The 56665-nt window shown below is 29.2% G+C and carries 65 protein-coding genes and 1 tRNA gene (1 of these 66 cut by a window edge); 37 read left to right on the top strand and 29 right to left on the bottom strand.

Features of this window, described 5'->3' with window-relative positions:
- The 4 genes from AMN81_RS00790 to AMN81_RS00775 form a co-directional block, all read left to right on the top strand.
- Positions 1-367: part of a GcvT family protein coding region (locus AMN81_RS00790; protein ID WP_072090250.1), annotated on the top strand (this coding region is incomplete at its 5' end). 1953 nt of the annotated region lie to the left of the window's left edge; the window shows 367 of its 2320 annotated nt.
- A gap of 45 nt (positions 368-412) precedes the next feature.
- Positions 413-625 carry a hypothetical protein gene (locus AMN81_RS00785; protein WP_023855061.1) on the top strand — a complete coding sequence of 71 codons (213 nt, stop codon included), beginning with the start codon at positions 413-415 and terminating at the stop codon, positions 623-625.
- A 34-nt stretch (positions 626-659) separates the two neighbouring features.
- Positions 660-1718 (top strand): glycosyltransferase family protein, encoded by a 1059-nt coding sequence (locus tag AMN81_RS00780; protein ID WP_072090249.1) that lies wholly within the window; start codon positions 660-662, stop codon positions 1716-1718.
- Between the two features lie 59 nt (positions 1719-1777).
- Positions 1778-1854, top strand: a tRNA-Met gene (locus AMN81_RS00775).
- A gap of 39 nt (positions 1855-1893) precedes the next feature.
- On the opposite strand, the gene AMN81_RS00770 is transcribed toward AMN81_RS00775, so the two are convergent.
- From AMN81_RS00770 to rfbB, 4 genes are read right to left on the bottom strand one after another with little or no spacing between them, the layout of a single operon-like run.
- A complete protein-coding gene (locus AMN81_RS00770; RefSeq protein WP_072090248.1) occupies positions 1894-2598 on the bottom strand; it encodes a sugar nucleotide-binding protein in 705 nt (234 codons plus the stop codon).
- Positions 2599-2602: 4 nt separating this feature from the next.
- Positions 2603-3118, bottom strand: coding sequence for a dTDP-4-dehydrorhamnose 3,5-epimerase (gene rfbC / locus AMN81_RS00765; RefSeq protein ID WP_072090247.1), 516 nt, complete (start codon positions 3116-3118; stop codon positions 2603-2605).
- Positions 3119-3121: 3 nt separating this feature from the next.
- Positions 3122-3988, bottom strand: coding sequence for a sugar nucleotidyltransferase (locus AMN81_RS00760; protein WP_072090246.1), 867 nt, complete (start codon positions 3986-3988; stop codon positions 3122-3124).
- Entirely contained in the window at positions 3981-5003 is a 1023-nt protein-coding gene (rfbB, locus tag AMN81_RS00755; protein WP_072090245.1) for a dTDP-glucose 4,6-dehydratase, read from the bottom strand. Before rfbB ends, AMN81_RS00760 begins: the two co-directional genes overlap by 8 nt.
- A gap of 52 nt (positions 5004-5055) precedes the next feature.
- Here rfbB and AMN81_RS00750 point away from each other — a divergent pair, with 52 nt between their 5' ends.
- Positions 5056-5919 carry a glycosyltransferase gene (locus AMN81_RS00750; RefSeq protein ID WP_072090244.1) on the top strand — a complete coding sequence of 288 codons (864 nt, stop codon included), beginning with the start codon at positions 5056-5058 and terminating at the stop codon, positions 5917-5919.
- Positions 5920-5922: 3 nt separating this feature from the next.
- Here the strand turns inward: AMN81_RS00750 and AMN81_RS00745 are convergent, their stop codons facing one another.
- Positions 5923-6450, bottom strand: coding sequence for an adenine phosphoribosyltransferase (locus tag AMN81_RS00745; protein WP_023855070.1), 528 nt, complete (start codon positions 6448-6450; stop codon positions 5923-5925).
- A gap of 41 nt (positions 6451-6491) precedes the next feature.
- Between AMN81_RS00745 and AMN81_RS00740 the strand changes: the two genes are divergently transcribed.
- The 8 genes from AMN81_RS00740 to AMN81_RS00705 are packed head-to-tail and all read left to right on the top strand — an operon-like array spanning position 6492 to position 13254.
- The gene (locus AMN81_RS00740) at positions 6492-7364 is read left to right on the top strand and encodes an S-methyl-5'-thioadenosine phosphorylase (RefSeq protein ID WP_072090243.1); all 873 of its coding nucleotides are present in this window, start codon (positions 6492-6494) and stop codon (positions 7362-7364) included.
- A complete protein-coding gene (mtnA, locus tag AMN81_RS00735; protein WP_072090242.1) occupies positions 7361-8431 on the top strand; it encodes an S-methyl-5-thioribose-1-phosphate isomerase in 1071 nt (356 codons plus the stop codon). The genes AMN81_RS00740 and mtnA overlap by 4 nt, the downstream gene beginning before the upstream one ends.
- A complete protein-coding gene (locus tag AMN81_RS00730; protein WP_072090241.1) occupies positions 8428-9093 on the top strand; it encodes a class II aldolase/adducin family protein in 666 nt (221 codons plus the stop codon). The genes mtnA and AMN81_RS00730 overlap by 4 nt, the downstream gene beginning before the upstream one ends.
- A gap of 4 nt (positions 9094-9097) precedes the next feature.
- Positions 9098-10138, top strand: a complete 1041-nt coding sequence (speD, locus tag AMN81_RS00725) for an adenosylmethionine decarboxylase (protein ID WP_072090240.1) — start codon at positions 9098-9100, stop codon at positions 10136-10138.
- A 59-nt stretch (positions 10139-10197) separates the two neighbouring features.
- Entirely contained in the window at positions 10198-11049 is an 852-nt protein-coding gene (locus tag AMN81_RS00720) for a transporter substrate-binding domain-containing protein (RefSeq protein WP_023855075.1), read from the top strand.
- Between the two features lie 44 nt (positions 11050-11093).
- Entirely contained in the window at positions 11094-11786 is a 693-nt protein-coding gene (locus AMN81_RS00715; RefSeq protein ID WP_023855076.1) for an ABC transporter permease, read from the top strand.
- Positions 11786-12463, top strand: coding sequence for an ABC transporter permease (locus AMN81_RS00710; protein WP_072090239.1), 678 nt, complete (start codon positions 11786-11788; stop codon positions 12461-12463). Before AMN81_RS00715 ends, AMN81_RS00710 begins: the two co-directional genes overlap by 1 nt.
- Before the next feature lie 2 nt (positions 12464-12465).
- Positions 12466-13254: a phytanoyl-CoA dioxygenase family protein gene (locus tag AMN81_RS00705; protein ID WP_072090238.1), complete on the top strand. Its 789-nt coding sequence runs from the start codon at positions 12466-12468 to the stop codon at positions 13252-13254.
- Here the strand turns inward: AMN81_RS00705 and AMN81_RS00700 are convergent.
- Entirely contained in the window at positions 13244-13633 is a 390-nt protein-coding gene (locus AMN81_RS00700; RefSeq protein ID WP_072090237.1) for a DUF6165 family protein, read from the bottom strand. The two genes, AMN81_RS00705 and AMN81_RS00700, sit on opposite strands and share 11 nt — an antisense overlap.
- A 32-nt stretch (positions 13634-13665) precedes the next feature.
- On the opposite strand from AMN81_RS00700, the gene AMN81_RS00695 reads away from it, so the two are divergent.
- A complete protein-coding gene (locus AMN81_RS00695; RefSeq protein WP_072090236.1) occupies positions 13666-14607 on the top strand; it encodes a glycosyltransferase family 9 protein in 942 nt (313 codons plus the stop codon).
- Here the strand turns inward: AMN81_RS00695 and AMN81_RS00690 are convergent.
- Positions 14597-15673: an AbrB family transcriptional regulator gene (locus AMN81_RS00690; RefSeq protein ID WP_072090235.1), complete on the bottom strand. Its 1077-nt coding sequence runs from the start codon at positions 15671-15673 to the stop codon at positions 14597-14599. The genes AMN81_RS00695 and AMN81_RS00690 overlap by 11 nt on opposite strands.
- A 222-nt stretch (positions 15674-15895) precedes the next feature.
- Here AMN81_RS00690 and AMN81_RS00685 point away from each other — a divergent pair, with 222 nt between their 5' ends.
- The 3 genes from AMN81_RS00685 to AMN81_RS00675 are packed head-to-tail and all read left to right on the top strand — an operon-like array spanning position 15896 to position 18871.
- On the top strand, positions 15896-16876 hold the full coding sequence (locus AMN81_RS00685; RefSeq protein WP_072090234.1) for a tripartite tricarboxylate transporter substrate binding protein: 981 nt from the start codon (positions 15896-15898) through the stop codon (positions 16874-16876).
- A 28-nt stretch (positions 16877-16904) separates the two neighbouring features.
- Positions 16905-17375 carry a tripartite tricarboxylate transporter TctB family protein gene (locus tag AMN81_RS00680; RefSeq protein WP_072090233.1) on the top strand — a complete coding sequence of 157 codons (471 nt, stop codon included), beginning with the start codon at positions 16905-16907 and terminating at the stop codon, positions 17373-17375.
- A complete protein-coding gene (locus tag AMN81_RS00675; protein WP_072090232.1) occupies positions 17372-18871 on the top strand; it encodes a tripartite tricarboxylate transporter permease in 1500 nt (499 codons plus the stop codon). The genes AMN81_RS00680 and AMN81_RS00675 overlap by 4 nt, the downstream gene beginning before the upstream one ends.
- Here the strand turns inward: AMN81_RS00675 and AMN81_RS00670 are convergent.
- Genes AMN81_RS00670 through AMN81_RS00660 form a run of 3 tightly spaced genes read right to left on the bottom strand, consistent with a single transcriptional unit; the run spans position 18868 to position 21391 of the window.
- A complete protein-coding gene (locus AMN81_RS00670) occupies positions 18868-19758 on the bottom strand; it encodes a DMT family transporter (RefSeq protein WP_072090231.1) in 891 nt (296 codons plus the stop codon). The genes AMN81_RS00675 and AMN81_RS00670 overlap by 4 nt on opposite strands.
- Positions 19755-20837 (bottom strand): glycosyltransferase family 4 protein, encoded by a 1083-nt coding sequence (locus AMN81_RS00665; RefSeq protein WP_072090230.1) that lies wholly within the window; start codon positions 20835-20837, stop codon positions 19755-19757. Before AMN81_RS00665 ends, AMN81_RS00670 begins: the two co-directional genes overlap by 4 nt.
- Positions 20837-21391, bottom strand: a complete 555-nt coding sequence (locus AMN81_RS00660) for a thioredoxin family protein (RefSeq protein ID WP_072090229.1) — start codon at positions 21389-21391, stop codon at positions 20837-20839. Before AMN81_RS00660 ends, AMN81_RS00665 begins: the two co-directional genes overlap by 1 nt.
- Positions 21392-21410: 19 nt before the next feature.
- Between AMN81_RS00660 and AMN81_RS00655 the strand changes: the two genes are divergently transcribed.
- Positions 21411-21923, top strand: a complete 513-nt coding sequence (locus tag AMN81_RS00655; RefSeq protein WP_072090228.1) for a gamma carbonic anhydrase family protein — start codon at positions 21411-21413, stop codon at positions 21921-21923.
- A gap of 9 nt (positions 21924-21932) precedes the next feature.
- Complete coding sequence (locus AMN81_RS00650) at positions 21933-22223, top strand: DUF1330 domain-containing protein (RefSeq protein WP_023855089.1); 291 nt, start codon at positions 21933-21935, stop codon at positions 22221-22223.
- Between the two features lie 13 nt (positions 22224-22236).
- Here the strand turns inward: AMN81_RS00650 and AMN81_RS00645 are convergent, their stop codons facing one another.
- Genes AMN81_RS00645 through AMN81_RS00635 form a run of 3 tightly spaced genes read right to left on the bottom strand, consistent with a single transcriptional unit; the run spans position 22237 to position 23925 of the window.
- The gene (locus tag AMN81_RS00645; RefSeq protein WP_072090227.1) at positions 22237-22440 is read right to left on the bottom strand and encodes a hypothetical protein; all 204 of its coding nucleotides are present in this window, start codon (positions 22438-22440) and stop codon (positions 22237-22239) included.
- Positions 22441-23046 (bottom strand): PNPOx family protein, encoded by a 606-nt coding sequence (locus AMN81_RS00640; RefSeq protein WP_072090226.1) that lies wholly within the window; start codon positions 23044-23046, stop codon positions 22441-22443.
- Between the two features lie 3 nt (positions 23047-23049).
- Complete coding sequence (locus AMN81_RS00635; RefSeq protein ID WP_072090225.1) at positions 23050-23925, bottom strand: NAD(P)-dependent oxidoreductase; 876 nt, start codon at positions 23923-23925, stop codon at positions 23050-23052.
- 12 nt (positions 23926-23937) lie between these two features.
- On the opposite strand from AMN81_RS00635, the gene AMN81_RS00630 reads away from it, so the two are divergent.
- The 5 genes from AMN81_RS00630 to AMN81_RS06340 all read left to right on the top strand — a co-directional run bounded on the left by AMN81_RS00630 (position 23938) and on the right by AMN81_RS06340 (position 28856).
- A complete protein-coding gene (locus tag AMN81_RS00630; protein ID WP_072090224.1) occupies positions 23938-25143 on the top strand; it encodes an MFS transporter in 1206 nt (401 codons plus the stop codon).
- Between the two features lie 43 nt (positions 25144-25186).
- Positions 25187-25723 carry a DNA-directed RNA polymerase subunit omega gene (gene rpoZ, locus AMN81_RS06450; protein WP_072090223.1) on the top strand — a complete coding sequence of 179 codons (537 nt, stop codon included), beginning with the start codon at positions 25187-25189 and terminating at the stop codon, positions 25721-25723.
- A 22-nt stretch (positions 25724-25745) separates the two neighbouring features.
- The gene (gene dusA / locus AMN81_RS00620) at positions 25746-26738 is read left to right on the top strand and encodes a tRNA dihydrouridine(20/20a) synthase DusA (protein ID WP_072090222.1); all 993 of its coding nucleotides are present in this window, start codon (positions 25746-25748) and stop codon (positions 26736-26738) included.
- A gap of 40 nt (positions 26739-26778) precedes the next feature.
- Positions 26779-27564 (top strand): sulfite exporter TauE/SafE family protein, encoded by a 786-nt coding sequence (locus AMN81_RS00615; RefSeq protein WP_072090221.1) that lies wholly within the window; start codon positions 26779-26781, stop codon positions 27562-27564.
- Between the two features lie 215 nt (positions 27565-27779).
- Complete coding sequence (locus AMN81_RS06340) at positions 27780-28856, top strand: coiled-coil domain-containing protein (RefSeq protein WP_143312046.1); 1077 nt, start codon at positions 27780-27782, stop codon at positions 28854-28856.
- A gap of 18 nt (positions 28857-28874) precedes the next feature.
- Here AMN81_RS06340 and AMN81_RS00600 read toward each other — a convergent pair whose 3' ends face one another.
- Together AMN81_RS00600 and AMN81_RS00595 are read right to left on the bottom strand one after the other, a co-directional pair.
- Entirely contained in the window at positions 28875-29156 is a 282-nt protein-coding gene (locus AMN81_RS00600) for a hypothetical protein (RefSeq protein WP_072090219.1), read from the bottom strand.
- Positions 29140-30594 (bottom strand): phosphomannomutase/phosphoglucomutase, encoded by a 1455-nt coding sequence (locus AMN81_RS00595; protein ID WP_072090218.1) that lies wholly within the window; start codon positions 30592-30594, stop codon positions 29140-29142. The genes AMN81_RS00600 and AMN81_RS00595 overlap by 17 nt, the downstream gene beginning before the upstream one ends.
- 181 nt (positions 30595-30775) lie before the next feature.
- Here AMN81_RS00595 and AMN81_RS00590 point away from each other — a divergent pair, with 181 nt between their 5' ends.
- The 3 genes from AMN81_RS00590 (at position 30776) to AMN81_RS00580 (ending at position 34396) form a co-directional block, all read left to right on the top strand.
- Positions 30776-32713: a ribonucleoside-diphosphate reductase subunit alpha gene (locus AMN81_RS00590; RefSeq protein WP_023855100.1), complete on the top strand. Its 1938-nt coding sequence runs from the start codon at positions 30776-30778 to the stop codon at positions 32711-32713.
- On the top strand, positions 32704-33717 hold the full coding sequence (locus AMN81_RS00585) for a ribonucleotide-diphosphate reductase subunit beta (protein WP_072090217.1): 1014 nt from the start codon (positions 32704-32706) through the stop codon (positions 33715-33717). The genes AMN81_RS00590 and AMN81_RS00585 overlap by 10 nt, the downstream gene beginning before the upstream one ends.
- A 64-nt stretch (positions 33718-33781) precedes the next feature.
- Complete coding sequence (locus tag AMN81_RS00580; RefSeq protein ID WP_072090216.1) at positions 33782-34396, top strand: FkbM family methyltransferase; 615 nt, start codon at positions 33782-33784, stop codon at positions 34394-34396.
- Here the strand turns inward: AMN81_RS00580 and AMN81_RS00575 are convergent, their stop codons facing one another.
- From AMN81_RS00575 to AMN81_RS00560, 4 genes are read right to left on the bottom strand one after another with little or no spacing between them, the layout of a single operon-like run.
- On the bottom strand, positions 34397-35521 hold the full coding sequence (locus tag AMN81_RS00575) for a bifunctional 2-methylcitrate synthase/citrate synthase (protein ID WP_072090215.1): 1125 nt from the start codon (positions 35519-35521) through the stop codon (positions 34397-34399).
- Complete coding sequence (gene prpB, locus AMN81_RS00570; RefSeq protein ID WP_072090214.1) at positions 35521-36417, bottom strand: methylisocitrate lyase; 897 nt, start codon at positions 36415-36417, stop codon at positions 35521-35523. Before prpB ends, AMN81_RS00575 begins: the two co-directional genes overlap by 1 nt.
- Complete coding sequence (locus AMN81_RS00565; RefSeq protein WP_072090213.1) at positions 36417-37919, bottom strand: MmgE/PrpD family protein; 1503 nt, start codon at positions 37917-37919, stop codon at positions 36417-36419. Before AMN81_RS00565 ends, prpB begins: the two co-directional genes overlap by 1 nt.
- Positions 37920-37972: 53 nt before the next feature.
- Entirely contained in the window at positions 37973-38638 is a 666-nt protein-coding gene (locus tag AMN81_RS00560; RefSeq protein ID WP_072090212.1) for an HAD family hydrolase, read from the bottom strand.
- 69 nt (positions 38639-38707) lie between these two features.
- Here AMN81_RS00560 and AMN81_RS00555 point away from each other — a divergent pair, with 69 nt between their 5' ends.
- Genes AMN81_RS00555 through rpsD form a run of 8 tightly spaced genes read left to right on the top strand, consistent with a single transcriptional unit; the run spans position 38708 to position 47714 of the window.
- Positions 38708-39319 (top strand): DapH/DapD/GlmU-related protein, encoded by a 612-nt coding sequence (locus AMN81_RS00555; RefSeq protein ID WP_072090211.1) that lies wholly within the window; start codon positions 38708-38710, stop codon positions 39317-39319.
- Between the two features lie 3 nt (positions 39320-39322).
- Positions 39323-41143, top strand: a complete 1821-nt coding sequence (gene glmS, locus AMN81_RS00550) for a glutamine--fructose-6-phosphate transaminase (isomerizing) (protein WP_072090210.1) — start codon at positions 39323-39325, stop codon at positions 41141-41143.
- A gap of 35 nt (positions 41144-41178) precedes the next feature.
- Positions 41179-42558: a class II 3-deoxy-7-phosphoheptulonate synthase gene (locus tag AMN81_RS00545; protein ID WP_072090209.1), complete on the top strand. Its 1380-nt coding sequence runs from the start codon at positions 41179-41181 to the stop codon at positions 42556-42558.
- Between the two features lie 38 nt (positions 42559-42596).
- Positions 42597-43334 (top strand): NAD(+) synthase, encoded by a 738-nt coding sequence (gene nadE / locus AMN81_RS00540; protein WP_072090208.1) that lies wholly within the window; start codon positions 42597-42599, stop codon positions 43332-43334.
- A gap of 45 nt (positions 43335-43379) precedes the next feature.
- Positions 43380-44735 (top strand): cysteine--tRNA ligase, encoded by a 1356-nt coding sequence (gene cysS / locus AMN81_RS00535; RefSeq protein WP_072090207.1) that lies wholly within the window; start codon positions 43380-43382, stop codon positions 44733-44735.
- Entirely contained in the window at positions 44732-46333 is a 1602-nt protein-coding gene (cimA, locus tag AMN81_RS00530; protein WP_072090206.1) for a citramalate synthase, read from the top strand. The genes cysS and cimA overlap by 4 nt, the downstream gene beginning before the upstream one ends.
- A 9-nt stretch (positions 46334-46342) precedes the next feature.
- Entirely contained in the window at positions 46343-47056 is a 714-nt protein-coding gene (locus AMN81_RS00525; protein ID WP_023855114.1) for an RNA methyltransferase, read from the top strand.
- 40 nt (positions 47057-47096) lie between these two features.
- Positions 47097-47714, top strand: coding sequence for a 30S ribosomal protein S4 (gene rpsD, locus AMN81_RS00520; protein WP_023855115.1), 618 nt, complete (start codon positions 47097-47099; stop codon positions 47712-47714).
- Here the strand turns inward: rpsD and grxD are convergent, their stop codons facing one another.
- The 9 genes from grxD to sfsA are packed head-to-tail and all read right to left on the bottom strand — an operon-like array spanning position 47715 to position 54941.
- A complete protein-coding gene (gene grxD, locus AMN81_RS00515; RefSeq protein WP_072090205.1) occupies positions 47715-48053 on the bottom strand; it encodes a Grx4 family monothiol glutaredoxin in 339 nt (112 codons plus the stop codon).
- Entirely contained in the window at positions 48054-48284 is a 231-nt protein-coding gene (locus tag AMN81_RS00510; protein WP_023855117.1) for a BolA/IbaG family iron-sulfur metabolism protein, read from the bottom strand.
- On the bottom strand, positions 48284-50476 hold the full coding sequence (purL, locus tag AMN81_RS00505) for a phosphoribosylformylglycinamidine synthase subunit PurL (RefSeq protein ID WP_072090204.1): 2193 nt from the start codon (positions 50474-50476) through the stop codon (positions 48284-48286). Before purL ends, AMN81_RS00510 begins: the two co-directional genes overlap by 1 nt.
- Positions 50473-51156, bottom strand: coding sequence for a phosphoribosylformylglycinamidine synthase I (gene purQ / locus AMN81_RS00500; RefSeq protein ID WP_072090203.1), 684 nt, complete (start codon positions 51154-51156; stop codon positions 50473-50475). Before purQ ends, purL begins: the two co-directional genes overlap by 4 nt.
- 3 nt (positions 51157-51159) lie before the next feature.
- Positions 51160-51402: a phosphoribosylformylglycinamidine synthase subunit PurS gene (purS, locus tag AMN81_RS00495; RefSeq protein WP_072090202.1), complete on the bottom strand. Its 243-nt coding sequence runs from the start codon at positions 51400-51402 to the stop codon at positions 51160-51162.
- A complete protein-coding gene (purC, locus tag AMN81_RS00490) occupies positions 51399-52184 on the bottom strand; it encodes a phosphoribosylaminoimidazolesuccinocarboxamide synthase (protein ID WP_072090201.1) in 786 nt (261 codons plus the stop codon). The genes purS and purC overlap by 4 nt, the downstream gene beginning before the upstream one ends.
- The gene (gene purB / locus AMN81_RS00485; RefSeq protein ID WP_072090200.1) at positions 52184-53476 is read right to left on the bottom strand and encodes an adenylosuccinate lyase; all 1293 of its coding nucleotides are present in this window, start codon (positions 53474-53476) and stop codon (positions 52184-52186) included. Before purB ends, purC begins: the two co-directional genes overlap by 1 nt.
- Before the next feature lie 3 nt (positions 53477-53479).
- Complete coding sequence (gene map / locus AMN81_RS00480; RefSeq protein WP_072090199.1) at positions 53480-54250, bottom strand: type I methionyl aminopeptidase; 771 nt, start codon at positions 54248-54250, stop codon at positions 53480-53482.
- Positions 54243-54941, bottom strand: a complete 699-nt coding sequence (gene sfsA, locus AMN81_RS00475) for a DNA/RNA nuclease SfsA (protein ID WP_072090251.1) — start codon at positions 54939-54941, stop codon at positions 54243-54245. The genes map and sfsA overlap by 8 nt, the downstream gene beginning before the upstream one ends.
- Before the next feature lie 20 nt (positions 54942-54961).
- Here sfsA and AMN81_RS00470 point away from each other — a divergent pair, with 20 nt between their 5' ends.
- Positions 54962-55711, top strand: coding sequence for a competence/damage-inducible protein A (locus AMN81_RS00470; protein ID WP_072090198.1), 750 nt, complete (start codon positions 54962-54964; stop codon positions 55709-55711).
- Positions 55711-56115, top strand: coding sequence for a gamma-glutamylcyclotransferase family protein (locus tag AMN81_RS00465; RefSeq protein ID WP_023855126.1), 405 nt, complete (start codon positions 55711-55713; stop codon positions 56113-56115). The genes AMN81_RS00470 and AMN81_RS00465 overlap by 1 nt, the downstream gene beginning before the upstream one ends.
- Before the next feature lie 13 nt (positions 56116-56128).
- Here the strand turns inward: AMN81_RS00465 and AMN81_RS06360 are convergent.
- A partial coding sequence (locus tag AMN81_RS06360; RefSeq protein WP_179850553.1) for a hypothetical protein occupies positions 56129-56665 on the bottom strand: 537 nt, incomplete at its 5' end.

Here is a 56665-nt window from a genome sequence, read left to right as displayed (position 1 = left end):
AGGCTTAAATTTTGTAATTAGTTATAAAAAACCTTTTAATTTTATTGGAAAAGAAAAATTGCTTAAAATTAAAGATAAAAAACAAGATAAAAGACTAATTATGCTTTATTTAAAGAATAGTAAACCAGGATATCCATTGCTACTTCACGACGAGCCAATTTATTTAAACAATAAGATTATTGGAAGAACAACATCAGGTAATTATTCATTTAATTACAATAAGAACATTTCATTTGGTTATATAAATTCACACTTATCAAATAAGGAATTAAATGATTTGGGACTATTTGTGGAGATTGAAAAGCAAAAATTTCAGGCAGAAATACTTTTTAAACCTTTGAAACAAAGCAATTTTAAAAAAATTTAAAAAAATTAATTTGTTTTTTTTTTCTATAACTGTTTAAATAATCACATGAAAAATTCGCATCCTAGACCAATAGATCATCGTATTGATAACGATACAGATTTAGTTTCTAGAAATAAAGATTTTAAGACTACTAATATAAATATCCTTTTAAATAGAGTTAAAATCGAAAAAAAGATCAGATCAAGAAAAAAAATAATTTTTTCAATGTTCATAATTAGTATCATAACTGCTTTAAGCATTATAGTATTTAGTAATTAACTAATTTAACCTATCAAAATAAATTAGAGTTTTTATGGATAAAATTAATATAATATATCTATTACCAGAAATGAAGGGAGCTTCAGGAGGAGCAAAAGTAATTTATAATCATTCTTTAATTTTAAATAATTTAAATAAAAAAATTAATTCTAAAATAATTCATTTAAAAAAAAATTTTTTATACAAGCTAGAATTGTCATTATCAAAAAGATTTCAATTTTTTGATAAAAAAAAAGCAGGTTGGGATGGAAAAAAGATGAGAGTAAGTAGAAAATATAGACCAAAAAAAGACTGGCATAAAAATAAAATTTTGGTCGGTGATAATATAAATTTTGATAAAAAAAAAGATTTTATTATTATTCCAGAAATTTGGGCACATTTTGCTGTTGATCTTAAATTTGCTGAAAATGGAATAAATTATGCAATTTTTGTTCAAGGTTTTTATCACATGAATTCTACAAATAATTTTTTAAATCTAAAAAAATCGTATGAGAATGCAGGTTTAATTATTACAACATCAAAAAATAGTGTCAGTTATTTAAGAACAATGTTTCCCAATCTAAAAAAAAAAATTTTAAAAGTTAATTTATCAGTTGATACAAACAAATTTAAGATAAAAAAAAAATCTAACTTAATAACATATATGCCTAGAAAGTTACCCGAACACTCAAATTTATTACTTTTTTATTTAAAAAATTTAATGCCAAAAAATTGGAAAATTTTACCTTTAATTAATTTGACTGAAAAAAAATTAATACAATCTCTTTCAAAGTCAAAAATATTTTTATCTTTCTCTAACTTTGAAGGTATGGGCCTTCCCCCAATTGAGGCTGCTCTTTCTGGAAATAAAGTTATCGGCTATGTTGGAGGAGGAGGATCAGAATATTGGACAAAACCTATTTTTATCAAAGTTGAAAATGGTGAAATAGAAGATTTTGCAAGAAAGATTATTAGAAATATTAAATCTTATAAAAGTAGTTGGGTTAAAGATACTAAAAAAAATCGGTTATTACTTTCTAAATATTATTCTAAGAAATCTGAAAAAGAGTCTTTAATCTTTTTATCAAATAAAATTTTAAAATTTTTTAAATAGATTTAAAAACTTGATTGCACAAAAAAATAAAAAGTATTATAAAACATCAACAATTTAATGGCGGGGTAGCTCAGTTGGTTAGAGCGCGGGACTCATAAGCCCGAGGTCAGTGGTTCGATCCCACTTCCCGCTACCATTTTTCTGTAGTACGAATAAATGCTTAATAATTAAATATTTAATTCAAAATTTTTTTTAGCTTTGATAAATTCATAGTTTGATTTAGAGGCAATTTACTTTTGCTACTAGCCTTAATCTTCAAAATATTTCTATTAAATTTTTTTGCGAATTGGAAAACTGATTGTGATTTACCGCCAACATTAATAATTCCTCTTTTTTTTATTATTTTGGGTAAAATTTTAACTAAATCCTCATGATACATAAAATTAGTTTTTAAATTTGTAAAAGCTTTTTTATAAGGAAAAGGTTTTTCTGTCATAGTTATTCTTAATATTAAAGAATTTTTATACATTGCAACTGCACACTCACCCCCTAATTTCGATAGCCCATAATTATTAAATGGTTTTACAGGATCTCTTTCTGAATAATTCCCTTTTACACCCTCGTAAACATAACCAGTTGAAAAGTATATCAATTTGATATCATTTTTTTTACATACTTTTGTTATGTTAGCTGTTCCAATAATATTTAAATCAATACTTTTAGAGATATTTTTTTCATGAATGTCCATTGGCCTTGATAATCCTGCACAGTGCATAATTATTTTGGGTTTTATTTTTTTAACTATTTTTTCAATAGAAGAAATACTTAAAATATTACATTGTTTCTTTGACGCATAAAATAATTCAAGAGATTTGTTTTTTTGCTTTAAAATCTTAGAAAATCGACCATCACCTCCTGTGACTAAAATTTTTTTTTTCATTCAATTATATCTTTTTAAATTGTTTCAGTGTCATGGCATGATTATCCTTTTTTGAAACGATTTTTTTTTTGAGAGGCCATTTTATATTTAGTTCTTTATCATTAAATTTAATTACTTTTTCACTTGCAGAATCACGATATTGAGTACAGCTGTAAATAATATAATTTTCATTTTCAAGTGCTTGAAATCCATGTGCAAATCCTGGTGGAATATAAACTGATTTTGAATTTTTTTCACTAAGAGTGCATTTATAATATTTGCCAAATGTTTTAGAGTTTTTTCTAAGATCCACAGCAACATCAAAAATTCTACCTTTTATAACTGAAACAAATTTACCTTGTGATTTTTTTTTTTGTAAATGCAATCCCCTAATCACATTTTTTTTAGAAAAAGACATGACTAAAAATGGAAATTTTTTATTAATTTTCACTTCTCTTATTAGTTCTTTAAAATAGCCTCTTTTGTCTTTAAAAGATTTATTTTGAATTATAAACAAATCTTTAAATTTAGTTTTTTTCATAATTTAAGTGATTATTTTTTTAAGATAGTTTGAATATTGACAATTTCCATAAAATTTAATCGAAGCTGTAATTTCTTTTTTTGTTATCCATTTATTGTTTAAAGAAATTTCCTCAAGACAAGCTATTTTAAATCCTTGTTGATTTTCGATAGCTGAAACAAAATTGCTAGTTTTATAAAAATCTTCTATTGATCCAGTATCTAGCCAAGCACCACCTCTACCAATGAATTCAGCAGATAAATTATTACTTTTTTTGTATTTATTTAATAAATCAGTAATTTCAAGCTCATTTCTTATAGAGGGCTTTAATTGTTTTGAATACTTAACAACATTTTTATCAAAAAAATAAAGTCCTGTAATAGCTAAATCGGAAACAAATTTTTTTGGTTTTTCTTTAATCGCCAAAATTTTATTTTTTTTAATTTTTGCTACACCAAATTTTTCAGGATCTAAAACTTTATGAAGAATTACTTTAGCTCCTTTGTTTATTTTAATACATTTGTTGAGCATTTTTGATAATGATTGACCATAAAAAAAATTATCACCTAAAATCATAGCTACACTTTGTTTTTTTATAAAATGCTCTCCCAAAATAAAAGCATCAGGAAGTCCTCGTGGTTTATCTTGTTCAATGTAAGTAATTTTTATTCCTAATTTTTTTCCATTAGGTATGATTTTTTTATATTGATCTAATTGACCCTTGTTAACAATAATCAATACATCTTTTATCTTAGCTAGCATTAATATTGAAAGTGGATAAAAAATCAGAGGTTTATCATATATTGGCAATAATTGTTTGTTAACTGCTTTTGTGAGAGGACTCATTCTCGTTCCCATTCCTCCAGCTAAAATAATTCCTTTTTTAATCATTTGAACCTAATCTTTTTATAATATCTTTTTTTGAAATTGATTTATAATATTTTTTATTACTGTTATACCAGTCAAAAGTTAGTTTAATTCCCTTTGTAAAGTTAGTTTTTGTTTTCCATTTTAATTTATTTTTTATTTTATTGCTATTGAGCGCATATCTAATGTCATGACCTGGACGATCTTTTACAAATTTAATTTTTACATTATGTCCTAATTTAATTTTTTTCCTTGCAATATTTATTAATGATTTACAAATTTCTAAGTTATTTAAATTTTTATTTGATCCAATGTTATAAAATTCACCTATTTTACCTTTTTTGAATACTTTTATTAGTGCCTCACAATGATCTTTTACGTAAATCCATTCTCTAGAATTTTTTCCATTTCCATAAATAGGCAAACTTTTATTATTAAATATATTGTAGATTAATTTAGGTATTAGTTTCTCTGGGTGCTGTTTAGGGCCATAGTTGTTTGAACAATTTGTAACTATTGCTGGAATTTTATAAGTCCTAACATAAGATGAAACTAAATGATCTGATGCTGCCTTACTTGCAGCATATGGAGAGCTTGGTTTGTAAGGGTAGTTCTCATTAGATCTTCCTTTTAATATGTCTCCATAAACTTCATCTGTTGAAATATGAATTAGTCTACTTTTTTTATTTTTTGCAGTATATGCTCTAAAAATTTCTAGAAGATTAAATATTCCTAAAATATTACTATTAATGAATTCTTTAGGACCATCTATTGATCTATCGACATGAGTCTCTGCTGCTAAATTAAAAATTCCAATTGGTTTGTTTGTAAAAACAATTTTAGTTAATTTCGATTTATTATTTAAGTCACATTTTATAAATTTATAGTTTGGGTTATTAATATAATTTTTTGTATTATAGAAATTTGACGAATAAGAAATTTTATCTATATTAATTACATTAAATTTCTTGTTAAGTAATAATTCAATAAGATTGCTACCAATAAAACCAAGACCACCAGTTACAATAATTTTACGCATGATTTTTTTTACAATAATAGATATAGTAAATATATATTAATTCACATCAATAATGACTTTAAGCTTAAATAATTTAACATTTATCATTGTTACATTTAAAAGTGAACATATAATTCATGAATGTATTGAGTCTTTACCAAAAAACTCTGAGATTATATTGATCGATAACTCAAATAATAATGACATGAAAAACGATTTAGAAAAAAAATATAATAAAATCAGAGTTATTGTCCAAAAAAATGAGGGAATGGGATCTGCTAACAACAAAGGGATAAAACTATGCAAAACTGATTATGCTTTTGTGATAAATCCAGATGTTAAATTTTACAAAGATACAATACAAGCATTAATAGATTTTTCATCAAAAAATCTTGACTATGCTGTTTTAGCTCCAATATCTGATAATTTAAGATATCCAAACTATAAAATCACAAGCAAAAATGTATCAGAAGATGCTGATGATCATCTAAGCGTAGATTCAGTAGATGGTTTTGCAATGTTAATAAATAAGAACAAATTTAAAGATAACAACTATTTTGATGAAAATTTTTTTCTATATTTAGAAAATGATGATTTATGTTTAAGAAAAAAAAAAGAAAATAACAATATTTATATTGTAAAAAAAGCTAAAATAAATCATTTAGGTGGAAAATCACACTCTAATACTTATGAAACAGAAATTGAATTTTCTAGAAATTGGCATTGGATGTGGTCAAAATTTTATTTTAATAAAAAACATTTCGGATATTTAAAAGCTCTAATAATAAGTTTTCCAACTATGATAAAATCCATTTTAAAGTATTTTTACTATTTAATTAGATTTAATAGATACAAAAAAAAAATTTACAAAATGAGATTTTCAGGTTTGTTAAACTCTATATTAGGTAGAAAATCTTGGTACAGGCCAAAGGTTTAAATTTTAATGACCAGGAAAGTCTATTAAATTTTCAACTTTATAATCTTTTTTTAATAAGTTCTCAGATCCACCTAAATCAAATAAATTAATAACGAATACAAATGCAGCAACTTTACTATTTGAAATTTCTACAAGTTTGGCCGCCGCTTCTGCTGTTCCACCTGTAGCAATTAAATCATCAATTATTAGCACACTATCGTTCTCATTTAATGAATCTTTGTGCACCTCAATTGTAGCCTTTCCATATTCAAGTTCAAAGTCTACTGAATGAACATCTGCTGGTAACTTATTTTTTTTTCGAAGCATTATGAATGGTTTTTTTAAAATATAAGAAACTGCAGACGCAAATACAAAGCCACGTGACTCTATAGCAGCTATTTTTGTAAAACTGTATTTTTTTGATCTTTCTATTATTTGGTTAATAGTTTCAGAAAATGCATTTTCATCTTTGATTAATGTGGTAATGTCTCTAAATAAAATACCTTTTTTTGGATAATTTGGGATAGATCTAATATAATCTTTTAAATTCATAATAGTTAAATATAAAAGTATAAATAATTAAATTTTTAACTATGACAACTAATAAATTAGCAATAATTGGTGGAAGTGGTCTTTACGATGTTGAAGAATTTAAAGATAGAGAATTACTTAATTTAAATACCCCTTGGGGGAAACCATCGGATCAAATATTAAAAATAAACTACAATAATAAAGAAGTGTATTTTTTACCAAGACATGGAAGAGGCCATTTTATTTCACCATCAAATATAAATTTCAGAGCAAATATTGATGCACTAAAACAACTAGGTGTAACTGATATTGTTTCTGTTTCTGCAGTAGGATCTCTTAAAGAAGACTTACCTCCAGGAAAATTTGTTATAGTGGATCAATTTATTGATAGAACGTTTGCAAGAACCAAAACTTTTTTTAATGATGAGATTGTAGCACATGTTTCTATGGCACATCCAACATCAAAAGGATTGATGAATGCATGCGAAGAAGCAATTAATAAATCTAACATAGATTATCAAAGAAATGGTACTTACGTAGTAATGGAAGGCCCTCAATTTTCCACTTTAGCAGAGTCTAATTTATATAGATCATGGAAGACAGATGTAATTGGAATGACTAATATGCCAGAAGCTAAACTCGCTAGAGAAGCTGAAATAAGATACGCCTCAGTTTCAATGGTAACTGATTTTGATTGTTGGCACCCAGATCATGAAAATGTTGATGTTCAACAAGTAATTAAAGTTTTATTAGAAAATGCCGAAAATGCAAAATTGATGATTAAAAATTTAATTAACAATTTTGAAGATCATATAGATCCAAATGATCCAGCTAACAATTGTTTGGATGTTGCGATAATTACAGCTCCTGAAAAGAGAACACAAAAAACTATAGATAAACTTAAAACTGTAGCAGGAAGAGTCCTGATTAAATGAAAATTGAAGGTAAAGAATACCGAACAATTTGGTTTGAAAATAATATTGTTAAAATAATCGATCAAACAAAACTTCCCCACCAATTTATTATTAAAGAACTTAGAACTGTTAAAGATGCAGTTAATGCTATTAAAATAATGGAAGTAAGAGGAGCCCCTTTAATAGGTGGTACAGCTGCTTATGGAATAGCTCTAGCGATTCAGGAAAATAATGATCCTGAATTTATAAAAAAAAGTGCAGAGGAACTAATTCAATCAAGACCTACAGCAATAAATTTGAAATGGGCAGTGGATCGCATGATTAAGAAATTATCAGTTATTAATAGTGATCAAATTTTAGATGCTGCTTTAAATGAAGCCAAAGAAATATGTGATGAAGATGAAAAGTTTTGTGAAAATATTGGTATCAATGGATTAAAAATAATTGAAGAAATTTATAATAAAAAGAGAGAAACAGTTAATATTTTAACTCATTGTAATGCAGGATGGCTTGCAACGATCAATTGGGGAACAGCTACATCTCCAATTTATCACGCTCACAATAAAGGAATTCCTGTCCATGTATGGGTAGATGAAACTAGACCAAGAAACCAAGGTGCAAATTTAACTTCTTATGAATTAAATGAAGAAGGAATAAATAACACGATTATAGCTGATAATACTGGTGGAATTTTAATGCAAAGAGGTGAGGTTGATATGTGTATTGTTGGTACTGACAGAACTTTATCTAACGGAGATGTTTGTAATAAAATTGGGACTTATTTAAAAGCATTGGCAGCACATGATAATAATGTACCTTTTTATGTAGCATTACCTAGCTCAACCATAGATTGGAATATAAAAAATGCAAAAGACATACCTATTGAAGAAAGAAATTCACAGGAATTATCTCACGTCGAGGGTATTGATGAGAATAATAAAATTAAGAGAATTCAGATATACCCTAATAAAAGTAGAGCTATGAATTTAGCATTTGATGTAACTCCTGCAAAATATGTTACAGCTCTGATCACTGAAAAAGGAACATGTGAAGCATCAACACAAGGATTAAAAGAATTATTTAAATGAAAAATTTAAAGGAAAGAGAAGAAGTAATTGAATATTCTATTAAACTCAATACAACAAATTTATCTCCTTTAAGATCAGGAAATATTTCAGTTAGAGGTATTGAGGAGGGAATTGAAGGGTTTTTCATTACCCCTTCAGGAAAAAAATATGAATTGTTGAAACCTGAGGATATTGTTTTTTTATCTTTAAACGAAGAAAAAGATTTTTTATCTTGGTTCAATTCTGGAAAAAATCCATCATCAGAATGGCGTTTTCATCAAGATATTTATAAAAACAAGTGGGAAGCAAAAGCAATTGTTCATGCTCATTCACCTAATGCTACTGCAGTATCTACTCATGGAAAATCTATCCCACCATTTCACTATATGATTGCTCTTGCAGGCGGTGAAGATATTAGATGTTCGGAGTATGCAACTTTTGGTACCCATGAACTTTCAGTGAATATGATTAAAGCTTTAAAAGATAGAAAGGCATGTCTTATGGCGAACCATGGACAGGTTGCATTTGGAGAAAATTTATCCAAAGCTTTCGAGCTTGCTCAAGAGGTAGAAAATATTTGCCATCAATATATTATTGCTTTAAAGATGGGAGAGCCCAAGAATCTTTCTTTCGCTGAAATGAAAAAAATCTTGGAAAAAGTTAAAAATTATAAAAGCAGTTAGTTTTATGACTAAAGTTGGGGAGCATATCACACTAGATATAATTGGAACAAGTAAAGAATATGATCCATCTGTTTTTGAAAGAGTAATTCATGATATTGCAAAAGAAGCAAAAGTAACAATTTTAAATATATCTAAATATAAGTTTGAACCTCAGGGTTTTACTATTCTTGCATTGTTAGCAGAAAGTCACATAAGTTTTCATACATTTCCAGAAAAAGGTATTATTAGCTTTGACTTCTTTACCTGTGGAAAAGTAAGTCCTTCAGTTGCAATTGAAATTGTAAAAAAAGAATTTGAACATAAAAGAATAGTTAAAAAAGAATTTAATAGAGATACAAAATCTCTTTATCATGACATTTATAGTTCACCAGGATTACAAAAATCTTACGTAGTTAAAGATGTTTTAGAGGATTTTAAATCAAAAGTTGGTCAGCATATTGAAATTTTAGACTTAGAACAATTTGGTAAATCTTTATTTATAGATGGCGAGATACAAGTTGCTGCAACTGATGAACATCTGTACAGCTCCACTTTTGTTGGTTCTGGTCTAAATTTAAATAAAGATAATGAAAGAGCTGCTATCATAGGTGGTGGAGACGGTGGGGTTGCAAGAGAATGTATTTCTAAAAAATTTAATTTTATCGATTGGTATGAACTAGATCCAGAAGTAGTTGATGTTTGTAATAAGCATCTTGGGGATATTGGAAAAAAAGCTACTGAAAAAAATTCTGTAAAATGTGTTTGGGGAGATGCTTTTGAGAGTATTAAATCAGTTGGTGATGATACGTATGATCATATTTTTGTTGATCTAAATGACGATCAATTTTGTATAGACCTAGCAGCTAAAAATATGGACTCGTTAGTCAGAATATTAAAACCAAAGGGAGTTATTACTGCACAAGTTGGAAGTCAGGATAAAAAACCACATCAGGTTGAAAATTGGTTAAATGTCTTTAACCAAAACTTTGGAAATGCAAAATTATCAAGAGTTTACATACCTAGTTTTGATTGCTCTTGGAATTTTTCTTCTTCAATAAATCATTAATTTTTCTTTTTTCTTATTTAAAACTGTGAAATAATTATTCTTAATTAAAGGAGAAAATAATGAATATATTTAAAAAAACTATTTTAACAGTTCTAGCTTCTTTATTATTAATCGGTAACGTTTATGCTGATAAAATAAAAATTGGAACTGAGGGTGCTTACCCGCCATGGAATTCAAAAGATGCATCTGGTAATCTTATTGGTTTTGAGGTTGAGTTAGCTCAAGAGCTTTGTGCAATCATGAAGCATGAATGTACGATAGTTGAACAAGATTGGGATGGAATGATCCCAGCATTATTAATGAGAAAGTTTGATGCGATAATGGCAGGTATGTCAATTACTGCTGAAAGACAAAAAACAATTACGTTTTCTCAAGGATATGCAGATGAAGTTGCTTCTCTTGCAGTAATGAAAGGTTCGAGTTTAGAGGGAATGGATACACCAGAGGGTATTAATCTTTCTTTAGGTGGCTCTGATGTTAAAAAAGCTCTTAAAACTTTAACAGGTGCGCTAGCTGGTAAAACTGTTTGTACACAAACAGGGACTATTCACCAAAACTTTTTAGAGTCAGGTGATGTAGGAAGTGTAAATGTAAGAACTTATAAAACTCAAGATGAAGTTAACTTAGATTTAACGTCTGGTAGATGTGATGTTGCATTAGCTGCAGCAGTTGCATTTACAGACTATGCTGATAAATCAGGTAAGCCGGTTGTGTTAGTTGGACCAACATTTTCAGGTGGCGCATTTGGTAATGGTGTAGGTGTTGGAATTAGACAAGGTGGTGACGATGCAATCGGAAAAAGAGATGCAAAATTACTTAAAGATTTCAACAAAGCAATTAATGTAGCTCGAAAAAAAGGTATTATTAGCAAACTTGCTATTAAACACTTTGGTTTCGACGCATCTATGTAATCATTTTCAGATTTGGCGACTATAATATATAGTCGCCAATCTATATGGAACTTCTAGCATTTGGTAAAACTGGTTGGGGTGACGAGTTATTCTACGCAACCCTAATGACGATTGCTGTATCGATTACAGCAATGTTAGTTGGTTTCTTTTTTGCATTAATTTTTACGCCTTTAAAACTTTCAAAATATAAAACTTTAAATTTAGTTGGTAATTTTTATACAACGGTGATCCGTGGAGTGCCTGAACTACTAGTAATATACCTTTTCTTCTTTGGTGGCAGTGGTGCCATCATGTATGTAGCTTCAATCTTTGGTTATTATGAATATATAGAAATTAATGCATTTATTACTGGTTCAATGGCAATTGGTATTATTTCTGGCGCTTATTCTACAGAAGTATTTAGAGGAGCAATTCAATCTATAGATAAAGGTCAATTTGAAGCTGCAAAAGTTCTTGGAATAAATAAGTTTGGGCAGTTCTATAAAATAATTTTACCCCAAATGCTAAGGTTAGCTATTCCAAATTTAAGTAATGTCTGGCAAATAACATTAAAAGATACTTCTCTTATTTCAGTTACGGGATTGGTTGAAATAATGAGACAATCTTATATTGCAGCAGGATCTACTAGAGATCCATTATTCTTCTACTCCTTTGCAGCAGTTTTATATCTGTTGCTTACTTATGTGAGTATGAAATTAATTAATAAGTTGGAAGTTAGGTATAGCAGGGGGTATTAATGGATTTTGATTTAATGATCACTAGTTTTCCTAAACTTGTAGGAGCAACAATAGTTACTTTAAAATTATTATCTGCATCATTATTTTTTGGATTATTCCTAGGTCTTTTCTTTGCAATTTTAAGATTAAATAAAAATATATTTATTAATAAATTTGCTTATGGTTATTCATATATATTTAGAGGAACACCATTATTGGTCCAGATTTTCATAATTTATTTTGGGTTAGGACAAATCGAATATTTAAGAACAACATTTTTATGGGTAATTTTAAAAGAACCTTATTGGTGTGCAATAATAGCATTTACTTTAAATACTGGTGCATATACCTCTGAAATTTTAAGATCAGCTTTTCAAACAATAAAACCAGGCATAATCGAAGCTGGAAAGAGTCTAGGTATATCAAATAAGATTATTTTTTACAAAATTCAAATTCCAATTGCTATTCGACAATCACTTCCAGCATACGGAAATGAAATTATATTAATGATGAAAGGAACTTCTTTAGCAAGCACAGTAACTTTGATGGATTTAACTGGTGTTGCCAAATATATAATTTCAACAACTTTTAAACCAATAGAAGTATTTATTGTTGCTGGTGGAATTTATCTGTTCATGACATTTATTATTCATAATGTGATTAAATATTTAGAGAAAAAGTACAGCTTTCAACAATAAAAATGTTTTTATCTGATAGACAAATTAAAGAGTTTCAAAATGAGGGTGTGATAATAATTAAGGATATATTTAAAGATTGGATTGAGCCACTCAGAACAGGATTTCAAAAAGTTTTAGACAATCCAAGTAAGCACGGAAGAGAAAACGTAACTGATCAAAAGGGAAGATTTTTTGAAGATTATTGTAATTGGGAAAGGATAGAAGAATTTAAGGATTGTTTATATAATTCACTTGGAGCCCAAATAGTTGCAGAGGCAACTAATTCTAAATCTACTCAAATTTTTCACGATCACATTTTTATAAAGGATCCAGGCACACACAAAGAAACACCATGGCATCAAGATATGCCTTATTATTGTGTTGATGGCAATGATACAGGAAGTTTTTGGATTCCATTAGATGAGGTTGATTATAAAAATAATCTTAAATTAATTTTAGGTTCTCACAAATGGTCAAAGTTAATTAGGCCCATAAAATGGTCAAATAATCAATCTTGGTATGATGATGATAGTGCTTTTATGGATTTACCTCCAACAAAAGAATTTGAAAAAAATATTTTAATTCCAGAACTAAGTTTAGGAGATGCTGTTTTATTTAATTTTAAAACTGTACATGGTTCAACAGGAAACAATTCTTCTAAATCACGAAGAGCATTTTCGATGCGATTTATAGGAGATGATGTAAAATATATTGATAGAGGAGGACCAACTTCACCTCCATTTGATGGGATTAATTTAAAAACGGGAGATTTGATGAGAGATGATTGGTTTCCTAAAGTTTTTAGTAGCTAGTATATTCTTTAATTTCTTTAATGCTTGAACCAGTGTGATTATTCATTTCTAACTTAATTTTTGCTCTATCATCATTTAAAAAATGAACATCTCTAGATAATTTTATAAATTTTTCCCCAAAGTCTTTATTTTTTTCACAATTTCTTTTGTCATCCTCAATAACCCAAAGTTTGGCATTAATTTCTTTTAAATCTTGGAATAATTTATTTAGTTTGTCATCAGATTTAACATTTTTTTCTAACTGATCTCTAAGAATCGAATGTTCATTCGATATAAATTTTAGTTTTTCAGGATCTTTAATTTTTTCTTTTTTAATTTCCAAGATTGAAATTTTGTCTAAAAGCTCACCTACTGATACTTCTACTATAATTTTATTCATTAAATTTTATACTATGTTAAATTGTTAAAAATATGTCTAATATTTTAATCATTAAACATGGATCTTTGGGTGATATAGCTCAAGCTAGTGGTGCAATTCAAGATATTTCTGAGAATCATAAAGGAGATCAAATTTATTTGCTAACAACTAAACCATACTTTGATTTGTTTAAAAAAAATCCACATATTTCTGATGTTATTTTAGATAAGCGATTATCAAGACTAAACCTAATTTATTTATATTCATTAATGAAAAACATAAAAAAATATAATTTTTCTAAAGTTTATGATCTACAGAACTCAAGTAGAACAGCCTTTTATAAAAAAATTTTATTTCCAAAAGCAACAAAAGATACTTGGTCATCTACTGATACAACATTACCTGAAGGAACCACAAAAGAAGATTTTGATAAAGACTCTGTTTTATCTAGATTTGATTATCAATTAAAAAGTTCAGGCATCAATACAAATCATACTTTAAAACCTGATTTTTCATGGAGCACAACAGACATATCTCAAATAAAAAATCACCATCAATTAGATAAATATATTCTTCTTTTTCCTTTTTGCTCTCCTCATTTAACTTCAAAGAAATGGCCTTATTATAATGAGTTAATTGCTATGATTAATGAAAAATCAGAAAACAAATTTAAAGTAGTAATTGCACCTGGGCCAAATGAAATTAAAGATGCATCAACTATTAATGCACTCTGCGTTTTAGATAATGGCAAAGCTTTAGATATTTCTCAGTTAGCAACATTAATTAAAGATAGTTCATTTGTTATTGCTAATGATACTGGACCAGCGCATATGACAGCACATTTAGGTTCAAAAGGAATTGCTTTATTTGGATCTCACACAACTCCTTTTAAAGTAAGTATCGAAAGAGAAAATTTTAAAGCAATACAAGCTCCTGAATTATCTAAACTTTCAGCAGAAAAAGTTTTTGAAAGACTTTCTGAAATTATTTCTTAATTTTTTCCAATACTCTTAAAAATACAGGAACTGTGAAAAGGATAAAAAGTAATCTTATTATATGGTGAAAAGCAACAAAATCTGGGTCTAGATCAAAAGCAATTGCTATAACTGCCACTTCATAAATTCCACCAGGACTATAAGATAATATTAAAGTTAAAATATTTGTCTCTACAAAGAATGTTGCAACATATGCTGCAGCCAAACCTAATACTACCAAAATAGTAGTAGCCACAATACTATGAAGAGAATTATTAGCTATCTCTTTAACAGTTTTTTCAGCAAATCTACAACCAACTGAAGAGCCGAGAATTAGCAAACAAAAATTTACTGTTTCATCTGGTAATTTATATGAGGCTATATCTGTAATTTGTAACAAACCACTCGCAAATAATGTTCCAGATAGTAAAGCTGCAGGTATTCTAATTTTATCAAAAACAAATATAAAAAACAAAGAAGCAAAAATAAGTAAAATTAAATTGAAATGATTTTGAGCTAAATAATTGAAGTCATCATCTAACAAAATACTGTTTTCAGTATTATTAACTATAATAAATGGAATGACAGTTATTATGATTATTAATCTAATTAAGTGAGAAGTTGCAACTTGAGATAAATCTGTTTTTTCATTTTCTGCTAAAATCATTAAAGGACCCAGTGCACCAGGTGCTGCTGAAAATATTGAAGCTTTTTCTCCATAACTTGCAAATTTTTGGAGGTATTTAGCTACAACTAAAATACAAATTATTATGTAGATTAACATAATTAATGAAGTCCAAATCCAGTCAAGCATTTGATTAAATAGATTTTGGTCTATGTAATTTCCAATATGCAAACCCAAAATTATCAAGATAAAACTTAATACAATTTTTGGCATAGTAATTTTAAGACCTGATAAAGCAGCAAGTGATGTGATAATCATTGGACCCAAAAACCAAGCAAGAGGAATATTAAAATAGTCAGCAATAATTGCGCTAGGAAAAGAAATTATCAGAACTGAAATAAATTTAATTGAAAATACTTGTTTAGCATTATCAAGATAAGATTTGATTTGATGTTTAATCATTCACTAAGCTTCTATCATCAACTTTTTAAAAGATAAGAAAAAAGAAATTAAAACTAGTGAATTAAGTGAAACTTTAATCTGTAAAAAAAATAAAACATCATATTTGATTGGTATTTTTTTTGTTAAAGTAGTTTCAATTAAAAGTTGTGTTACTTAATTAGAGGTTGAATAAAGATTAAGACTATAATTAACTAACTTTTTTAAATTAGAGAGGAATAAATAATGAAAAACTTAAAAAAAATAGTTTCAGTATTATTCTCAGCAATCCTATTATTCTCAGCAACAACTACAAGCTCAGTAGCAATTGACAAATTGCACTTTGTAATTGGTGGTGGTGCTGGTGGTGGTTGGGATGGAACTGCTAGAGGTACTGGAGAGGCTTTAACAAAAGCTGGTATGTTAAAAAGTGCATCATTTGAAAATATGTCAGGTGGTGGTGGTGGTAAAGCACTTGCTTACATGATTAATACTAAACCTGCTAACACAGTTTTAGTTCAATCTACACCATTAGTACTAAGATCAATTACTAGACACGAAGGTTATGTAAAAGGTAGCGGAACTTTGTCTTATAAAGATGTTGTGCCAATTGCTGGTGTAATTGGTGACTACGGTGCTATTGCAGTTGCAAAAAACTCACCTTACAAAAACTTTAAAGATGTAGTTGATGCATACAAAAAAGATCCAAGCTCAATCAAAATGGCTGGTGGATCAGTAAGAGGAAGTATGGACCATTTAATTGGTGCTTTAGCATTCCAAGCTGCTGGTGCAGATCCAAATGCTGTTGCATACATTCCTTATGATGCTGGTGGAAAAGCTTTAGCTGGACTTTTATCTGGAGAAACTCAAATCATTTCAACTGGTTTAGGTGAATTGATGGGTGCAAGAGACCAAGTAACAATTATTGGTATTACTGCTCCTTCAAGAGTTTCTGATGCACCAGATGCACCAACTCTTAAAGAACAAGGGTATGATGTACAATTCGTTAACTGGAGAGGTTTCTTTGGCCCTCCAGGTATGAGCAATGCTGATAAAGCAGCAATTGCTAAAATGTTAGGCGATGTACAAAAAACTCCTGAATGGGAAACAGTAAGAGCAAGAAATGCTTGGGTTAATATTTATAATCCAGAAGGTAAGTTTGTATCTTTCTTAGAAAAGCAAACTGAAGAAATGACAGCTCTTATGAAAAAATTAGGAGTTATCTAACCTTTGGTTAGAAATTAAAATTAGAGCAGTGAATATAAATACTACAAAAATTATATCACTGCTCTTTTTTGTTTTTTCAGCATTTTATTTATATTTAGCTTATCAAATTCAAGTTTTCACATTCGATGAAAATGCTCCATTTAATGCTAGAACATTTCCAATTTATTTAGGATATGCAGGATTATTTTTTTCCGGATTAAAACTCATTTTACCAGACCCAAATACAATTAAAGTAGAGCATAAAAATTTAGAGTATAAAAAGACAGGTATACTTATATTAATTGCAATTATTTACGGAGCTACAATTTTAAAAGTTGGTTATTTTTTAACCACTTCATTATTTTTATTTGCTTCTTATTATTTTTTAGGAGAACGAAGATGGATTTTAATGTTTTTATTATCATTTCCATTTGTTGCTGCCTTTATGTATTTGCTTCATGGTATTCTTGATATTTATTTAAGAGATCCATTCTTACAATCAATAGGGATCATGGGATGATTGAAGGAATACTAATTGGATTAACAACAGCACTTACACTCCAAAATATATTAATGGTTATGGTTGGTTGTTTTTTTGGAACAATCATTGGAATGCTTCCTGGTCTTGGTCCTATGACTGCAATTGCTTTAATGATACCTATTACATATGGTTTTGAACCTGCAACTGGATTAATTTTAATGGCTGGAGTTTATTATGGAGCAGTATTTGGTGGATCAACTTCTTCAATATTATTAAATGCCCCCGGTGTTCCAGGAACAGTTGCAACTTCATTTGATGGTTATCCAATGGCTCAACAAGGTAAAGCTGGAAAAGCTTTAGCGATTGCAGCATGGAGTTCCTTTGCAGGTGGTACATTATCTGCAATTTATTTGTTATTCATGGCACCAAGCTTATCTAAGGTAAGCTTATCTTTTAGATCTCCTGATTATTTTGCTTTAATGATTTTAGGTTTAACAGCTATTGCTGCATTTTCATCTAAAGGACAATTTTTAAAAGCAATGATGATGGTTGTTTTAGGTTTGATGTTAGCTTCAGTTGGTCAAGACAGTTTGTCTGATATTACAAGATATACATTTAACAATATGAACCTAACTGACGGTATTAGCTTCGTACTAGTTGTGATGGCAACTTTTGCAATGAGTGAAGCTTTAACAATTATTTTAAAAAGAAATGATCCAACCAGTGCTGCTAAACAAGTTTCTTTAACTGAATTAGGCTCAATTAAAATTAATAAAGAAGAACGAACAAAAATGTATAAGACAATTCCAAGATCATCAGTAATTGGTTTTTTAATTGGTGTTCTTCCAGGAGCTGGTGCAACAATTGCTTCCTTTTTAGCTTATGGAATGGAACGAAACGTTGTAAGTGATGAAGAAAAGGAAAAATTTGGTAAAGGAAGTGTAAATGGTTTATCTGCACCAGAAACTGCAAATAATGCAGCTTGCTCAGGTTCTTTTGTGCCAATGCTTACTTTGGGAATTCCTGGAAGTGGAACTACAGCTGTTATGCTAGGTGCACTTTTAGGATTTGGTGTTCAGCCAGGTCCTAGACTTTACATGACTAATCCAGAGATTTTTTGGTCAATAATTATGTCTATGTATATTGGAATGGTAATTTTGCTGATATTAAACTTACCACTCATTCCTTATATAGCTAGAATTCTTGCTGTTCCTAAAAATTATTTGATTCCTCTTATTTTATTTTTCTCTGTTACTGGGATTTACGTAATGTCGTTTAATAATTTTGATATTTATTTAATGATTGGAATAGCTGTAGTAGCTACCTTTTTAAGATTATATGATTTTCCGATGCCACCTTTGATATTAGCTTTTGTACTTGGTGGATTGATGGAAGAAAACTTGAGACGATCTTTATTATTAAGTAATGGTTCTTGGGAATTTTTGTGGGATAGAACTTTAACTGCATGTATCTTAGCTACTACAATTTTAATTGTAGTTTGGCATATTTACAAAACTTTTAAGAAGAAAAATTAAGATTTAATATCTATTCGTTTTCTTATAATTTCTTTATCAAGCTTCATTTCACGATATGACATGATTAAAACACCTAAAAATATAACACTAGCACCAATCCAAGTGAAGAGATCAGGTGTTTCACTAAAAACATAATATCCAATTAAAGAAGCAAACACTAAACTTAGAAATGAGTATGGTTGCGTCATACTAACATCTACTAATTTGTATGCGTGATTAATGCAAAGATGTAGCAATGTACCAAATAAACCTGCAAAAAATAAATAAATTAAAGTTTGAAAACTAGGTGTTTGCCAATAAAACAACGCAATAATGAAACTAAAAATCGTCATATACGTGTATCCATAAGATAAAATCGTAATCGAACTATCATCTTTTGCGATAGTTTTTGTAATTATAATCACTATTGACCACATAAAAGACGATGCCAGTGCCATATAAACTCCAAGAGAAATTTCAATTATTCCTGGTCTTAAAATTATTAACATTCCAATAAATCCTAAAACTAGTGCAAAACTTCTATATATGTAAATTTTTTCTCCCAGAAACAAAACTGCCAATATTGTTACTATGAAAGGAACCACAAAAGATATAGCTGTCGCTTTTTCAATTGGCATCATTACTAAAGCTGAGAAATATAATAACATGGAAGGCAAGTTTAAAACTGCTCTAAGAAAATGTTTTTTATGATGATTTGTTTTAAACACTGTAAAATTAGATTTTAGCATATAAGGAAGAATAATTAGGAAACCAAATAAAAATCTAAAAAAACCTGCAACATAAACATTAACTTCTTCTTGTGCTAATTTTAAAAAGGTTAACATTAATGTTCCACAAAAAACTGAGATTATAATTAAAAAAATTGCTAATTTATTATTTGAAATCAATTTAATATCTTTTTGTATTCTTCAATTATTTTTGACCATTGAAATTTATTCACAAATTCTTTTGCATTTTTCCCAAGGTTTAAATATTTTTTATTTTCTAGCAATGAATTAATAGAAGAATAAATGTCATCAAGATTATTTCCATCACATATTAAACCAGTTTTTTCATGATCAATTGCATCTGCGGCACCACCATCTTTACCACCAATTGATGGTATACCGTATTGTGCAGCTTCAACATACGCAATACCAAAACCTTCAACTGATTTTTTATGGATTATGGATGGCATTACAAAGATATTTGATTTTGAAACTAAAGCATTTTTTAATTCATTGCTAATATCTTTAAAAAACATAATTTGTGCTTCAAGATCTAGCTCTTTTACTAGCTTCTTAATATTTTCTTCTTCTTCTCCATGTCCAACACATATGTAAACAATGTCAGGATATATTTGTTTCAAATTTCTCAAAGCCATAACTATTTTTTCATGATTTTTACGCTTATCAAATCTTGAAACTGTAATTAGTCTTGGATTTTTAACTTTAAGTATACTTTCAACTTTATCTAAAGTTTTTTTATTTAATTCTTCAGCAGGATCCACACCTGGATTTATTACAATTATTTTATTTGCATTAACACCAAGTTCTATCGCTAGATTTTTTGTAAACTGAGAATTTGCTATAACTTTTTCAACATTATTTAAAACGCTAACAACTCTTTTATTTTGACTAGAACCTTTAGGATGGTTGATTTCTTTACTGTGAATTAAACAGTATTTTTTCTTAGAAGTTTTAATAAGTTCTAAACTTTTCCAATGATCAGCAATAACACCATCTATTTTATTTTCTTTAATATATTCATTAATTAATTGTGCTTTTCTATATTTTCTAAGCAATTTAATTCCTCCAACTCTTTCTATCGAAAAAGAGGCTTGCTCATCAAATTCTTTATGACCTTCTATATAATCTGCAAAAACTTTTATCATAAAGTTTTTAGACAGTTCTCTTGAAAGGCCCCACATTAGATTTTGCATACCACCAAGCTCAGGTGGGAATGATCTAGTTACAATTAGATACATTAATCATGCTTCCATTTAATACCACAGCCCGCACTGGGTATTTGATCTTCAGGACCTTTTCCAGTTTCAGCTATTTGTCTCATAGCTGTTAGCAGATCACTTTCTCCGTCTTTAACTGGAATAAACTTTTTAAGTTCTCTTAATCGTCCTCTGTATTGAAGTTCTAGATTTTTATTGTAGCCAAAGAAATCTGGAGTACATACAGCATCATATGCTTTAGCAATTTCTTGAGTTTCATCATGTAAGTAAGGAAAATTGAAATGATTTTCATTTGAAAACTTGATCATATTTTCAAATGAGTCGTCTGGATAATTAACAAAGTCATTTGAGCAGATGGCAACTGAGTTGATACCAATTTTGCTTAATTCACTACAATCTTCAACTAATTCTTTTGTAATAGCTTTTACATATGGACAATGATTACAAATGAACATTATCAAAGTTCCATTTTCACCTTCGATATCATTTAAAGAAAGAATTTTATTATCAGTAGATTTTAATTCAAATGGAATAGCTTTTTGACCAAAATCACATATTGGAGTTTGTATAGGCATAATGTAAAATATATAGATTATGTTTTATGATTTAAAAGATAAAAAACCAAAAAACTCTGGCGAAAATTGGGTAGCTCCGAATGCTACAATAATAGGAGATGTTACTTTAGAAAAAAATACAAGTATTTGGTTTAATGCAGTGCTTAGAGGAGATATTGAAAATATTCATATTGGAGAAGGATCTAATGTACAAGATGGAAGCGTATTACACACAGATCCTGGATGCCCTTTAAAGGTAGGAAAAAATGTTACCGTTGGTCATTTAGTTATGCTTCATGGATGTACCATTGGAGACAATAGTTTAATTGGGATTGGAGCTGTTATCTTAAATAAAGCTAATATTGGTAAAAATTGTATTATTGGAGCTAAAGCTTTGATAACAGAAAATAAAATCATACCAGATAATTCTTTGGTTGTTGGCTCACCAGGTAAAGTTATTAGAGAAGTTTCAGAGGAAGAGAAAAAAGCAGTATTTGAAAACACAAAACATTATCAAGATAACTGGAAAAAATATTCGAAATCAATTTTTTAAGGGAGATAAATGCCAGCAGGTTACGTGATAGCTCAATTAAAAGTAACTAATCCTGAAAATTATAAAGAATATGTTGAAAAGGTTACGCCACTCGTAAAAAAATTTGGTGGAGAGTTTTTAGTAAGAGCTGGTGAATTTCAAATTTTTGATGGTGAAACAAATTTTCCTAGAATTATTATTCTTAAATTTCCTACATATGAAAAAGCATTAGAATGGTACAATTCTGAAGAATACAAACCAATAAAACAAATAAGATTAGATAATTCCGAAGGTACAAATATAATTATTAAAGGTATTTGAAAGAATAATTGGTTCAGTTAAATAATAGATCGTTTACCGAATAAATGATCAATCCAATTATTACTATAAATAAAATTAAGAAAGATAATTGCCCACTTAACTTAGATTTAATTTTGGTTTTACCCTCTTTAAATTTTTTAAAATGGATACTTCCAAATCTCATTACAGCTAATCCTAAAATTATAAGAAATGCTGTAAATATATATCCAGTAACCATCTATGGAACCAACCAGGTATCTTTATTATTTTCTAAATTAAATTTTGCTCTTCGATGACCTTTAGCTGCTAAATAAAGCCATTCTATAGTTTTAATTTTACACTGAATGACAGTAAAGTTTTTGTAACCTTCCTCACTTTGTTCTTTAGTATAATCAAAATTATCTAATTCTGGTCTTAGTCCAGAGGTAGGTAAATCTGACTCAGTTCCTGGACCATTATCAACTAAATAACATTTTCTACTAATATGTTGGGTTTTAGACCAAGATTCTTTTGTTACATCATTATTGTGATTAACAGTACATTCAACTTTCAATCTAACCTGTATTTTTTCATCTTTATCATAAAACAACAATGCTGCGTTTTTATTTGCTTTTAACTTTTCAATTTTATCTGATCGTATATCACTATGATATTGCACTAGATTATTTGATTGATCAGATTTTCTAAGAACTACAATTCGTCCATCAAAGTCTGATTGATTACCACAAATAAATACTGGTATTCGAAAAGGAGAACTTCTGTCTTTAACAGCATTATCTAGCATTGACCAAATTTTCTTTTTGATCTCTGTAAAGTCCTCGTAATAAGGAACTGTATCCGTCACAAATTATTTTTTCTTTTTTAATCTAGCAATCAAACCTGAGCTATCCCAACGATTTCCACCCATTTTTTGAACTTCAGCATAATAGCCATCAATAATTTCTGTTATAGGCACAGGTGAACCATTTTTTTTTGCTTCCTCGATTGCAATTTTTAAATCTTTTCTCATCCAATCAATAGCAAAACCATAATCAAACTTATCATCAGTCATAGTTCGGTATCTATTTTCCATTTGCCAAGATTGTGCTGCACCTTTAGATATAGTTTCCATAACTTTATCCATATCTAAACCAGCGTTTATTCCAAAATTAATTGCCTCTGATAAACCTTGAACTGTTCCAGCAATACACATTTGGTTCATCATTTTTGTTAACTGACCACTTCCACAAGGACCAATTAATTTTACTTTTTTACTGTAACAATCAATCACAGATTCAGCCTTTTTAAACACTTCTTCATCGCCACCAACCATTACTGTTAGTATTCCGCCCTCAGCACCAGCTTGTCCACCTGAAATAGGGGCATCTAAAAAACTAAACCCTTTATCATTTGCTTTTTTATTTAATTCTCTTGATACTTCTGCAGATACAGTTGAGTTATCAATAAAAATGGACCCAGCTTTTGCTGTGTTAAATAATCCATTTTCTCCAGTTGCTACTTCTCTTAAATCATCATCATTACCAACACATGTGAAAATAAAATCGGCACCATCTGCAGCCTCCGCAGGTGTATTGGCCATTTTACCTTTATATTCACCAATCCATTTTTCAGCTTTAAATTTAGTTCTATTAAAAACAGTTACATTGTGTCCGGCTTTTGATATATATCCAGCCATTGGGTAGCCCATAACCCCAAGACCTATGAAAGCAACATTACAAGTCATAATTTTTTTTCTATGTTTAAAAGTTTAAGTTTAAAAGTAATTGTATTTGGATTTATTTTTACATTTTTTTCAAGTTTTGGACAGAGTTTTTTTCTTGGCTTATTTAATTCTAGTATTAGAGACGCCTTATCAATTACACATGGACAATTTGGCTCAATTTATGCATCAGCCACTTTATTAAGTAGTATTGTTTTAGTTTGGATAGGAAAAAAAATAGATGATGTAAACATATTAAAATTTGCATCTTATGTAATAATTTTTTTATCAGCTTCCTGTTTTATATTTTCAAAAATTTCATCAGTTATTTTTTTATTTGTAGGAATTTTTTTAATGCGTTTAGCTGGACAAGGGTTATCAAGTCACACAGCTACAACAACCATATCTCGTTTTTTTGAAAAAAATAGAGGTAGGGCTTTAAGTACAGGTTGGTTAGGATTGTCATTGGCTGAATTTATAATGCCAGTTTTAATTGTTTTTTTATTAACTTTTATAGAATGGAGAGATATTTGGGTTTCAATTTCTATTTTAGTTATACTTGTTCTACCTGTTGCAACTTTTCTTTTAGTTAAAGATGTTAAGCTTGATACGAGAGAAGAATCTAAAATAGAAGAGAATAATAAAGAAATTAAACAATGGAAAAGAATAGAAGTTTTAAAAGATTATAGATTTTACATTATTTGTATGACGATGTTAGCAATGCCATGGATTGCAACAGGATCTTTTGTTTATCAGTCTTTTATATCCTCTTCTAAAGAGTGGGGACCTTATGTTATTGCACAATCATTTATGGCTTACTCAATTTTATCGGTGATTACTCTTTTTATATCTGGTTTTTTAATTGATAAATTTTCAAGTAGAAAATTATTAATCTATATGAATATCCCACTTCTTTTTGGCACTATAGTTCTCTACTATTTTAATGCACCACTTTCATCTTTTGTATTTTTTGGTTTAGTGGGGGTGACAAATGGTTTGGCAAACGTACTTGGTTCCTCAACTTGGGCTGAGATTTATGGTGTTAAATATATTGGGTCTATAAAAGCCTTAACAACTGCATTGATGGTATTTTCAACAGCATTTGGTACGGCTCTATTTGGCTTTCTGATTGATATTGGCTTTTCAATTGAACAGATAGCCGTTGTTTCAGGAACTTATATCTTTGGTTCAATTATTCTTCTTTATTTGGTTAAAAATAAGCTAAATCCTAATTATTTATAAAATAGCCCTTGATTTTTAAAGACTCACTGTGTAGATACTCCGCATGGCTAGAGTTACCGTAGAAGACTGTATAGATAAAGTAGAGAGTCCTTATGAATTAGTACTTGTTGCTAAAGAAAGAGCTACTCAATTAAATGCAGGAATAGAACCAACAATTGATAGAGATAACGACAAAAACACGGTTATTTCATTAAGAGAAATTGCCGAAGAAAAAATTAAAGTTTCAGATTTAACTGATAGCGCCGTTTACAAACTTAGAAAACATGTTGAGCAAGTTGACGATATTGCTGAGGATGATGAAGATATAGGTGATGATTTTGAAAACCTATATAAAGGTGAAATTTCAAAAAGTGGTACTCCAATTTTACCATCTAAAAGAGCAAGAAAAACTCCGGAAAAAATTCAAGTAACAAAAGAAGATTTAGCTGAACTATCTGAAACAGCTACAGCAGATGTTGATAATTCAGTAGGAGAAGAAACTATGAATGAGCAAGGAGAAGTTTCTTTAGATGAAGTATCAGAGTCAGAAAATCAAGAAGCAGACGTATCTTCAGACGACACTGAAGCTTCAAACTCATAAAAAAATAATATAAAGTTATACCATGAATAGGAAAGTATCAGTTGCTCCTATGATGGATTGCACAGATCGTCATGAACGATTTTTTCTAAGATTAATATCTAAAAACACTCTTCTTTACACTGAGATGGTAGTCGATGAAGCTATAGATAGAGGAGATAAAAAAAAGTTATTAGAGTTTAATATCAATGAGAAACCTGTAGCACTTCAATTAGGAGGCTCTTCTCCAAAACTTTTATCTGAAGCTACTAAAGTAGGTGAAGATTTTGGTTATGATGAAATCAATCTAAACTTAGGTTGCCCTAGTAAAAAAGTTGAAAAAAATAGATTTGGTGCTTGTTTAATGAAAGAGCCAAATTTAGTGGCAGATTGTTTAAGTAAAATGCAATCTGTTACAAAACTACCAGTAACTATAAAAACAAGAATTGGTTACGATGATGTAGAAGATTATGAAAATTTACATAGTTTCATTTCTACTCTAAAAGCAACAGGGGTTAAAACTTTTATCATTCATGCAAGAAAAGCAATGTTAGGTAAATTTACACCTAAGCAAAATTTAAATATTCCTCCTTTAAAATATGAATATGTTTATAAATTAAAAAAAGATTTTCCAAATGAAGAGATTATTATCAATGGAGGAATAACTTCAGTAGATGAAATAAAACCTCATTTAGAAAAAACAGATGGTGTAATGATAGGAAGAGCTGCATATCACACCCCTTATTTATTAGCAGATATTGAAAGAGAAATATTCAATAATGAGGATGTTCCAAGTAGACAAAATGTAATTGAACAACTCATTCCTTATGTTAAAGAAGAATTAAAAAAGGGAACAAGATTAAATCAAATCATGAGACATACTCTTGGCTTATTTCATGGTCAGACAGGTGCAAGTTATTGGAAAAGATATTTAAGTGAAAACATGTGTGTAAGAGATGCTGATGTGAAAAAAATTGATCACATTATGGATAAAATTAAATTCAATAATGTAGATAATATAGTAGGGCAGTCTGCTTAATTCAATATTAACAAACGAATATAGTTATATTATTTTATTAATGGCTTTAACAGCAATACCAGTTGGTTTTGTTGCAGGATTATTTGGTATTGGCGGAGGGTTAATAACTGTTCCCTTTTTATATTTTATTTTTGGTTCTTTAGAAATTGATCCTCAATATGTTATGCACCTTGCTGTAGGAACTTCCTTTGCAATTATAATACCAACTTCTACAGTTTCAGTTTTAACACATCATAAATTTAAAGCAGTTGATTTTGATATTGTTAAGAATTACGGTCTGTTTGTTATACTAGGAGTTATTGTTGGTACTGCTTTTGCAGCTTCTTTAAAAACTAAATCCTTAGTTTTATTTTTTTCTATAATGATTTTATTTTTAGGAATTTACTTACTTTTAATAAAAGAAAAAGAACAAAACATAATTGTCAAAATGAAATTACATTTAAAAGTAATTCTTGGTTTTATTGTTGGATTTATATCTGCTCCTATGGGTATAGGGGGAGCCGTAATGAATGTACCTATCCTTAAGTTTTTTGGTTATTCAATTAATAAAGCAATAGGAAGTGCAGCAGCTATAGGTTTTTTAATTGCTTTATTTGGAGCAATAGGTTTTTTAATTTCAGGAAATTATTTAAACTCAAGTCTTCCACTAAGTATTGGTTTTATAAATATCCCTGCTTTTTTAATTTTCATACCCATTACAACTTTTATGGCAAGGTTAGGAGCTAAAACAGTTCATAGTATTGATAAGAATAAAATTAGTAAGTTTTTTGGAATTTTTCTTTTAGTTGTTTCGATTAAATTTTTTTACGAATACTTAAAATTATAGATAGCAAAAAAAAGAGGTGACTTCAGTCTCCCTCCATCACCTCACAAATTTAAATTAAGTGATTCTTTGCATTTTTATGAACACTTAATAGTTGAAAATGTACTTTATCAACTAATATAAGTACTAACAATTTAAAGTTGTATTTAGATTTTTGAAAAACTCAATTTAACCACACACAATATTTAGGGTTTAAATTGAAATTGATAATTTAAATCATGGTTTCAATAAAAGATATTAATAAAAAAATTAAAAAAAATTTATTTGATCCATTAAATAAACCAAAAAATAAATTCTCTTCATTTCTAGAGAATATCAAAAAAAATAAAGTTAAAAAAGATTTAGCATTACAAAAAAAATTAGAAAAAGAAAAAAAAAGAGAATTAATTTTAGAAAAAAAATTAGCAAAAAAAGCTAAACAAGACGAATTAAAAGAGGAAAGAAAAAAACTTCTTTTTCAAAAAAAATTAATCATTGAAAATGAAAAGCAAGAAAAAAAGAATGAAGACAAAAGACAAAAAATAGAAGCTCAGAGAATTAAAATAGAGCAGAAAAAAATAAAAGACGAAGAAACAAGAAAACTTAGAGAAGAAGCAAGAAAGCTTAAACAGGAAGATTTAAGACTGAAGATGTTAGAGAGACAAAGAATTAGAGAAGAAAAATTTAAAATTAAAGAAGAGGAATTAAAAAATAAAGAAATTGAAGCTCAAAAAAAAAGAGATGAAAAAGAAAAAGAAAGACAAGAAAAAATAAGATTAAAAGAAATTGAAAGGAAAAATAGACTTGAGGAAGAACAAAGATTAAGAGAGGCAGCTAGAAAGTTAAAATATGAGCAAGAAAAACTTAAAGAAATGGAAGAAAGATTAAGAGATCTAGAAACTGAAAGACAGCAAGAAATTCAAAGACAAATTTTAAAAGAAGAGGCTGAGCAAAGAGCCAAGGAAGAGGAATTAAGAATTAAAGAAAAAGAACTCAAAGAAGCTGAACGTGAAAGAATAAATAAGGAAAATGAAAGACGTCAAAGAGAAAGAGAATTAAAGATAGAAGAGGAAAGACAAAAAAGAATTGAAGAAGAAAATGAAAGAATTCGACTAACTGAAATAGCTGAAAAAGAGAGAATTGAAGAGGAAGATAGGCGAATAAAAGAATGGGAAAAAAAATTTGATGAAGAGCAAAGGTTAAAAGAAGAGGAATTAGTTAGAAAATTTTACAGTGATGAAATTCCTAAACCAGAAAACAAACAAACTGATGATAATTTAGAAAATAAAGTTGATGAAAATAATTCTAAAAATTAATTTTTTAGACCAGCGAAATCAAAGATTTTTTTCACAATATAATGAAGCAAATTTTGTGGATTCTATTATATCTTCAGGTTTTTGTCTGAATATTTCGTTGATTTGATCATCAGTAAATTTCTCATTTAGTTTTTTTAAAGTACACAAACAATAAGATTTTGCTTTTTCTGGACCAATATACTGTTTTGAGTTCCCATAGCAGCCTATATAAATTTGTTGTTCAATTTCAGGGTTAAAACTTAGAACTTTTGAGCTTAAAAATAAAAAAAAAATTAATAAAATATTAAATTTTTTGATCATACTCACCGATTTTTCCAGTCTCTCTTAGTAACTCATCAATGAAATCAAAAATTTTTTTCTTTCTTTCATTAGAAGTGGGGCTTTCAGTTACAATTACTAGTGATGGCTTATTTGATGATGCTCTTATAAGCCCCCAAGAACCATCCTCGAATGAAAACCTAACTCCATTAACTGTTAAAATATCATTAATAACTTGACCATCTATTTTAGTTTTGTTTTCTTTTAAATTTTTAATTTGCTTAACTAGCTCTTCGACAACAATATATTTCTCTTCATCTTTGCAAAAAGGCGCCATTGTTGGTGTTTGAAATGTAATTGGTAATTCATTAATAATTTCACTCATTTTTTTATTTTGATTATCTAATAAGTGACACACTTGAATTGCTGAATTGATACCATCATCATACCCAAAACCTAATGGCTGATTGAAAAAAAAATGACCACTTTTTTCAAATCCTGCTAATGCTTTTTCAGTGTTTACTTTCCTTTTAATGTGAGAATGACCTGTTTTCCAATAAATTGTTTCACAATTGTTTTTAATTAATATTGCATCTTTTGAATATAAACCTGTTGATTTTACATCTACAACAAATTTAGAATTTTTATGTTTATTTGATAGATTTCTAGCTATCAGAAGACCTATTTTATCGGAAAATATTTCATTACCTTTGTCATCAATAACACCAACCCTATCTCCATCACCATCAAATCCAAAACCTATATCAGCATTGTTTTTTTTAACTACTTTTGCTATTTCATGAAGCATTTCTAGATCTTCTGGATTTGGATTGTATTTAGGAAAATTCCAATCTAGATTACAATCTAATTCTATTACCTCACATCCAATACCTCTTAGAATATCTGGGGCAAAAACACCTGCTGTTCCATTTCCACAAGCTACCACAGCTTTTATTTTTTTCTTAATTTTATTTTTACTAATTAGATCTTTTTTATAAATTTTATCAAAATCTTTTATTTGTTTCTCATTACCTTCACCTTGTGTAAATTTTTCATTTAAGGTAATTTCCTTCAATTCCTTCATTTCTTCAGGTGCATGAGTTAGTCCTTTTGCAATTCCCATTTTCACACCAGTCCAGCCATTTTCATTATGACTTGCTGTGACCATAGCAACTGCATCTGCATCTAAATTAAATTGTGCAAAATAAACCATTGGAGATAACGACAAACCAACATCTTCTATATTGCATCCTGTAGACAATAATCCTTTTTTGAGAGCTGTTTTTATTTCCTCGCTATAAGAACGATAATCATGACCTACTATGACATTAGGATTTTCTTTTTTAGTATGTATTTTTATCTGTGTTCCAAGCCCTTTTCCAAGATTCTCTATTCCGGATTGATTTATATCTTTCTCATACAACCATCGGGCGTCATATTCTCTAAAACCATAGGGATCTATTTTTATATTTTGACTCATTATTTATTTACTTACTGTTTATTATGTTAATTTCTTGAAAAATTTTTTATTTTTTTATTGATTATCATATTGTCGCGTTCTATAAATGTTCTGTTGTTTAAATGATTATATAGTATATTTACAACAAACGCCTACAACATATAGTTGTTTTCGTACTAATAACAAAATATATTAAACTTTTATGAATAAGATTCTTTCTCAAGCACTCAAAAAAGCTGTCTCTGAATATAACCCTCAGGTTAAAGAAGTTTCTAAAATAAATAAGCCTGATCTTTTCTCATTAAATAATGAAACAGAATTATTTCAAAATGATAAAGGAATTATAATTAAAATTGATCGTTCAAAAGATGCAAATCTTACAGACTTCGGTAAAGCAACTTTAAAAGACAGATACTTAGGTTTAAACGAATCTTACCAAGATTTATTTGCAAGAGTAGCAAGCACTTATGCAGATGATAATTTACACGCACAAAGAATTTATAATTATATAAGCAATCTTTGGTTTATGCCAGCGACTCCAGTTTTATCAAATGGAGGTACAAAAAGAGGATTACCTATTTCATGTTTTTTAAATGAGGCATCTGATAGCTTAGGAGGCATTCTTGATTTATGGAGTGAGAATGTTTGGTTAGCAGCGAAGGGTGGAGGAATTGGAAGTTACTGGGGCAACTTAAGATCAATTGGTGAAAAAATAGGAAGAGTTGGAAAAACTTCTGGAATAATTCCTTTTATAAAAGTTATGGACTCTTTAACTATGGCTATCAGCCAAGGATCATTAAGAAGAGGTTCTGCAGCATGTTATCTTCCAATTGATCATCCTGAAATAGAAGAGTTTATTGAAATGAGAAGACCTACTGGTGGTGATCCAAATAGAAAAGCATTAAATTTACATCATGGTGTTTTAGTTTCTGATGCGTTTATGAGAGCAGTAGAAACCGATGAACAGTGGGCATTAAAGAGTCCAGCAGATGGTAGTGTTCAACAAACTATTTCTGCAAGAAATTTATGGATAAGATTATTAACTGCAAGAATTGAAACAGGTGAGCCATATATAATTTACATTGATACGGTTAACAGACAAATTCCTCAACATCATAAGTTAGCAAACCTAACAGTTAAAACTTCTAATTTATGTAGCGAAATAACTTTACCAACAGGAATTGATAAAGATGGAAGAGATAGAACAGCAGTATGTTGTTTGTCTTCGTTAAACTTAGAAAAATATGATGAGTGGAAAGATGATCCAGACATGATTGGCGATGTGATGAGATTTTTAGATAACGTTTTATCTGATTTCATTAATAAAGCACCAGATCAATTTAAAGATGCAAAATATTCTGCTGAAAGAGAAAGAAGTGTTGGATTAGGTGTAATGGGCTTTCATTCTTTTTTACAAAAAAATAGAATTCCACTTGAGTCAGTAATGGCAAAGTCATGGAATAAAAAAATATTTAAAAATATTCATGAAAAAGTTAATCAAGCTTCTAAAGATTTGGCTGAAGAGAGAGGGGCATGTCCAGATGCAGCAGAGTATGGTTACAAAGAAAGATTTTCTAACAAGACAGCGATAGCTCCAACTGCTTCAATTTCTATTATTTGTGGAGGTGCATCTCCTGGAGTAGAGCCAGTTGCTGCAAACAGTTACACACACAAAACTCTTTCTGGATCATTTAATGTTAGAAATAGATACTTAGAAGAAATCCTTCAATCACATGGAAAAAATGATGAAGAAACATGGTCTAGTATTACTACAAATCAAGGATCTGTTAATCATCTAGATTTCCTTACTGATTTAGAAAAAGATGTATTCAAAACTGCATTTGAGCTGAACCAAAATTGGATAATTGAATTAAGTGGTGACAGAACACCATTTATTTCACAGGCACAGTCAGTAAATCTATTTTTACCAGCAGATGTTCATAAGAAAGAATTACACAAAATTCATTTTGATGCCTGGAAAAAAGGCTTAAAGAGCCTTTATTACTGTAGATCAAAATCAATTCAAAGGGCTGAGAATGTTAATGATTCAAAATCAACTGATATCTTGGCAAATGTTTACAAAAATAAATCAAACGAAAGTCAAGAACAAGAGTACGAGGAGTGTTTATCATGTCAGTAGCGGAAAATATAAATAAAGAAGCAGTTCAACCAAAAAAAAATAACAATGGTTTGTTAGTAGCCAACCCAGTTTATAAACCATTTAGATATCCTTGGTGCTATGATGCTTGGTTAACACAACAAAGAATTCACTGGTTACCTGAAGAAGTCCCATTAGGTGATGATGTAAGAGACTGGCAAAAAAATCTTAGCCCATCTGAAAAAAATTTATTAACTCAGATTTTTAGATTTTTCACTCAGGCTGATGTTGAAGTAAGTAATTGTTACATTAGACATTACATGAATGTTTTTAAACCAACAGAAGTTTTAATGATGATGTCATCTTTTGCTTCTATGGAAACAGTACACATTGCAGCTTACTCACATTTATTAGATACAATTGGAATGCCAGAGTCTGAATATTCAGCTTTCATGAAATATAAAGAAATGAAAGATAAGTATGATTATATGCAAGGCTTTGATGTTAAATCTAATCATGACATTGCAAAAACAATAGCTGTGTTTAGTGCGTTTACAGAAGGTCTACAGTTGTTTGCAAGTTTTGCAATTTTATTAAATTTCCCAAGACACAACAAAATGAAGGGAATGGGGCAGATCGTTACTTGGTCTGTAAGAGATGAAACATTGCATTGCAACTCAATGATCAGATTGTTTAAAGATTTCATCAAAGAAAATCCTGAAACATGGACTCCACAATTAAAAAAAGAAATTTATGAAGCTTGCAGAACGATAGTCGAACATGAGGATGCATTTATAGATTTAGCGTTTCAAATGGGTCCAATGGAAGGATTAACGGCTGAGGATGTTAAAAAATATATTCGTTTCATTGCAAACAGAAGATTAAGTCAGTTAGGTTTAGAGGGCATTTATGATATTGAAAAAAATCCTTTAACTTGGCTTGATACAATGCTTAATGCTGTTGAGCACATGAACTTCTTTGAAGGTCGTGCAACAGAATATTCAAAAGCGTCAACGCAAGGAACGTGGGCAGAAGCTTTTAGTTAAAACCTCTTTAACTTCTGTTTTTTCAAAAAAATCATAATATAATCCCGATATTAAAGATTATTTTATGATGCATAATTTTGGATTAGTTGTTATAGGTGCACATTTTGGTGTTTGGCTTAAAGACCAAATAAATTCCGTAAATAATGAAAAAATTTTGCTGGTTGAACCAGTTCCATACAATTACAATAGACTTAAAGAAGATTTTAAAAATAATAAAAATATCCATATATGCACAAATGCTGTTTTTTCTGAAAATAAAATAAGAAAATTTTATTATGTAAATGAAAATTCAATTCCTAAACTTGGAAAACATTGGGCTAGTGGCATAGGTTCTTTTAATAAAAATCATATTTTAGAGCATAAAACCAAAAGATTTAAAATTGAAGATCATGATATTGTAGAAATTGATATTGAATTTATTACATTTGATAGTTTGATTAAAAAATATTTAATTAAATCAATAGATAGGCTTCAAATTGATGTAGAGGGAGCTGAGTATGAAATTTTAAAATCAATTGATTTCAAGGCCATAGAAATTAAATCAATTCAATTTGAGTCAAAACACTTTGATGGTACTTTTAAAGAGGGGCCAAAATTAGAAGAAATAAAGCAAAAACTTAAATCTGAAGGATATAATCTTAATCAAATTGATAATGAAAATATCATTGCCAATAAATGATTATCTATAATTTAATTCCATAACTTTACGATGCTTGCTTCCTTTGTATTTCGCCAAAGGTCGTATCAGTTTGTTTGCTGCATGTTGTTCCATTATGTGTGCTGACCATCCTGTAATTCTCGATATTACAAATATAGGTGTAAAGAAATCAGTATCAAAACCCATTAGATGGTAAGTAGGTCCTGTTGGATAGTCAACATTGGGATGAATATTTTTTTCTTTAATCATTACTTTTTCTACAATGTCATAAATTTTTTCAAATTTTTTGTCTTTTTTAATTTTTGCAACCTTACCAAAATATTCTCTCATTGTTGGCACCCTAGAATCTCCTGATTTATAAACTCTGTGACCAAATCCCATAACAACTTCTTTATTTTTCAGAGCGTTGTTTATCCATTTGAGTGCATTTTCTGGTTTTTTAATTTTATTCATCATATGCATTACTTCTTCATTGGCTCCACCATGTAAGGGACCTTTTAAGCTAGCAATGGCGCCAGTAATTGCCCCATGAATGTCAGATAAGCTACTAGTAATTGTTCTTGCAGTAAATGTTGAAACATTAAAACTGTGTTCAGCATACAAAATTAAAGACACATCAAAAGCTTTAACTATTTCTTTTTGCGGAACTTTACCAAAACACATATAAAAAAAGTTTTCAGCAAAAGTTAATGTTTTTTTAGGTTTAATTATTTTTTTACCTTTTCTTATTCTATAAAAAGCAGCTAAGGCAGTTGGAGTTTTTGCAAAAATTCTTAAAGCTTTTCTCATATTCGCCTCTGGTGAAGAGTCTGTAGTTTCTTTATCCTCTAAACCCATTACACTCACAGCCGTTCTTGCAACATCCATTGGATGTGATTTTTTTGGCATGTGTTTGATTATTTCATATAAATTTTTTGTTAGCTCTCTGTTGTTTCTCTCTTCTTTTTCAAATTGTCTAAGTTGGATAGTATTGGGTAGATCCTTATTGAGAATTAGATATGCAACTTCTTCAAATCTACAGTATTCACATAAATCTTGAGCCGCATATCCTCTATAAGTAAGAGAATTTATTTCTGGCATTACTTTTGAAACTTCTGTTTCATCTACAACAATACCTAGTAAGCCTTTTTTAATATCATCACTCATTATTCATGTCCTTCCGTACTAAAATTATAAATTTTTTCATCCAGTGAATTGTATTTTTCATAATCTACTAATTCGTAAAGTCTTTTTCTAGTTTGCATTTTATCAATAATATTATTTTGATGTCCATTTACATAAATGTCTCTCAATCCATCTTCGACATTTTTCATGGCTAATCTTTGTGAAGTTACTGGATAAATAACAATATTGTATCCAAAATTTTCTAATTCTTTGTAATTAAATAATTTCGACTTACCAAATTCAGTCATGTTTGCTAATAGATAACCTGATAAATTTTTACGAACTTTTTCAAAATCTTTTTCATCTTTAAGAGCTTCTGGAAATATTATTTCAGCACCAGCATCAATATAGGCTTTGCATCTTTCAATCATTTTATCGATACCCTCTACACTTTTAGCGTCTGAACGTGAGATAATTTTAAAATTTTGATCTTTTTTTGCGGCAACACATTCTTTAATTTTTTTAACCATAGCATCAGTTGAAATAAGTTCTTTATTATCAAGATGCCCACATCTTTTTCTTTCAATTTGATCTTCTAAATGAACTCCTGTAATTCCAAATTCTTCAAATGTTTCTATGGTCTCTTTGCATGATTTAAATCCCGTATCTATATCAACTATTGTTGGAAGATTAGTTACTCTCGAAATCAGATATGATCTTGTGCTAACATCTTGAAGTGTAGTTAAGCCAATATCTGGAAAACCAAGATCATTAGCCATTACTCCACCAGATACATAAACTGCATCATAACCAATTTCCTCAATTAATTTTGCTGTCAATGGATTATATGCACCTGGAACTCGTAATATTTTATTTGATTTTAATTTCTGGTCAAAATCTAATCTCTTTTGACATGGTTCTTTTTCTACAAAATGCATTAAAAAATTCCTTTTTTATTATTTCGTTTTAATTTGTTTTTTTTAACTTCAATATTCAATTTATGAAGTTGACCAGGTTTTAAATTTTTTAAGTTTTGTACTGTTTTTAAAAAATGATCACTCTCTTTTTTGTCTAAAATGCCATTAGTTAAAGTTAAAAATTTATTTATATAATTTTCTCTCTTAAATGGTCTAGCACCATATGGATGCGCGTCTGCTCTATCTAGTTTTTCCGTTACTTTTTTTCCATTATTAAGTGTCACAACCACTTTAGCTCCAAAAGATTTATTTTTTGGATTAGGGTCATGATATTTCTTTGTCCATTTTTTATCTTCATATGTTTTGATTGATCTCCAAATCTTAATGGTACTTTTTCTATTAGCTCTAGCTTTTGTATATGATTTGACATGATGCCAATCTCCATCTTCTAATGCTACAGCAAATATATACATTATAGAATGATCCAATGTTTCTCTGCTAGCATTTGGATCCATTTTTTGAGGGTCATTAGCACCTGTTCCGATTACATAATGAGTGTGATGACTTGTAAATATATCTATTTTTTTAATTAGATTTAAATTAGGGATTTTTGTTTTTAGTTTTTTAGCTAAATCTATTAATGCTTGTGATTGATATTCTGCAGAATATTCTTTTGTATATGTCTCTAAAATAGCTTTTTTACTCTCACCTTTTTTTGGTAATGGGACTCTGTATTTAGCTTTTTTACCATCTAGTATTCTTGCAATTACACTGTCTTCCCCTTCATAAATTGGACTAGGAGCTCCTTCACCACGCATAGTTCTATCTACAGCTTCGATAGCAAGCTTGCCTGCGTGTGCTGGAGCATAAGCTTTCCAACTTGAAATTTCTCCTTTTCTAGATTGTCTAGTAGATATTGTTGTGTGTAATGCTTGTTGTACAGCTTGATAAATAGTTTCAGTATTTAATTTTAACATTGTTCCTAATCCAGCAGCTACACTAGGCCCTAAATGAGCAATGTGATCAACTTTATGTTTGTGCAAACAAATACCTTTAACTAAATTTACCTGAACTTCATATGCAGTAATTATTCCCCTTAATAAATCTAATCCACTTTTTTTATTTTGTTGCGCAACACTTATTAGTGGAGGAATGTTGTCACCTGGATGACTATAATCAGCAGCTAAAAAAGTATCATGAAAATCTAATTCTCTAACAGCTGTTCCGTTTGACCATGCTGCCCATTCACAATCAAATTTTAGTTTTGAGTTTACGCCAAATATAGTAGCGCCATTTTTTCTAGAATGCCTTAATGCCATCTCTCTAGATGAGATTACTGGCTTTCTATTTAATGAAGCAATAGCAACTGATGCGTTATCAATTATTCTATTGATAACCATTTCAATAGCATCTTTATCTAACTTAGCATTATCGCTGGCTATCTCAGCAATTTTCCATGCAAGTTGTTTCTTCTTTGGAAGATTAATTTTTGACGGATATACTTTAACTGTATGTAATAACAAAATAACTCCTAAGTTGTGATTTTGTTTTAATAGTTAAAATAAATTAATCAATATTAAAGATATTCAGATACTATTTTCTCAATTCCTACAAAGTCTTTTATAATGTGATTATGATAAATATCCTCAGATCTTTTTTCTGTATATCCATATTTTAGTAATATTATTGGAATTTCAGCGGCCTTAGCAGCATTTGCATCTGTTTCACTGTCACCAATCATCAATGATTTATTTTTATCACCATCTAATATTTCTATAGTAGTTGTTAAATGTCGAGGGTCTGGTTTGCAATATTCAAAAGTATTATAACCAGCAACATATTCAAAATAATCATAAATCCCAATTTTTTTTAAAAGATCAACTGCCAAGTGTTCAGTTTTATTAGTACATACTGCCATAGAAATATTTTCATTTTTGCACCAATTTAAAAATTCCTTTACACCTTTGATTAATTTACTTTCATGTAAAATATTTTTTCCATAATAAGATAAAAATTCATCAGTCATTTCATTTTGAATTTTTTCATCAAACCATTTCCATTGACCATTAGCCTTTGCCATCATAGCTTTTGCTCCTTTGCCAACAGCATTTTTTAATTCTCCTAAAGTTTTTGTAGGATATCCAAATTTTTTCATTACATGATTATGGGCGCGGATTAAATCTGGAGCGGTGTCCACTAATGTACCATCTAAATCAAATAAAATTGTAAATTTTTGTTTCATTTTTAAAGTATTTTAAAGAAATAAATTGTGAATTAATCAAAACATATTCTTAATATAAATCAATTCTAAATGGAAGTTTTAAATCAAAAAAAACTTAGAGAGAAATTTATAAAATCAGGAGTTAAGATGATAGGCCCTGAAACTATTTTTTTTTCAAAAGATACCAAGATTGGAAGTAATGTAACTATAGAACCTTTTGTTGTTATTGGATCTAAAGTTAAAATTGGGAATAATGTAATTGTGAAATCTTTTTCACATTTAGAGTCGTGTAAAATTGAAAACAAAGTTGAGATTGGTCCATATGCCAGAATAAGACCTGATACAATTTTAAAAGAAGGATCTAAAGTAGGCAATTTTGTTGAGATTAAAAAAAGTACTTTAGGAAATAAATCTAAAGTTAACCATTTGTCTTATGTAGGAGATGCTCAAATTGGAAAATCAGTAAATATAGGCGCAGGCACAATTACTTGTAATTATGATGGGATAAATAAAAATAAGACAAAAATTAAAGATAAAGCATTTATAGGCTCAAACTCTTCTTTAGTTGCTCCAATTACTATAAATAAAAATAGCATTGTTGGAGCCGGATCAGTAATAACAAAGAACGTTAATAAAAAATCTTTAGCACTAACAAGATCGCCACAATTAGAAGTTAAGAATTACAAAAGAAAGAAAAAATAATTTATGTGTGGAATTATTGGAATATCAAGTAACAAACCTGTTTCTGCAAATATAATTAATTCATTAAAAAAATTAGAGTACAGAGGATATGATTCAGCAGGTTTAGCTACTCTTTCAGATGGTCAAATTAACGAAGTAAAATCAGAAGGTAGGGTTGATAATTTAGAAAATAATTTTGATTTAAAAAACTTAAGAGGAAATATTGGTATTGGGCACGTAAGATGGGCCACTCATGGAATTCCAAATAGTTTAAATGCACACCCTCATTCCTCCCACAATGTGTCAGTAGTTCACAATGGAATTATTGAAAATTCTACAATATTAAAAAAACATTTAATAAACAAAGGTCACAAATTTAAATCACAGACAGATACAGAAGTAATTGTTCATTTAATAACAGAAAATTTAAAGACTTCTGAATTAGAAGAAGCTATCACAAAAACGTTAAAACAACTTCATGGTAGCTTTGCTCTAGGAATTGTTTTTAAAGATATGCCAGATTTAATAGTTGGTGCCAGAAGAGGATCACCCTTAGCTGTTGGTTATGGTCCAAATGAAAACTATCTAGGATCAGATTCTTATGCTTTAAAGTCTATGACAAATAAAATTACTTATCTTGATGATGGTGAATTTTGCATTGTTAAAAAAGATCAAGTTCTTTTTTTCAATGAAGAAGGAAAAAAAGTTAATAAAAAAATATTAGAACTATCATCAGATCAAGCAAATTACGACAAAGGTGACTTTAAACATTTCATGGCAAAAGAAATTGAAGAACAACCGACTACAATTAAAACTGGGATTAAAGAATACGTAGATAATTTAAATAAAGATATAAATATCTTCAATTTTCCATGGAAAATTAAAGATATTAAATCAATAACTTTAGTAGGATGTGGAACAGCATATCATTCATGCTTGATGGCAAAATATTGGTTTGAAGAATTAACAACTTTAGATGTTAACATAGATATAGCCTCCGAATTTAGATATAGAAAAAATAGATTTAAAAATGACAGTTTATATATCTTTGTTTCTCAATCTGGAGAAACAGCTGATACATATGCAGCCCTAGATCTTTGTAATAAAAATAAGATGAAAACATGCGCTGTTGTTAATGTAATCGAAAGCTCAATAGCAAGAGATTCTAATTTTGTTTTACCAATTCATTGTGGTCCTGAAATAGGAGTAGCATCGACAAAAGCATTTCTAGGTCAAATACTTGTTTTATATATTTTAGCTTTAAAACTTGGATCATTAAGAAAGGAAATTGAAAAAAAAGAATATCAAGAAAAGATTAAAGATCTGAAAGCTTTGCCTGGCTTAATAGAGAAAACACTGCTTCATGATAATGATATCCAGGCAATATCCTCTACATTTAACGAAGCAAAGGGTTCAATGTTTTTAGGAAGAGGGTATTCATATCCAATAGCTTTAGAAGGTGCATTAAAACTTAAAGAACTTTCATATGTTCATGCTGAAGGATATCCAGCGGGGGAAATGAAGCATGGACCTTTAGCTTTAATAGAAGAGGGCATGCCAGTAGTTGTTTTGGCACCTAGAGATAATTATTATAAAAAAACAATTTCAAACATGCAGGAAGTTATTGCTAGAGGAGCAAAAGTATTATTGATAACAAATAAAAGCAAAGATGAAGTTGTTTCAGAAAATATTTGGGAAACTATTGAGGTTGAGAATACAAATGATGACTTGCTTCCATTCCTTTTGACTATTCCACTTCAAAAACTTGCTTATTACTCTGCTCTTAAAAAAGGTTACGATATTGATAAGCCTAGAAATTTAGCTAAATCTGTCACTGTTGAATAAACTTTAAACTCTGTTAAAACACCCTTAGGTTGAATATGAAAAGTTGGAAAAAAAATAGTTGGAGAAAATATCCTGTAAAACATATTCCAGAATATCCAGACAAAAAAGAACTGGATAAAGTTTTGGATAAGATAGGAACATTTCCTCCGTTAGTATTTGCTGGAGAAACAAGACACCTTAAAAGTCAGTTAGCTGATGTTGTAGATGGAAAAGCATTTTTACTTCAGGGTGGAGATTGTGCTGAGAGTTTTGCAGAATTTAATCCAGATAATATAAGAGACACTTTTAAACTAATATTGCAAATGTCATTAGTCTTAACTTACTCAGCTTCATTACCAGTAGTAAAAGTTGGAAGAATAGCTGGTCAATTTTCAAAACCTAGAAGTGCTCCAACAGAAATAAAAGATGGGGTAGAGCTTCCAAGTTATTTAGGCGACAACATAAATGCTATGGAATTTACTGAAAAAGCAAGAGTTCCAGATCCAAAAAGATTATTTAAAGCGTACTCACAATCAGCTGCAACTTTAAACCTCATAAGAGCTTTCTGTCATGGAGGTTTTGCAGATCTTAAGAATGTTCATAATTGGAATTTAGGTTTTATTAAAAATTCACCTGAGTTAAAAAGATTTAAAGAATTAGAAGATAATATCGCAAATGCACTAGCTTTCATGGATGCATGTGGAATTAATTCAGATTTTAACAGAAGATTAAAAACTGTTAACTTCTGGACATCTCATGAAGCTTTACTTCTCCCTTTTGAAGAAACAATGACAAGAACAGACTCTACAACAGGAGAAAATCATGACACATCTGCTCACTTTGTTTGGATTGGAGATAGAACAAGGCAACTAGATGGAGGTCATGTTGAGTTTTGTAGAGGTATAGAAAATCCAATAGGGATTAAATGTGGTCCTACCTTAAAGTCTGATGATTTAATTGATCTTTGTAATAGAATAAACCCTAAAAATGAAAAAGGTAAAATCACACTAATATCAAGATTTGGTGCAGATAATGTTGCAAAATTTTTACCAAAATTAATTAGGGCAATAAAAAAAGAAGGTTTAAATGTAATTTGGTCGTGTGATCCTTGTCATGGAAATACAGTAAAAGCTGCTACAGGCTTTAAAACAAGACCATTTAACAGTGTGTTAAAAGAAGTTAAAAATGTTTTTGCATGTCACCAAAGCGAAGGAAGTTACGCTGGTGGTTTACATATAGAGTTGACTGGTCAAGATGTAACAGAGTGTATTGGTGGAGCACAAAAGATATCAGAAAAAGACTTATCATCAAGATATCACACGCATTGTGACCCAAGACTAAATGCAAACCAAGCTCTAGAATTAGCTTTCTTGATTTCAGATGAGATTAAAAAGAATAGCTCTTATTCTAAAAACGCAGATAGAGCGGCATCTTAAGACATTGTAAAATTTTAAATATCTAATACTTTAAAATCATGAATACTTCAGAAAAAGTAAATTTTATTTCTAATTGGATTAAAGATTATGTAGACAATATGCCAAGTAAAGCAGAGTCATTGGTTATAGGAATTTCTGGAGGAATAGATTCGTCAGTTTCTAGTACATTAAGCGCAATGACTGGTTTAAAAACAATTGTTTTGTCTATGCCAATCAAACAAAAGTCACATCAACATGATTTAAGTTTAAAACATCAAGAGTGGTTAGTTAAAAATTTTAAAAATGTAGAAGCTCATACAATTAATTTAGATGAATTGTTTTTAGCGTTTAGTTCCAGTTTATCCAAATTTGATAATGAGCACGGTATGGCAAATTCTAGAGCTAGATTGAGAATGACAACGCTTTATCAAGTTGCCGCAGCGAATAGAGGGATAGTAGTTGGAACTGGAAATAAAGTTGAAGATTTTGGTGTTGGGTTTTACACGAAATACGGAGATGGTGGGGTAGATATATCTCCTATAGCTGATTGTAATAAAACTGAAGTTTGGGAACTTGGAAAAGAGCTTGGAATTTTAAAAGAAATTATAGATGCAGCTCCTACTGATGGTTTATGGGACGATGGAAGAACGGATGAAGGTCAACTTGGACTAAAATATGAAGAATTAGAAGAAGCTATGGACAATCCTAATTCAGCTAATCGAGCTAAATACGAAACTATTAGAAAACAAAATTTGCATAAAATGGAGCCAATTCCTGTATGCAAAATTCCAAATTAATCAAATAGATTCACAAATCTATTTTTTAAGTATATTCCTAAAATAATGAGTAAAGATATTTTTTTAACAAACAATCTAACAAATAAAAAAGAGATGTTTGTTCCACTAGATAAAAACAACATAAGAATGTATGTGTGTGGTCCAACTGTTTATGATGATCCTCATATTGGGAACGCAAGACCAATAGTTGTATTTGATATTCTGTTTAAAATTTTTAAAAAAAATTATCCTAAAGTTACTTATGTACGAAATATTACAGATGTAGATGATAAAATAATTAAATCTTCAAAAGAAAATAACATTTCAATTTCAGAATTAACAAGCAAAGTAACTAAAAGTTTTAGTGAAGATTGTCATTACTTAAATTGTGAAGAGCCAACCCATCAACCTAAAGCAACAGAAAATATAGACTTGATGATTGAAATGATTTCTCAATTAATAAAAAAAGAATTTGCTTATGAAAATAATAAGCATGTTTATTTTGAAGTTAAAAAATTCAAAGATTATGGTCAATTATCAAATAAAAAATTAGATGAACTTATTGCTGGATCAAGAGTAGAAGTCAGTGAAAATAAAAAAAATTCAGAAGATTTTGTTTTATGGAAACCTTCAGAAGACGACGAACCTTCATGGGAATCTCCATGGGGAAAAGGAAGGCCAGGATGGCATCTAGAGTGTTCAGCAATGTCAAAGAAATTTTTAGGAGACGAGTTTGATGTTCATGGAGGTGGTATTGATTTGTTATTTCCTCATCATGAAAATGAAATAGCTCAATCAAGATGTTCAAATGATACAAAAATATTTGCAAAATTTTGGATGCATAATGCATTCATCACCATGTCTAATGAAAAGATGGCCAAGTCTCAGGGAAATATTTTAAAAATAAAAGATTTTAGAAATAAGATAAGCGGTCAAGTTTTAAGATTAGCTTTATTAAGCGCACATTATAAACAACCATTAGATTGGAATGATAAACTTCTGGATGACTGTCAAAACACGATAAATAAATGGTACAATTCATATTTAGATATTGAAAATAATTCTAAAGTTTCTGATGAAATTCTTCAGCCACTTTACGATGATTTAAATACTCCTGGATATATTGCTAATTTACATCAATTATATGACAAAGCTCAAAAAGGTAACGATGAAGATAAATCTTTATTTGTTTCTGCTTGTCAATTTGTAGGACTATTAAATGAAAGCAAAGAAAATTGGCTTAAATTTAAAATCAGTAAAGCTTTAATTTCTGAAAAAGAAATTTTACAAAAAATTCAAGAAAGAAATAACGCTAGAGAGAACAAAAATTACGAAGAAGCTGATAAAATTAGAAAAGAGCTCTTAGATAAAGATGTTTTAATAGAAGATAAAGATGGTAAAACGATTTGGAAATTTAAATGAGCAAGGAACAACTTTATATATTTGACACAACACTGCGTGATGGTGCACAAACCCAAGGTGTAGATTTTTCAATTGATGACAAGGAAAATATTTCATCAGCATTAGATAAATTAGGTGTTGATTATGTTGAGGGAGGATGGCCAGGAGCAAATCCAACTGATACTGAGTTTTTTAATAAAGATCATAATTTTAAATCAACGAAATTAACTGCATTTGGAATGACTAAAAAATCTGAACACAGTGCAGAAAATGACCCTATGCTCTCATCATTAATTAATTCAAAAAGTTCTTCTGTTTGCTTGTTTGGAAAATCATGGGATTTTCAAGTTGATGTAGCGTTAGGAATAAGTAATGAGCAAAATTTAACGAATATAAGTGAAAGCACAAAACACATTGTTAAATCTGGAAAAGAGTTCATGTTTGATGCTGAACATTTTTTTGATGGATATAAATCTAATCCAGAATATGCAATGTCATGTTTAAAAGCTGCTTACGATAATGGTGCTAGATGGATTGTATTATGTGATACTAACGGTGGTACACTTCCACACGAGATAACAGAAATTGTGTCTAAAGTAAGCAAGCAAATTCCTGGAAAGAATTTGGGAATACATGCTCATAATGATACTGAAAACGCAGTAGCTAATAGTCTTGCTGCAGTTCAGGCAGGAGTTAGACAAGTTCAGGGTACAATAAATGGTTTAGGAGAAAGATGTGGTAATGCAAATTTAATGTCATTAATTCCTTCATTTTTTTTAAAGAAAGATTTTTCAGATAAGTTTGAACTAAGCATCAAAAGAGAAAATTTAAAAAATTTAACTCAATGCTCAAGATTGTTAGATGAAATTTTAAACAGAAAACCTAATAAACATTTACCATATGTAGGGGCATCTGCTTTTTCACACAAAGGTGGAATGCATGTTTCGGCTGTTCAAAAGGATCCTAAAACCTATGAGCACATAAATCCAGAAGAAGTTGGAAACTCTAGAAATATAGTTGTTTCAGATCAATCGGGACAATCCAATATAATGTCAAGATTGAATTCAATAGGAATTAAAGTTGAGAAAAGTGATCCAAAAATTAAAAAACTTTTAGATGAAGTGAAAGATCGAGAATTTATTGGTTATAGTTACGATGGTGCTGATGCATCCTTTGAGTTGTTAGCTCGAAGATTAATGGGGGAGATACCAAGATATATTTCTATTAATGAATATGACGTTTCGGTAAAGAAAGATAATGCAGGAGAAATAGTTTCTTATGCAAAAGCTCAGTTAGAAGTAGATGGAGATAAAATTTTGTGTGAAGGACAAGGAAATGGACCTGTTAATGCTCTAGATAATGCAATTAGAAAGAATGTTAACAAGCTTGCTAAATATTCAGAATATTTAAAAGATTTAAGACTTGTTGATTACAAAGTTAGAATTTTAAATACTGGTACAGAAGCTGTAACAAGAGTTAGTATTGAAAGTACAGACTCGAAGGGTGTTAACTGGTTTACTATTGGAGTATCACCAAATATCATTGATGCTTCTTTCAAAGCTCTTGTTGATAGTTTAGATTATAAATTATTCAAGGATAAAGCCCCTGGAAGTTCCTAAGATACATTAATGACTGTAAATAATATTTCTTTCATTTTACACAAACCACAACTTTCTGAAAATATTGGAGCATGTGCAAGGGGAATGAAAAATTTTCATTTTAATAAACTTATTGTTATTGACCCTAAACCGATATTTCCAAATGATAAAATTTTAGCAACCTCAGTAGGAGCAAAAAATATAATCAATAAAGCTAAGAAATTTGAAAATTTAGAAAAATCTTTAAAAAATATTGATATTGTAATTGCAACATCAGCACGATTTAGAAATAAAAATATTAAACATATCCAATTAGAAGATTTAAAAAAAATAAATTATAAAAAGAAAATAGCTTTTTTGTTTGGTTCAGAAGCGTCTGGCTTATCAAATAATGAAATAAGCTATGCAAATTATACTCTTCAAATCCCAACTAACCCTGGTTTTAAATCATTAAATCTATCTCATAGCTTAATAATAATTGCTCAATACCTATCAAGCATAATTAATTTAAAAACATCCTCTTTTAAGAAATCAAATAAAGTTAAATCAGCATCTAAAAAAGATATAGTTGCTATGGCTAATCTTTGTATAGAGAATCTTGAAGAGATTAATTTTTTTAAATCAAAAGAAAAGAAGCCAATAATGCTTGAAAACTTGAGGAATATCTTTTATCGGATGGAATTATCAACCAAAGAAATACGCATTTTATCTGGAGTATTTGCAAGTTTAGGTAAAAAACGTTGATTGACAAAATGATGAGTAAGTTTATAAAGCCCACTATCAAATGACAAAAAGATTAAACTCTAAACATAAAGTAGACAGAAGATTAAAAGTTAATCTTTGGGGAAGACCCAAAAGCCCTTTTAATACTAGAGCCTATGGACCAGGGCAACATGGTCAAACAAAGACATCAAAGCCATCTGATTATGGAATACAGCTTCAGGCTAAACAAAAATTAAAGGCCTATTATGGCAATATTAACGAGAGACAATTTAGAAATTTATATAAAAAAGCAGTAATGCTTAAAGGTGATACTAGTGAAAATTTAATCGGTCTTCTTGAGAGAAGATTAGATGCTGTGATTTATAGAGCAAAATTTGCAACAACAATTTTTTCAGCTAGACAATTAATCAATCATGGCCATGTAAAAGTAAATGGTAAAAAAGTGAATATTGGAAGCTATTTAGTTAAAGAAGAAGATTCAATTGAAATAAGAGATAAATCTAAACAACTTGCAATAATTGATATTGCCCTTGCAAACAAGGAAAGAGAAACTCCAGAATATATTCAGATGGACGAAAAAAACAAAAAACTAAAGTTTGTTAGAGTTCCAAAGTTTGAGGAAGTTCCATATCCAATTGTTATGGAGCCTAATCTAGTAATTGAATATTATTCTAGATAATTATTTTCTATCCTTAAAATTTATTTTTTTACTTTCAAAAAGTTTTGTCAATTCACCATTTTCGTACATTTCTTTAACAATGTCACATCCACCTATAAATTCATTTTTAACATAAAGCTGTGGGATGGTTGGCCAATCACTAAAAATTTTAATACCTTCTCTTAAATTCTGATTTTCCAAAACATTTATACCCTTAAAATTTACTTCTAGGATTTTTAAAATATTTGAAGTAGCCATCGAAAACCCACATTGTGGAGCGTCAGGTGTACCTTTCATAAACAAACACACTTCGTTGTTTTCAATTTCATTTTTTATTAAATCATTTGTTTGTTGATCCATTTAACTCTCCTTTGTTTTAATTGCTAATGCGTGCAGTTCATTACCCATTCTACCCTTTAATGAGTTGTAAACCATTTTATGTTGCTCAATTTTACTTTTTCCAGAAAATTGAGATGAGATAACGGTAGCCGAATAATGGTTACCATCACCTGCCAAATCTTGTATTTCAACAATTGCATCAGGCATTGCCTCTTTAATAAAGTTCTCAATTTCTTTTAGATCCATTGCCATTATTTACTCATATATTTTGTGAGCCAACTTTTATTAGAAGTTGATAGTTCGTCAATTGTAACTTTTGTCTTATCATCAATATATAGTTCATTTTCGCAAATTGCTCCAAGTTCTTCAAAATGGACAGCATTTTTATCCAATATATCAGCAACTTTTTTAAAATTCTTTTTATTTATTTCTACAATGTATCTTCCTTGATCTTCAGCGAATAAGTACTCTATTTCACTAATTAAATATTTAGGTTTTTTGATTTTTATTCCTTTTTTTCCTTTAATACACATTTTTGCTATAGCTGTGATTATACCACCTAAAGAAACATCGTGTGCACTTTTTATTAAATTGTTATCAATCAATTTGAGCAATGTTTCTCCATTATTTTTTTCATTAAATAAATTTACCTCTGGTGGAGGTCCATTTTTTTCATCTAAAATAGTTCTTGCAAATAAACTTTGATCAATATGTCCTTCGGTTTTTCCAATTACTAAAACCAAATTATCAACTTCTTTAAAATCCATAGTAATCATATTTTTATAATCTTTGATTAAACCAACGCCACCAATTGCAGGTGTAGGTTTTATACCATGGTCTTTTGTTTGGTTATAAAAAGATACATTTCCAGAAACTACTGGGAACTTTAAATAATCGCTTGCTTCACCAATTCCTTGAACACATTCAACAAACTCTCCCATGTTTTCCTGATTTTCAGGACTACCAAAATTCAAACAATTGGTGATAGCAATTGGTTTAGCGCCAACAGATACAAGATTTCTGAAACTTTCACAAACCACTTGTTTTCCACCTGTTAGAGGATGTGCCCAACAATAAACTGCAGAGGAGTCTACAGATGCAGCTACAGCTTTATCGGTACCATGAACTCTTACAACACCTGCGTCTCCTCCAGGTTTTTGTATAGTATCTCCCATTACAGTATGATCATACTGTTGCCAAATCCATTCTTTGCTACATATATTTGGATTGGCTAAAATTTTTTTTAATACATCAATAATTTTTAAATGTTTAATATCCTCTTTTTTAATCTTATTTTTTTTAGGAAGTTTTGCTTTTTTCCATTTTCGATCGTACATAGGAGAGTTTTCAACTAAGATATTAACTGGTATGTCTGCAACTTTTTCTTTATCAAAATAAAGTTCTATTTTTTTTGATTTAGTAGTTTTACCAATCACCGCAAAATCTAAATTCCATTTATCAAATATTTTTTTTGCATGCTCTTCTTTGCCGTTTTCTAAAACAATCAACATTCTTTCTTGGCTCTCAGAGAGCATAATTTCGTATGGTGTCATTTTGGTTTCTCTGCAAGGTACTTTATTTAAATTGATTTCAATTCCGAGGTTACCTTTAGATGCCATTTCAATACTTGAAGAAGTTAATCCTGCAGCACCCATATCTTGAATGGCTATAATGGAGTCTCCAGCCATTAGCTCTAGACAAGCTTCTAGTAAAAGTTTTTCAGTAAACGGATCTCCAACTTGAACTGTTGGTTTCTTTTCCTCAATTTTTTCATCAAAACTAGCTGAAGCCATGCTTGCACCATGTATTCCATCTCTTCCAGTTTTAGATCCAACATAAATAACTGGTTTATTTAAGCCTGCAGCTTTAGAGTAAAAAATCTTATCTTTTTTGACCAACCCTAATGTCATAGCATTAACCAAAATATTTCCATTATAGGAGCTATCAAAACTTGTTTGGCCAGCAATTGTAGGAACACCCATACAGTTTCCATAACCACCTATGCCATGGACAACACCTCTTAATAAATTTTTTGTTTTTTTATGTTGTGGTGATCCAAAATGTATTGAGTTTAAGTTAGCTATTGGTCTTGCACCCATTGTAAACACATCTCTCATTATTCCACCAACCCCAGTTGCAGCACCCTGGTAAGGTTCTATAAATGAAGGGTGATTGTGACTTTCTATTTTAAAAACTATTGCATCATTATCTTCGATATCGATAACACCAGCATTTTCGCCAGGACCTTGAATAACTTTCTTTCCTTTGGTAGGTAGTTTTTTTAAATGTAATCTTGATGATTTATATGAACAATGTTCATTCCACATTGCAGAAAAAATCCCTAGTTCTGTAATGTTTGGTGTCCTTTTTAATAACTTACAAATTTTATTGTATTCATCTTTTTTTAAACCATGGTCAACTGCTACTTGTTCGTTTACAATCATTTTAAGTTGTTTATTAAGGTTTTAAAAAATAATGATCCATCCTCACCAGATAAAGATGTATCAATCATTCTTTCAGGGTGGGGCATCATCCCTAGAACATTTTTTTCTTTATTAAATATACCAGCAATATTTTTTATGGATCCATTAGGATTAAATTGATCTTCTATTTTTCCATTTTCATCACAATAGTTAATAGCTATTTGATTATTGTCTTCAATTTCTTTTAATTGATCATTGGTACAAAAATAATTTCCCTCATTATGAGCTACATGAAATTCTAAAACTTCATTATCTAAGTTTTTAAAATATTTGTTTTTTTTATCGTTAATTTTCACAAAAACGTTTTTACAGATAAATTCTAAATATTTATTTCTAAGCAAAACACCCGGAACCAAACCGGTTTCTACCAATATTTGAAATCCATTGCAGATACCCATAACCATGCCCCCTGAATTTGCAAAATTAATTACCGATTGCATTATTTTTGATTTAGATGCCATACTTCCACATCTTAAGTAGTCACCATATGAAAAACCACCTGGCAGTACAACCAAATCACTTTTTGGTAATTCAGCATCAGCATGCCAAACCATTTTATTTCTAAATCCAAACTTCTTTAAAGCAACATCCATGTCTCTATCACAATTTGAACCAGGAAAAGTAATTACAGATGATTTCATTAATTACTTTGGATCAATAATTTTATAATTTTCAATTACAAGATTTGCCAAAAGTTTTTTACACATCTCTTCAACTTTTGCTTTTGCTTTGTCGTTATCAGTTTCTTTAGTGTCTATTTCAAAATATTTGCCTTGTCTAACTTCGTTAACATCTTCAAAACCCATTCCATCTAGGGTTTGATGAATAACTTTTCCTTGTGGATCAAGCACATCTTTTTTTAAAGTAATGATTACAGAAATTTTCATTTTTTCTTTCTTTTAACCGAAGATAATTTAGTTATATTTACTGCTGAAACATTAGATTGTTCATGAAGTATACCCAATCTTTTAGCAACCTCAGTATAGGCCGGAATTAAATCACCCAGATCTTTTCTAAATCGATCTTTATCTAATTTTTTTTCTGTGATACTGTCCCATAATCTGCATGTATCAGGACTAATTTCATCTGCCAAAATAACTTCATTTTTTCCATCAATTTTAATTCTTCCAAATTCTAATTTAAAATCAATAAGTTTAATCCCAACACCTCTAAACATTCCAATCATAAAATCATTAATTCTTAAAATCATTTTTTTAACTTTATCTATTTCTATTTTTGACGCCCAGTCAAATGCCAAAATATGCTCTTCAGATATTAATGGATCTCCAAGTTTGTCATCTTTTAAGCAGTATTCAATTAGAGGTTCTTTTAAAACTGTACCGTCCTCAATTCCCAATCTTTTAGTAATTGAGCCTGTTGCAACATTTCTCACAATGAATTCGATCGGAATTATTTCTACAAGCTTTATAATTTGCTCACGCATATTTAATCTTTTTACTAAATGATTTTTAATTCCTATTTGAGAAAGGTTCGAAAGTATGTGTTCAGATATTCTGTTATTTAGAACACCTTTACCTTCAATGGTAGTTTTTTTTTGATTATTGAATGCAGTTGCATCATCTTTAAAATATTGGATGACTAGGTTTTTATCATTTGTAGCATAAATGATTTTAGCTTTGCCTTCGTATAATTTTTTACCTTTTTTCATTATTTAAAAACTCTTCTAAAGATAAAATTTACATTTTTAAAGTGTTTAGAATAATTAAATATAGATTTTAGTTTTTTTGCGGAAATTTTGCTCATTATAAATTTATCAGATGAAATGACTTCAATTAAGTTTAAATTTTCTGCAAAACATTTTTTTGCATAAGATTGAACTAATCTATAAGATTTTTCTCTGCTTAATCCTGTTTTAGTTAATTCTAACATAACTTCTTGAGAGAAAATTAAACCTTTTGTTAAATTTAAGTTTTCAAACATTTTTTTAGGATAAACAATCATATTATCTAAAATATTAGTAAGTCTAACCAATGCAAAATCAGTTGTTATATTAGCATCTGGACCAATATTTCTTTCAACACTTGAATGAGAAATGTCTCTTTCATGCCAAAGAGCTATGTTTTCAAGTGCTGGGACAACTGAACTTCTAACCATTCTAGATAAGCCTGTTAAATTTTCGCTTAAAATAGGATTTTTTTTATGAGGCATTGCAGATGATCCTTTTTGATTTTTAGAAAAATATTCTTGTAGTTCATAAACTTCAGTTCTTTGCAGGTGTCTTATTTCAACTGCCACTCTCTCTATTGAGCCTGCAATAATACCTAAAACAGAAAAATAAAATGCATGTCTATCTCTTGGAATCACTTGTGTAGAAATTGGTTCAACTTTCAGACCTAATTTTTTTGCCACATATTTTTCAACATTTGGATTTATGTTAGCAAATGTTCCAACAGCACCAGATATTGCGCATGTTGATACTTCATCGATCGCATTTTTTAATCTATTTCTGTTTCTTTTAAATTCCTCATAGAACGAAGCCAATTTTAATCCAAAAGTAATTGGCTCAGCATGGATACCGTGACTTCTTCCCATACACGGTGTAAATTTATATTTTTTGGCTTGTTTTTTTAAAACTTTTAAAATTTGATCTATATCTTTTAAAATGATTTTACCTGATTGGACTAATTGAATGTTAAAACTGGTATCTAAAACATCTGATGATGTCATTCCTTGATGTAGATAGCGTGCTTTAATTCCAGCTTTTTCACTTACAGAGGTAAGAAATGCTATTACGTCATGTTTTACCTCAGATTCTATTTTGTGAATTCTGCTTACATTAATTCTAGCTTTTTTTTTAACTATTGAAGCAACACCTCTTGGAATTTGACCAAGTTTTTCCATTGCTTCTGCTGCTGCAACCTCAACATCTAACCAGATTTTGTATTTATTTTCTTCAGACCAAATATCAGTTAATTCTTTTCTCGAGTATCTTTTAATCATTAATTATAAGTATGGAGGCTTCGAATAACCTTTAGCAGATTCTGTAAAGATTTCATAACCATTTTCAGTAATTCCTAGCGTATGTTCAAATTGTGCAGATAAAGATTTATCTTTTGTAACAGCTGTCCAACCATCATTCAACATTTTTACATCGTATTTACCTGAGTTTATCATTGGTTCTATTGTAAATGTCATACCAGGTCTTAATTCCATACCTGTATTTTTTTTACCATAGTGTAAAATATTTGGTGGCTCATGAAATGTTGTACTTATACCGTGACCACAAAAATCTCTGACAACTGAAAATCCTTTTTCTTCTACAAAAGATTGAATTTCATAACCAATATCTCCTAATTTAACACCAGGTTTTAAAATTTTAATTGCTCTCATCATAGATTCATAAGTAACATCTATAAGATTGTTTAACTTAACCGGAGTTTTTCCAATGCAAAACATTCTACTTGTGTCACCATAATGCTCATCAACAATTGCTGTGACATCAACATTAATAGCATCACCTTCTTGTAAAATTCTATCTGAGGGTATTCCATGACATATTACATGATTTAAAGATGTGCATAAAGATTTTGTAAAGCCTCTATAATACAAAGGAGCTGAGTAGCCACCATTGTCTCTAATAAATTCATATCCGAGTTTATCGATATGATCAGTGGATATACCTTCTTTAATATTTTCAGTTAACATATCTAAAGTTTTTGCAGCCAAGTTCCCTGCAATTTTCATTTTTTCAAATTTTTCTTTATAATCAGTCATCTATAATTTTTAATTTTTTATCTATAAAAATTTTTTTAGAACTTATATTACATCTATATGCTAAAAAATTTACACCAGCTTTTTTAGCTGTTAAATAGTTCTTATAATATTCTTTGTCTATATCTTTAGCTATTTTAAAATATTTCATATTTTGTATTTGAACTAAAAATATTAAGTATGTTTTATAACTTTTTTTTATGGCATCAATAAGGGTTAATAAATGCTTTATTCCTCTTGCTGTTGGTGCATCTGGAAATTCAGCAGTATACTTATTTCTAAATAAGGTAACATTTTTAACCTCAACAAACATTTTTTGATCTTTTTTTTCTAGTAAAAAATCAAATCTTGTTTCTTTATTAAAAAAAACCTCTGGTTTAATAATGTCATTATTCTTTAGTTCATTTACTAGATTATTTTTAAGACCATGCTCAACTATTTTATTTGCCATATGAGTATTTACCCCAACTAAATTTTTTCTAGATTTAATAATCTCCAATCCATATTTAAGTTTTCGTTTTGGGTCATTATTAGGAAGTAAATAAACTTCATTACCTTCATCTAATAAACCTTTCATTGATCCCGTGTTAGGACAATGAGCTGTGACAATTTCTTTATCAAGTTTAACGTCAGTAAAAAACCTTTTATAACGTTTGATTAGTTTGCCTTTTATTAAAGACTTGGTAAATTCCATTACTAAATTATATATTTCATATGGATAAAAAAGCAAAATTTAATGCATCAATTTTAATTATAGGTAATGAAATTTTATCTGGCAGAACTCAAGACACAAATACATCAACCTTGGCAATTTGGCTAAATTCAATTGGTGTTAATGTTGTAGAAGTGAGAGTAATTCCTGATGTTGAAGAGACTATTGTTGATACTTTAAATTTACTTAGATCAACAAACGATTATGTTTTTACAACTGGTGGTATTGGTCCTACTCATGATGATATTACTGCTCAATCAGTTTCAAAAGCATTTGGAATTAAATACGAAGTTCATAAAGAAGCTTTTAAAATTTTAGAAGCTTATTACCAACCTGGTGAATTTAATGAAGGAAGACAAAAGATGGCATGGATGCCTGAGAACGCAAAATTAATTTTAAATCCAACAAGTGGCGCACCAGGTTTTAATGTTGAAAATGTATTTTCATTACCAGGAGTACCTTCGATTTTGAAATCAATGTTAGGTGGTTTGACTAACAGAATAGTAGGGGGCGAGCCTATTAAAAGTCTTACAATTAGCTTAAGAACTGTTGAAAGTGAAATAGCCAACTCTTTAACACAAGTTCAAAATAATAATAAAGATGTTGAGATAGGAAGCTATCCCTTTTTTCATGCAGGAAAATTAGGAGTTTCTATTGTGATCAGATCAGAAGATCAAAATAAAATAGATAATTGTAATTCTCAAATTTTAAAATTTGTAAATGAAAAAAAAATTGAGGTAGTAGATAGATAATGCTTTATTTTGCTTATGGAAGTAATCTTCATCATTTTCAAATGAAGCGCAGATGTAAAGATAGTATCTTTTTAAAAAAAATAAATTTAAAAGATTTCAAATTAACATTTAGAAGCAAGTATAGAGCTGCTGATATTGAACCTAAAAAAAATTCAATTGTTCCTGGTGGATTATTTGAAATTTCAAAAAGTGATGAAAAAAAACTTGATGTTTATGAAGATTTTCCCTCTCTTTATAAAAAGTATTATTTTTTTTATTATGGAAAAAAAGTGATGACCTACACTATGGTAAATAAATCAGCATTTAGATTTCCAACTGAAAGGTATCTTAATATTGTTAAAAGAGGATACAAAGATTGTGGTTTAAATAAAAAATATCTTTCCAAAAGTTTGCGAGGAACGTAAATCTAGGAAAATTCTATTTAAGTTTATATAAACCATAATTTAACCCAAAAACTGGTTCTAAATCATCATTATCTGCATTATCAACAAAATTATAATGATTAATAGTATTTGCGTAATAATTTATAACGTCCTGCTGACTTTTTAGATATATTTTTTCTTCATCAAAAAGAACTTTTTTTAAAGTATAATTTTCTTTTACATAAGATTTTATTTTTGCTTGATTGTTTGCATCATGTAAATGAAATGGAGTAGATTCCTCAATTACAACATAATCGAAATCTTTTTCTAAAAACTCAAAAAATGATTTTAGATCCTCTATTTGATTATTTGTATAATTAAAATAAACTATACCTTCTTTAAGATTTTTATCTTTTATTATAATTTCCTTAGCATTTTGAATTTTTTTAATTTTTTGTTTGATATGATCATTAAATTTTTTTGACGAATCATCTTTTTTAATTAAATTATTATCATATAATTTTACATAATATTTATTTTGATTTACACTTTCTTGAAAACTTAAATCAACAAAGTAAAATACCTTTGAGTT

Origin of the sequence: Candidatus Pelagibacter communis, from assembly GCF_001179845.1 — a bacterium.
Classification (GTDB): Bacteria; Pseudomonadota; Alphaproteobacteria; order Pelagibacterales; family Pelagibacteraceae; genus Pelagibacter; species Pelagibacter ubique_Q.
This window is presented reverse-complemented; position numbering and strand designations above follow the sequence as displayed.

What these genes read in the sequence shown, in the direction of transcription:
- AMN81_RS00785 (WP_023855061.1), top strand. Translation starts at nt 413, where the DNA reads ATGAAAAATTCGCATCCTAGACCAATAGATCATCGTATTGATAACGAT.
- AMN81_RS00780 (WP_072090249.1), top strand. Translation starts at nt 660, where the DNA reads ATGGATAAAATTAATATAATATATCTATTACCAGAAATGAAGGGAGCT.
- AMN81_RS00770 (WP_072090248.1), bottom strand. Translation starts at nt 2,598, where the DNA reads ATGAAAAAAAAAATTTTAGTCACAGGAGGTGATGGTCGATTTTCTAAG.
- rfbC (WP_072090247.1), bottom strand. Translation starts at nt 3,118, where the DNA reads ATGAAAAAAACTAAATTTAAAGATTTGTTTATAATTCAAAATAAATCT.
- AMN81_RS00760 (WP_072090246.1), bottom strand. Translation starts at nt 3,988, where the DNA reads ATGATTAAAAAAGGAATTATTTTAGCTGGAGGAATGGGAACGAGAATG.
- rfbB (WP_072090245.1), bottom strand. Translation starts at nt 5,003, where the DNA reads ATGCGTAAAATTATTGTAACTGGTGGTCTTGGTTTTATTGGTAGCAAT.
- AMN81_RS00750 (WP_072090244.1), top strand. Translation starts at nt 5,056, where the DNA reads ATGACTTTAAGCTTAAATAATTTAACATTTATCATTGTTACATTTAAA.
- AMN81_RS00745 (WP_023855070.1), bottom strand. Translation starts at nt 6,450, where the DNA reads ATGAATTTAAAAGATTATATTAGATCTATCCCAAATTATCCAAAAAAA.
- AMN81_RS00740 (WP_072090243.1), top strand. Translation starts at nt 6,492, where the DNA reads ATGACAACTAATAAATTAGCAATAATTGGTGGAAGTGGTCTTTACGAT.
- mtnA (WP_072090242.1), top strand. Translation starts at nt 7,361, where the DNA reads ATGAAAATTGAAGGTAAAGAATACCGAACAATTTGGTTTGAAAATAAT.
- AMN81_RS00730 (WP_072090241.1), top strand. Translation starts at nt 8,428, where the DNA reads ATGAAAAATTTAAAGGAAAGAGAAGAAGTAATTGAATATTCTATTAAA.
- speD (WP_072090240.1), top strand. Translation starts at nt 9,098, where the DNA reads ATGACTAAAGTTGGGGAGCATATCACACTAGATATAATTGGAACAAGT.
- AMN81_RS00720 (WP_023855075.1), top strand. Translation starts at nt 10,198, where the DNA reads ATGAATATATTTAAAAAAACTATTTTAACAGTTCTAGCTTCTTTATTA.
- AMN81_RS00715 (WP_023855076.1), top strand. Translation starts at nt 11,094, where the DNA reads ATGGAACTTCTAGCATTTGGTAAAACTGGTTGGGGTGACGAGTTATTC.
- AMN81_RS00710 (WP_072090239.1), top strand. Translation starts at nt 11,786, where the DNA reads ATGGATTTTGATTTAATGATCACTAGTTTTCCTAAACTTGTAGGAGCA.
- AMN81_RS00705 (WP_072090238.1), top strand. Translation starts at nt 12,466, where the DNA reads ATGTTTTTATCTGATAGACAAATTAAAGAGTTTCAAAATGAGGGTGTG.
- AMN81_RS00700 (WP_072090237.1), bottom strand. Translation starts at nt 13,633, where the DNA reads ATGAATAAAATTATAGTAGAAGTATCAGTAGGTGAGCTTTTAGACAAA.
- AMN81_RS00695 (WP_072090236.1), top strand. Translation starts at nt 13,666, where the DNA reads ATGTCTAATATTTTAATCATTAAACATGGATCTTTGGGTGATATAGCT.
- AMN81_RS00690 (WP_072090235.1), bottom strand. Translation starts at nt 15,673, where the DNA reads ATGATTAAACATCAAATCAAATCTTATCTTGATAATGCTAAACAAGTA.
- AMN81_RS00685 (WP_072090234.1), top strand. Translation starts at nt 15,896, where the DNA reads ATGAAAAACTTAAAAAAAATAGTTTCAGTATTATTCTCAGCAATCCTA.
- AMN81_RS00675 (WP_072090232.1), top strand. Translation starts at nt 17,372, where the DNA reads ATGATTGAAGGAATACTAATTGGATTAACAACAGCACTTACACTCCAA.
- AMN81_RS00665 (WP_072090230.1), bottom strand. Translation starts at nt 20,837, where the DNA reads ATGTATCTAATTGTAACTAGATCATTCCCACCTGAGCTTGGTGGTATG.
- AMN81_RS00660 (WP_072090229.1), bottom strand. Translation starts at nt 21,391, where the DNA reads ATGCCTATACAAACTCCAATATGTGATTTTGGTCAAAAAGCTATTCCA.
- AMN81_RS00655 (WP_072090228.1), top strand. Translation starts at nt 21,411, where the DNA reads ATGTTTTATGATTTAAAAGATAAAAAACCAAAAAACTCTGGCGAAAAT.
- AMN81_RS00650 (WP_023855089.1), top strand. Translation starts at nt 21,933, where the DNA reads ATGCCAGCAGGTTACGTGATAGCTCAATTAAAAGTAACTAATCCTGAA.
- AMN81_RS00645 (WP_072090227.1), bottom strand. Translation starts at nt 22,440, where the DNA reads ATGGTTACTGGATATATATTTACAGCATTTCTTATAATTTTAGGATTA.
- AMN81_RS00635 (WP_072090225.1), bottom strand. Translation starts at nt 23,925, where the DNA reads ATGACTTGTAATGTTGCTTTCATAGGTCTTGGGGTTATGGGCTACCCA.
- AMN81_RS00630 (WP_072090224.1), top strand. Translation starts at nt 23,938, where the DNA reads ATGTTTAAAAGTTTAAGTTTAAAAGTAATTGTATTTGGATTTATTTTT.
- rpoZ (WP_072090223.1), top strand. Translation starts at nt 25,187, where the DNA reads ATGGCTAGAGTTACCGTAGAAGACTGTATAGATAAAGTAGAGAGTCCT.
- dusA (WP_072090222.1), top strand. Translation starts at nt 25,746, where the DNA reads ATGAATAGGAAAGTATCAGTTGCTCCTATGATGGATTGCACAGATCGT.
- AMN81_RS00615 (WP_072090221.1), top strand. Translation starts at nt 26,779, where the DNA reads ATGGCTTTAACAGCAATACCAGTTGGTTTTGTTGCAGGATTATTTGGT.
- AMN81_RS06340 (WP_143312046.1), top strand. Translation starts at nt 27,780, where the DNA reads ATGGTTTCAATAAAAGATATTAATAAAAAAATTAAAAAAAATTTATTT.
- AMN81_RS00600 (WP_072090219.1), bottom strand. Translation starts at nt 29,156, where the DNA reads ATGATCAAAAAATTTAATATTTTATTAATTTTTTTTTTATTTTTAAGC.
- AMN81_RS00595 (WP_072090218.1), bottom strand. Translation starts at nt 30,594, where the DNA reads ATGAGTCAAAATATAAAAATAGATCCCTATGGTTTTAGAGAATATGAC.
- AMN81_RS00590 (WP_023855100.1), top strand. Translation starts at nt 30,776, where the DNA reads ATGAATAAGATTCTTTCTCAAGCACTCAAAAAAGCTGTCTCTGAATAT.
- AMN81_RS00585 (WP_072090217.1), top strand. Translation starts at nt 32,704, where the DNA reads ATGTCAGTAGCGGAAAATATAAATAAAGAAGCAGTTCAACCAAAAAAA.
- AMN81_RS00580 (WP_072090216.1), top strand. Translation starts at nt 33,782, where the DNA reads ATGATGCATAATTTTGGATTAGTTGTTATAGGTGCACATTTTGGTGTT.
- AMN81_RS00575 (WP_072090215.1), bottom strand. Translation starts at nt 35,521, where the DNA reads ATGAGTGATGATATTAAAAAAGGCTTACTAGGTATTGTTGTAGATGAA.
- prpB (WP_072090214.1), bottom strand. Translation starts at nt 36,417, where the DNA reads ATGCATTTTGTAGAAAAAGAACCATGTCAAAAGAGATTAGATTTTGAC.
- AMN81_RS00560 (WP_072090212.1), bottom strand. Translation starts at nt 38,638, where the DNA reads ATGAAACAAAAATTTACAATTTTATTTGATTTAGATGGTACATTAGTG.
- AMN81_RS00555 (WP_072090211.1), top strand. Translation starts at nt 38,708, where the DNA reads ATGGAAGTTTTAAATCAAAAAAAACTTAGAGAGAAATTTATAAAATCA.
- glmS (WP_072090210.1), top strand. Translation starts at nt 39,323, where the DNA reads ATGTGTGGAATTATTGGAATATCAAGTAACAAACCTGTTTCTGCAAAT.
- AMN81_RS00545 (WP_072090209.1), top strand. Translation starts at nt 41,179, where the DNA reads ATGAAAAGTTGGAAAAAAAATAGTTGGAGAAAATATCCTGTAAAACAT.
- nadE (WP_072090208.1), top strand. Translation starts at nt 42,597, where the DNA reads ATGAATACTTCAGAAAAAGTAAATTTTATTTCTAATTGGATTAAAGAT.
- cysS (WP_072090207.1), top strand. Translation starts at nt 43,380, where the DNA reads ATGAGTAAAGATATTTTTTTAACAAACAATCTAACAAATAAAAAAGAG.
- cimA (WP_072090206.1), top strand. Translation starts at nt 44,732, where the DNA reads ATGAGCAAGGAACAACTTTATATATTTGACACAACACTGCGTGATGGT.
- AMN81_RS00525 (WP_023855114.1), top strand. Translation starts at nt 46,343, where the DNA reads ATGACTGTAAATAATATTTCTTTCATTTTACACAAACCACAACTTTCT.
- rpsD (WP_023855115.1), top strand. Translation starts at nt 47,097, where the DNA reads ATGACAAAAAGATTAAACTCTAAACATAAAGTAGACAGAAGATTAAAA.
- grxD (WP_072090205.1), bottom strand. Translation starts at nt 48,053, where the DNA reads ATGGATCAACAAACAAATGATTTAATAAAAAATGAAATTGAAAACAAC.
- AMN81_RS00510 (WP_023855117.1), bottom strand. Translation starts at nt 48,284, where the DNA reads ATGGCAATGGATCTAAAAGAAATTGAGAACTTTATTAAAGAGGCAATG.
- purL (WP_072090204.1), bottom strand. Translation starts at nt 50,476, where the DNA reads ATGATTGTAAACGAACAAGTAGCAGTTGACCATGGTTTAAAAAAAGAT.
- purQ (WP_072090203.1), bottom strand. Translation starts at nt 51,156, where the DNA reads ATGAAATCATCTGTAATTACTTTTCCTGGTTCAAATTGTGATAGAGAC.
- purS (WP_072090202.1), bottom strand. Translation starts at nt 51,402, where the DNA reads ATGAAAATTTCTGTAATCATTACTTTAAAAAAAGATGTGCTTGATCCA.
- purC (WP_072090201.1), bottom strand. Translation starts at nt 52,184, where the DNA reads ATGAAAAAAGGTAAAAAATTATACGAAGGCAAAGCTAAAATCATTTAT.
- purB (WP_072090200.1), bottom strand. Translation starts at nt 53,476, where the DNA reads ATGATTAAAAGATACTCGAGAAAAGAATTAACTGATATTTGGTCTGAA.
- map (WP_072090199.1), bottom strand. Translation starts at nt 54,250, where the DNA reads ATGACTGATTATAAAGAAAAATTTGAAAAAATGAAAATTGCAGGGAAC.
- sfsA (WP_072090251.1), bottom strand. Translation starts at nt 54,941, where the DNA reads ATGGAATTTACCAAGTCTTTAATAAAAGGCAAACTAATCAAACGTTAT.
- AMN81_RS00470 (WP_072090198.1), top strand. Translation starts at nt 54,962, where the DNA reads ATGGATAAAAAAGCAAAATTTAATGCATCAATTTTAATTATAGGTAAT.
- AMN81_RS00465 (WP_023855126.1), top strand. Translation starts at nt 55,711, where the DNA reads ATGCTTTATTTTGCTTATGGAAGTAATCTTCATCATTTTCAAATGAAG.